Genomic DNA, 57,671 nt, shown 5'->3' with positions numbered 1-57,671 from the left:
ATTCAAGTAAACGCCTGCCAGTGCAGAAAAAACATTTTATAGCCAGTTAGTTGCTCGTATATTATAAAATAACGCGCTAATGGCTTTTGCTGTTATAGATCAAAAGGTGTGATGTTGACACCTTTTAGTCTTACTACAGAATCTTGTTTCAGTAAAAATCCGTTTTTACAAAGCCTATAAGATAAAGTCTATAAGTTAATTTTATTCATCTATCGGGTTTATTTTTATCGTTTGTCGAAATTGAGCTAACACTCTAAAGTTCAATTGTCGGCACCAGAGACGACAGGACTCAACCAAATAGGAATATAATCATGAAATTATCACTCATAAAAACCATCGCACTTGGCTCATTACTAACTTGCTCAGCAGCTGCTATGGCTGGTGGCAGTGATTACAAATTAATGGTTATTGAAACGGCCAACGCAGCACAGCCAGTTGAGCTGTCGTTTAACAGCTGCGCATTGAATGTTAAGTCAAAGAATTATGAGCAAGCAGAAGCAATTTGCACCAAAGCGATTGCACTTTTAAAGCAAAGCAATGCGCCAAAATTTAAAGTACGTGAGTTAACAGCGTATGCATTAAGTAATCGTGGTGTGTCACGTATGATGGCTAATAATGATACGGCTGGTCTTTCTGATTTATACGAAGCAGCACAAATTGCGGACAGCGCAATGGTATCGCATAACCTGACTCGCGCTAAAGAGTACCTTTCTCTATAAGTTATTTCTGTATCACTACAAGCCGTTTTAAAAAGAAACCATATTGATTAGTCAATATGGTTTTTTGCGTTTTAATTGGATTATGATTTATAGAGCAATTAAAAATAAATTAAAAAAGCCGTTGTTTTAAAACAACGGCTTTTTAGTCTTTAACTTTTTACCAGTCGAATTACATTACTCGCATGCCTGGCTCTGAGCCATCGTCTGGGTTGAGTATGTAAATTTCTTTACCACCAGGGCCGGCAGCTAAAACCATGCCTTCTGACATGCCAAAGCGCATTTTACGTGGTTTTAAATTCGCAACCATAACAGTTAGTTTGCCCTCGATGTCTTCTGGCGCGTAAGCTGATTTAATACCAGCAAATACTTGACGTGTTTCGCCGCCTAAATCGAGGGTGAGTTTTAGTAGCTTGTCAGCGCCTTCAACGTGCTCTGCTTTAGCTATTTTAGCTACGCGTAAATCTACTTTGGCAAAATCATCAAACTCGATTTCAGCAGCGATTGGCTCTTTAGCAAGTGGGCTGTTAGGATCAATTTTGTCTTTTGCTGCTAATAAACTTTCTTTTGATTCTTCAACCATTTTGTTTACTTTATCCATTTCGACACGTTGCATTAACGGTTTAAACTTATTGATAGGGTGGCTTACCAGCGCAGTTTGCGCGCCTTGCCATGATAGCTCATCATTTAAAAACGCTTCTACATTGGCTGCCATACCCGGTAATACTGGCTTTAAGTAAGTCATTAATACGCGGAATAAGTTAAGTCCAAGCGAACATACTTGGTGCGCTTCTTCTTGCTTTTCTTCGTCTTTAATTAATACCCAGGGTGCTGCGGTATCAATAAACTGGTTGGCTTTATCAGCAAGTGCCATGATCTCACGAATTGCACGGCTGTAGTCACGGTTTTCATAGTGTTGAGCAACAGTGTCGGTAGCGGCTTGGAATTCAGCTAATAATTGTGGCTCCATTACAGTGTCACTTAATTTACCGTCAAACTTTTTAGTAATAAAACCGGCACAACGACTGGCGATATTAACCACTTTACCCACTAGGTCTGAATTTACGCGCAGTGCAAAGTCTTCAAGGTTTAAATCAAGATCGGTAATACCACTGTTAAGTTTTGCTGCGTAGTAATAACGTAAAAACTCAGGATCTAGGTTGTCTAAATAAGTACGCGCTTTAATAAACGTGCCTTTTGATTTAGACATTTTCGCGCCATTAACGGTGACAAAACCGTGCGCGAATACATTGGTTGGCTTTCTGAATTTTGCGCCTTCAAGCATTGCAGGCCAAAATAAGCTGTGGAAGTAGATAATATCTTTACCGATAAAGTGGTAAAGCTCAGCGTCTGAGCTTTCTTGCCAAAATGCATCAAAGTCGATGCCTTGTTTGTCGCATAAGTTTTTAAAGCTGGCCATGTAACCAATTGGCGCATCTAACCATACATAAAAGTATTTGCCTGGTGCACCCGGGATTTCAAAACCAAAATAAGGTGCATCACGGCTGATATCCCACTGTTGCAGGCCATCGGCAAACCATTCGTCTAACTTGTTGGCCATTTCTTGCTGAATAGTGCCGGAGTGAAGCCATTCTTTAAGCATGTCTTCAAACGCGGGTAAATCGAAAAAGTAATGCTCAGAATCTTTTAATACAGGCTCAGCACCCGACATCACAGAGCGCGGATTAATTAGCTCTGTAGGGCTGTATGTTGCACCACATGCGTCACAGCTGTCGCCATTTTGATCTTCAGACTTACAAGTAGGGCAGGTACCCGTTACAAAACGATCCGGTAAGAAAATGCCTTTTTCAGGGTCAAATAACTGCGAAATAGTGTGCTTTTTGATATGACCGGCATCGTTTAGGCGATTATAAATAAGTTCGCTTAATTCTTTATTTTCTTGGCTGTGAGTGCTGTGATAGTTATCAAATTTAATATTGAAGTCTGCAAAGTCACGTTGTCGTTCAATACTGACATTTTTTACCATTTCTTCCGGCGTGATCCCTTGCTTCTGCGCATTTAGCATTATTGGTGTGCCATGGGCATCGTCGGCGCAAACATAATAAGCTTCGTGGCCTTGTAATTTTTGAAAACGCGACCAAATATCAGTTTGAATATATTCCAATAAATGACCTAAATGTGTTGGGCCATTGGCATAAGGTAATGCGCTGGTAATGAGGATCTTTCGCTGTGCCATAATCATTCCGAATTGACGGTTCCGGTGAGGGAACGGATGAAAATCATAATATTATCAGCAAACCTAAAGGAAACACCTTAGTGGTGAGCCGATTTTCATTAATTGACTGGTGTTAATGCCCTGAATGTTACATAATTCCGAGGCAATTTTCATCAAAGAAACACTATTTTATTGCTATGTTTGGACTGTCGAAACTATTCTCTTCTAAATCGGTGCAAAAACAACCGATTATTGCTGCATTAGCAGGGTATCGCAGTGCCGCTTTTGCAGTTGGCGTTGATGAAAAATTTATCAACCGTATTGAACCACAAAATGATAACTCATTATTACTCAATTTAACGCTGCCATTTGCTGCGCTATCTGAAATGCCACAAGTGGCTGAGTTTGTCAGCGAAAAGCTTAAGCAAACGGTGGTGATTAACGCTAATGTTGAGCTGCCTGGCGCGTGCAAATTCAAATCTATTAAACATATTGTATTGATTGCATCTGGCAAGGGCGGGGTTGGTAAATCAACTACAGCTGTGAATTTGGCGGGCGCCCTTATCGCTGAAGGTGGCAAAGTTGGGATTTTAGATGCGGATATTTATGGTCCTTCTATTCCTATGTTGTTGGGGCTAAGCGGCGCGGCGCCTACGACACAAGATGATAAACAATTACAGCCCTTTGATGCTAATGGCATTAAAGCTCAATCAATCGGTTTTTTAGTGCCCAGTGATGACGCCACGGTATGGCGTGGGCCAATGGCCTCGGGTGCGGTTAATCAGTTACTTAACGAAACAGCTTGGGGCGAGCTTGATTACCTGATTGTAGATATGCCACCGGGCACTGGCGATATTCAATTAACTATGAGTCAAAAAGTGCCTGCCAGTGGCACTGTGATTGTCACCACGCCACAAGATTTAGCGTTGGCAGATGCACAAAAAGGCATCGCGATGTTTAATAAAGTGAATGTGCCGGTGTTAGGTTTGATTGAAAACATGAGCCATTTTTTATGCTCGCACTGTGGTGAGCCTAATCATGTATTTGGCAAAGATGGCGCAATAAAATTAGCCCAGCGTCATGGTGTGCCTGTGTTGTCAAAAATTCCACTGGCGATTGATATTCGCGAATACTCAGAGCAAGGCAAATTAATAGCAATGGATAACCAAGCTGCTGTGAGTAAAACTTATGCTGATGCTGCGCGCTTAATTGCCAGTACGCTTTACTATCAACAACCCCATCATGACTCAGTTGAGATTGTGATTACGGATGATTAACTAATGAGATTATCAGATACCCATATTAAAGAATATATTGCCCAACAACGTATTATTATTGAGCCAAGTCCGACCGATGAAATGATTTCTGGGGTAACGGCAGACTTACGGTTAGGCAATAAGTTTCGTGTGTTTCAAGATCATACCGCAGCGTATGTTGATTTAAGCGGTCCTAAAGATCAGCTTAATAAAGCGATGGAATCGATAATGAGCGATGAAATCGTGCTAAAAGATGGCGATGCGTTCTTTTTACACCCGGGTGAACTCGCACTTGCAATGACTTACGAAAAAGTAACGTTACCGGCTGATATTGTGGGTTGGCTTGACGGCCGTTCGTCATTGGCGCGACTAGGTTTGATGGTGCACGTTACGGCACACCGGATAGATCCAGGTTGGTCTGGTAATATCGTGTTAGAGTTTTATAACTCAGGTAAGCTGCCACTGGCGCTGCGGCCAATGATGAAAATTGGCGCAATGAGTTTTGAAACCCTGTCAGGCCCTGCTGAAAACCCGTATAACATTCGTAAAGATGCCAAATATAAAGATCAAACCAGCGCCGTTGCTAGTCGTATCAGTGACGATCGCAATTAATTAAAAATACATTTTAAAATAAAGGTTTACCAGAAGGTAGGCCTTTTTATTTATTAGAAAAACAATATCTCTTCGGTTAATTACTGGCAATTTCACTCAATACTTCCATACTTTAGTTATCTTTTTGCAATGTACTATAGCTTAATTACATCAAGGTAGAGAATTCAGCGTTTCACTGGGCTTAATCTCAAGCGTTACTTTATAATCAATGCTTTGCTTTTAATGCCAATGATGTTCGGATCTTGGGGCTAATTAGCTATATATGTTAAAAGCACATGGAGTGACAGTGATTCAGGTAAGTACATTCGCACGAACAGTGTTTATAAATTTTTTGCTCGTACTTTTTAGTATCGCTGCTTCATCGTGTGCGATAGCTGCAAATGACTCCGTTGTGACAGGCTGGATCGTGCCAGCGAATGCTCCCTTTGAAACTGCCAAACCCTTGCTACAACATGCAATAACAGCCTACGCTAAATCAGACTTATCACAGGTTCGGTTGAAAGCCGAGCAAGACTATTGGTTTATTATTGATTTATCTCAGTACCAACAATCACAGTCAAACGTTATTTATGCTGATAATGTTCATTTATCACACGTTGATTTTTACACCCTAGATGACAATTTTAACCAGCTAGTTGCAGTAAATAATGAAGCTCACCGCGCCATTAATAAGGTGTTGCCCCACGTAGTATTTACCGCCGACAGGGCGCATTGGGCTGTGCTATCCGCTCGCCACAATGATGATGAGTGGATCAACATTGGTTTTGCTACGGATCAACAATTTATTGAGTTAGTAAATACTAAACTGCGAAATTTTATATTAATTATCGGCGTATTACTGCTGTGTATTACGATTGCTGGCACTGTTTACATTTTGTCACATCAAACTAAAGCACTTTATTTACTTGCTTATCTTGGGTGTATATTAAGTGAGTTTTTAATAGCGCAAGGGGTATTGAATTATGTTAGTGATGCGCTGTTACCTTTATGGTATGCAAAGCTACAGTTTTCATTTCAAGTGATGGCACTGGCGGTGATCAGCTTTTGCTTTATTCATTATTTACAATCACAGAATATTTTAAAACCACGTCAGTATAAGTTATTAGCGTATGTTAGCTTATTTAGTATGACAGCAATTTTAAGTTGTTTTATGAAGCAATCAGTGCACTTTGTTGTTGTGACTTTGAGTTTGGGTTTTATGCTAGTGCTGCTAAGTTATTTATTTTTTTATTGGCGTAGTAACACCAAACAACCAATCCAGTATGAGTTTTTAATTGTCTGGTGTGCTGTCATTTTACAAACGCTGTGTTGGCAAGCAACATTGGTGGCTGGTGCACAGTTATTCCCATTTAATGATGTATTAATTGTGGTAAATGCATTGGCGTTTGTGATGGCGTTACTTATTCATGAACGAAAACGTGTTAAGCAATATAACCATAATCTCACTCATGATGATGAAACAAAACTACCGAATAAACTGTTACTAATAAAACGCCTTGATAGCCAAGTAAAACTAACCACAGCGCATTCTATATTGCTATTTAGGCCCGCAGTATTGTCGAATGCACGGGCAAATTTTGGTTATGAGCATGTCAATGAACATATAAAAGTGATTATGAATAAATTGACGCAGCAATTAGCCTCAATGAATGTATTGTGCGTTGAAACGAATACACAAGGAGCACGAAGTATTGTTCGACTTGATGACAGTACTTATGCAGTGGTAGTACTTGGTAGGCTAGAGTTGAGCCAAATAGAGCAGTTGGTGTGTGTGATCAACAGTGTGTTTGCTGATGGCATTACCCATAAACGGCTTCATTTAATTGATAAAGTTGATATTGGCGTGGCAAATTACCCGTTACATGCAAGTACAGCTTCGCAATTGATCCAGCGCGGCTTACAAGCATTGGGTGCAAAACCATTGCATGGTGAACGTTGGCATATGTTTAATATTGAAAATGTCACTCTTTCGCAGCGTCGTATCGCCATAGCATCAGCTTTAAAAGAAGCGATTGAATATGATCAACTTAGCTTGTTTTTCCAACCTCAGGTTGATTTAAACACAGGGAAAGTACATGGGTGTGAAGCCTTATTGCGCTGGGAACACCCACAATTTGGGCATGTGCCGCCGGATCTATTTATTCCGATAGCTGAATCATCTGGGATCATTTCAGAGCTAACCGAATGGGTTATTACGCACGCGTTGATTTACCAAAAACAAATGACGGCATTATTGCCGGAGCATATTATTTCCATCAATATTTCTGCTAAAGATTTAATGTGTAAAGATTTACCCGTGTTATTTATTACATTACTGGATGAGTTTAAGCTTAATGCGAGTAACATAATGCTAGAGCTGACCGAGTCTGCGACGCTTTTTGAAGGCGTTGATATAAAGAATGCACTGAATGATTACCGTTTAATTGGCGTTAAAATAGCCATTGATGATTTTGGCACTGGCTATTCATCACTGGCGTATTTGAGCAAAATGGGCTTTGATGAAATAAAAATAGATAAGCAATTTGTGATGAACATTGAGTATTCAAAGAATGATCAAACAATCTGTCGCGCGACCTGCGATATTGCTAAATCGTTGGGTTCTTATGTTGTTGCTGAAGGGATTGAGGACAGCCAAAGTATGGTTAAATTGCAAAGTTACGGCTGTGAAATTGGCCAAGGATATTACTTTTCACGGCCTTTAACGTTTGTTGATTATATGCTGTGGCTTGAGAAAAACCTTGAAAACACTTCGTTAGTTACACGTGATGATGAAAGAGCAATTGGCCTAATCGAGAAAAATAATTATTAAGCGCCCGGTTGCAGGTGGTCAAGGTGTTATTGTCAGGGTAAATAAGGCCTGAACTATTGATACCCGATACTAAAAAATGATTAATGATTTGCTCATTTTGGGCAATACAGGCTTCAAAGCTACGTGCGGCTAACTCTTCAGGCATGCTCATATAATATTGCTGATGGTGTTTATCAAATGCGATACATTGTTGTACATAGTGATTGGCGTTTTCACCTGTTGGCTCTAAAAATACACTCTGGTAAAACTTATTTAGCGCTAAGTTGAGCGAATGGGATGGCGCTATAGGATGTTCAAGCCACAGTTTCGATGCAAAATGGTTTTTTGAGTGTGCGGGAAAAACATGCCCGGTAATATGATGATCAAAGGCATGAAACCATTCATGGGCCAGCGCGCCAGCTCCGGCATTTTTTGCCAGTGCAAGGGTACGTGTTCGGCTATTATAATGCGCCTGCACGTGTTGTTGACCGCCATGACCAAAGGCAAAGTTAAGCTTTCCTCTGAGGCCAATCGCGTTAGGGGGAACTTGCAGAATTTGGGCTAAATCAGCTAAGGCATCATAGATCAAATTAGCACTAATAAAGCGCTCTTCTTTACTAACCCATTTACCAACCACCATAGTACGAAAGCCAAAAGTGTCACGAATATCGTTAAAATCAACTTGGTCATCAAAGCGATAATTGGGCCCTTGGCGGTAAAACCCGCGTTGTAAGCGATTTTTAGCCGTCATTTTACTTGATAGCGGGCTTTAACATGCTCCGGCATAAACTGAGTTTGTTTGTTGTTAAGCGCTTCTAGTGCTTGATATAAAGCTGCTGGGTTTGCGTGTTCAATTAACGCTAAGCTATGTGCTACCGCTTCTAAGGTCGACAAACTATCTTCGCGTGGGGCTTTACGAATGCGGTAGCGATTTGGTGGAATTGTGGCAAAGCTGACTTTCTTAAAGTTGTTTAGCGCAGGGGTCAATTGCATTAGCTTAAATGCTTTTTTCCATGTGCCATCAAGCACAATTAAATGGCTTAACTGCGCGGTAAACTTTTTGGTTGAAATGCTCGCATCATCTAACAAAATGGCATCTTCAGCAGGGTAGAGCAGTGCTGTTGAGGTGCTGGGGAGTTTTTCTAAGATACTGAAGTCAGTCTGCGTTTCACCAATAATTAGTTCACATTGAGTTAGACAAAGCGTTAATAAGCGCGCTGTGTTTTTACTCACTTTGATTTCGTTAGGATCCTGTAAAATAATAATTTTAAGTTTATTATCAAGCACTGATAAATCTTCACAAAGGCAAGTTGATAAGCTAAATTTACAATGAGCACACAGTGAACGAGACATAAAATAATCTATTTATTTGTGAATAGTTGAAAAACCCGTTAATTATACGCTGAATGAGACGATTAGTTGGTTTTTTTTTCGAGATAACATTAGGGTATGCACATTACTGCAAGTTTAACCTCGAAAGATAAGCAGACTCTAGGGTCTATAATTAACATAAGTTACTGATGTCGTGTTGCATGAGTAAAAAAGGATAAAGAATGAACACAATTATCATTGATGAAAACGCATTGGAAAGTATGGAATCGTTATTAGGAGAGCAATTTAGTGATACATTGGTGTTTTGCTGCGCTGAATTTGAGCGCTTAAGCTCAGCAATATTAGCAACGATCCATAACGATATTCAAGTCGCCAGCCGTCATGCTCATAGCTTAAAGTCGAACGCCGCGCAATTTGGAGCGAGTAGTTTGTCGGAAGTGGCAAGGACAATCGAGCAAAGTTTGAACAATCATAATACGGCGCAGGCACTCGAGGCATCACAACAACTAGATAGCCAAGTTGCGGGCTCAAAGGCAAAGTTAACTGATTGGTTGCAAAGCCGTTAGCCATATACTCAGACGTGAATTTATTTCAGTTTTAAAGCCTTAAATACACTAGTATTTGGCCCCTCTACTAGGGTAATCTAGTTGTTCCACTAGTAGAGGTAAAAATGTCAGAAATTAAAAAGAGTCATAAATTACAAGGCGTTTGTTATGACATTCGTGGGCCAGTGTTAGTACAGGCTCGCAAAATGGAAGATGAAGGCCAAAAAGTTTTAAAATTGAATATTGGTAATCCCGCGGCGTTTGGCTTTGATATGCCAGAAGATATGCACCGTGATATTATTCGTAACTTATATTCAGCCCAAGGCTATTGTGACTCGAAAGGCCTCTACTCAGCCCGTGTGGCTATTTATCAGCACTACCAACAACGCGGTTTATACAATCTAGACGTAGATAATATTTATATTGGTAATGGCGTCAGTGAATTAATTCAAATGACGACTCAGGCGTTACTCAATAATGATGATGAAGTGTTGATCCCTGCACCGGACTACCCATTATGGACAGCGTCAGTGAAATTGGCAGGGGGTAACCCCGTTCATTATTTATGTGATGAAGAACAAGATTGGTTTCCAGATATTGCTGATATTCGTAGCAAAATCACCTCAAAGACCAAAGCGTTGGTGTTGATCAACCCAAATAATCCGACTGGTGCGGTATACGATGATGCGTTATTACAACAGTTAATAGACGTAGCTCGTGAGCATAAGTTATTGTTATTAAGCGATGAAATCTACGAAAAGATTTTATATGACGGGATCACCCATAGCTCTATTGGTGCGCTTTGTGATGACGTGCCGATCATCACCTTTAACGGCTTAGCGAAAACTTACCGCGCAGCAGGTTTACGGATGGGCTGGATGGTACTCAGTGGTCGCACCTCGGTCATGGACGATTTACGCAAAGGTTTAGATATTTTAGCTTCAATGCGTTTATGCGCTAATGTGCCTGCGCAATATGCGATTCAGCAAGCGTTAGGAGGCGTACAATCAATTGATGAGTTAATTAATCCTGGTGGGCGCTTGTACGAACAACGTGATATCGCCTGGCGTGGTTTGAATGCCATAGATGGTATTTCTTGTCTAAAACCAAAAGGGGCTTTGTACGCTTTTGCTAAAGTGGATACAGAACGTTTTAATATCAAAAATGATGAAAAAATGATCCTCGATTTACTCAAAGCAGAAAAAATATTGTTAGTGCATGGTAGGGCATTTAACTGGCCTAGCCCTGATCACTTTAGATTGGTGTTTTTGCCTAATAAAGATGATTTAACGACCGCGATGGGCAAGATGCAGCGCTTCTTTAATAATTATCGGCAAAGTTAAGAGTTAATACTTGGCAACAATAAAAAAGCGAGCTCATAGTTAAATGATGGCTCGCTTTTTTCATTTCAGATCAGACTAGCTAAACTCAGTAGGCTTTATCAACGCGGACGGTGTTATCTGATAAATACACTAAGCGCACGCTGTCACCGGTGTTAAAGGTCATTTGACTGTCTTTGTCTTGAACCACCATAAATTGCTTACCGTTTTCAACTTTGATCATTAATTCAACCAAATGATATTGGTTGTAATGACTGCCTTGTTGGCGGTTATGCGCAACGCTGCCACCAATTACAGAGCCTAAAATAGTCGCGGCGGTGCGGCCGCTGCCACCACCAAATTGATTACCGATCACACCACCTAGTAAGGCGCCGCCAAAGGTTTTCCAACCACTATTTTTGTCTTGCACCAGTTCTTGTTCAGTAATATTACGCACTGATTGCACATTGCCAAACAGAACTTGCTGTACGGGCACGGCTTTATTTCGCTCATATGCCGCAAAACTTGGATTACTGATGAGCAGGGCTGTACACAGCCCAATTATGAGTTTATTCATCATTTACCTCCTAAGCTGCATTACCAGCCAAAGGTTGATTTTTCTCGGGTTTTCCGAATTTCTGTTTCGTCAGCCCATTCGACTAAGCCACTTTTTAAATCCATTAAGCGCATGGTAAATTTATAGTACACATCGGCTTTATCTTTGTTTGACTTAACAATGCTTGATAAATTGCCATACAGCATATATTGCGCGCCCACTTGTTGACCAAAGGCCACTGCAGTTGAAGGGTCAACTAATGCATCAACATTTTGAAAGTTAAGTTGCTCTCTTACCGCTTCTACACGGCCCATATCCACAAAACGGAATTTACCGCTGCGCAGTAGTTGGGTTGAAATTGAATCAGTGATCGATTCAGTATCAATATGCTCACTGGTTTTGTTTTTAATACGTTCAACAAATACCACTGGGCGTGTATTAGCGGTCATAGTACCCACCACTGGCGAAGCCAGCAGCGAATCGGTCATTTGCGTAGCGACTTTTTGCAAGTCGGTTGAACCAAAGTTAATATCGGTTGTTTCAACAGCTTGTGCGTCACCGTAGCTAACCACCGCTTTATTAGCACAGCCACTGAGCGCTAAAGCGCTTAAGCCAAGTAAAGCAAAACCAGAGAGTGCTTTAAATGTTGGTTTTTTCGTTGTGTTTTCAGTATTCATAGTGGTGTCCTTTACTTTTTAAATTCTTGTGCTTCAGTCGATACTTCGCGAACTGCTAATGAAAATGTGACTGCATCGGCTGTCGGTGCAAGGCCAGGTAGCTGCATATTAGCAAAGCCAAATAAAGTCAGCGCTTGCCAAGGTGAATGATTGCCTTTGATCACAAAACCATCTCCGTCGTACCAAGTAAACTGGTACTGCAAATATTGTGACTTTTTATATTGGCTAGACAGTGTCACTACGACATCGGTTAACTGATTAGTTTGGCGAGTCTTTACATCAGTGATGGCCAGTTTTTTAGCTAGTTCAGGGTTATCTACTTTTAACTGTTGCTGGTATTGTGCTGAAGCTTGTTCAACACTAATACCTGATGTGGTTGGTCTACTTGTACAGGCTGCCAGTAGACACACCGCTAATAATGGCACTAAATATTTCATGGTAGCTCCTAAAGTTGCACTACATGGGAATTAAAATAGTTGTTAATAGAGGTTAGATAAATCAAGGTTAACCCTTGCTTACTAACGGTAAAGTTTATGTCGCTATGAGCACCAAGTTTTAATACATGATCCCCTGCAGCGAGCTGGGTACGCGCGACACTTATTTGATTGGGCAGCGTCAACCAACTACGGGTATCCGCTTGCTCTGACGCTAAGTTGTAAATATTCGCGAGAATATTGCCGACATCGCCGCCACTGCGTGCTAATTCTGCACGTACTTTTTCTTTTGCTACTAAACGCAATATTTGCCGAGAGACTCTCGCCGGTGTTTGCTCTTCAAGGGTTTTTGCCGCTAATGCTTCTAGGCGTACCAAGGGGCTCAATGGTAAAACCTGTGCTGCGATACTAATTTTGTTAATCGCGGGTATAAATGCGTTATCTTTATAAACGGGCATCGCTAAACTGTAAAAGCGCGCATCGCCACGGGATGTATAAATCGGCAAACGCAATACAAACTCATCTTTTTCTGGCACTAACCCTTGTTCAACTAGCACCACCACATCACCGCTGTTAGCGGCGCGCTTAGTTGGCTCACCAAAGCGCTTTTTAAATTCTGCAAAGTCTTGATCAAAGCCTTGTCGCTTGGCAAGCTGCAGTACATCTTGCTGCAAATAGGTGTTTTCTGGATTGATCTCCAGCGCTTTTTTAAAATCAATGTAGGCATCATCGTATTGCTTATTACTTTGGTAAAGTAAGCCTGACAAATAAAACGTAAACGCATTTTGGTAGCCATTTTTTACGTTTTTAATCACCTCATCCATGCTGGGATAATGCTTTTGCGCTTCTTTTACGCTGGCATCAAGGTCATCTTGATTGGCCGTTAATGCATCTGTTTGTACTTTATTAGCGCGGCGCACTTCAACCAGTGCACCTTCAATATCATTTTGATAAACATAACTGAGTGCTTTATAGCTATGCAGCATACTCATTTCATAAGGCGCTGGCGTATACGCGATGACTGAATCATTGGTGAGCAGGGCGTTACTTTGTTCAAGCCCTGCACTGAGTTGTACTTTGGCGGCTTGGCGTTTTATTTCCATTTGCTGATAGACCGCTTCATATTGCGGTTGTGCAGTATCATCTTGATTCGTTAGCGTGTTTAACCGAGCGTGTTCTAATTGATTGAGCAAGTAGTTGCTGTGCGATTGCCCATTAGTTGGCAATAGCTGCTGGGCTTGAGCCATATTATTGCTATTAATTGCTTGGCGTACAGGCGTCATTTGAGTGGCGTAATCAGTAAAAAGATCACCAAATCCAATGGTACTGCATCCACCTAAAATAGCACAAAAGCCAAAAATAACACTACGTTGCACATGGCACTCCTTTTATCACCGTTAATACAGATTAGCATAAACTAATCTGAGGGCGATGATAAACAATGTAAAAAATCGTAGGCACTCATTCTATAATTACGTAACTGAGCTGCAATAGATCAGCAAAGCCGCTAGTTTTCAATTTAGAATATTTCATAATCAAATAAGTAGTCGATTAAATGACGAAAACTCATCGACTTTACTGTGTTGCTAAGTGTGTGCTATCCCAATACCAATCACTGACACTACGATTACAACAGGTAAACTTTGCGCAATTATGGCAATCCTGTATAAATGATATACCCAGTGAGCAAATTGCTGGCTTTCTTATCAGTTTGATAAATCAATGGCTCGAACGTGGTTGGCTGGTGTCAGCGACAACATAACAAACCATACACGCTGCATGTGCAGTAACGGTTTTAACTAAGGAACACTTTGAAAGCAACATTGTACACGGTACTTGCCTTGCTGGCATTTGCAGCAAACTCTCTTTTATGCCGTATGGCATTAGTTCAAAACTACATAGATGCTTGGAATTTTACTGCGTTGCGGTTACTCAGTGGCGCGCTGTGCTTAGGCTTTATCGTACTTATACAAGCAAAATCAATAGCCAATCCGGCTAATAATAATGACGATATTGAGCTCGACGTGGATGATCGCGGCAGCTGGCGCAGCAGTATCAGCTTATTGGTGTATGCACTTTGCTTTTCAATTGCCTATGTGGAACTTGATACTGGCACTGGTGCGCTTATTTTATTTTCAGCGGTGCAGCTAACCATGATTGGTTGGGGTATTTACAATAAAGAGCGGCTCAGCACTGTGCAGTGGTGTGCATTTATTATCGCTGTGATTGGTTTTGTATATCTGATGTTGCCCTCGGCAACTATTCCATCAGTGATACCAGCACTATTGATGATGCTAAGTGGCGTAGCCTGGGGTATATACAGTATTCGCGGTAAGGTATGTATTTCACCGCTTAAAACCACCACCTTTAATTTTGCCCGTAGTTTATTTGCGTTACCTGTGTTATTTATGATTGGTTTTAGTCATTTATCGGGGCTTAGCTGGCAGGGGGTTGCGCTTGCTTGTGCCTCTGGTGCACTGGCTTCGGGTATTGGTTACAGTATTTGGTATGTTGCTATGCCTTTGTTAAAAAGTAGTCAGGCTGCGGTGGTGCAACTGTGTGTGCCGGTCATAGCGGCATTAGCAGGCATGTTATTTTTAAAAGAAGAACTCAGTATACAGTTTGTGATTGCCAGCGCCGTTATTCTCGGCGCTGTATTGGTGTTTATGTTGGCTAAACAGCCGGGGCACTCACATTCAACACATAGCGCTGATAAAGCTGCGGCAAATGCGCCAAAATAGCGGCTTTGCCCGCAACTTCACTGTTTTCGATAATATCCGTTAAGGCGGCAATACTCTGGTGTTGCATTAACTGTTGCGCTTGTTGAATATGACTAATGTGCCAAGGCTCGGGCGCAACGCCCCCTAAGTCTTGTTGATAAGGACGGTAAAAGCCATAGTCTTCTAAATGATTATCAAGCCACTGAGTCATTGCCGAAAAAGGGCCATTTCCAGTGTATTCGCTCGGCTCTAGCTGCAATTTATAGTCTGCTGACACGGCGGCTTGATCAAAGATGTCAAGATCAGTGCCAAAGTGATGTCGGCTGGTACCTGGCAGTGCAGAGTAGAGCATAATCGCATGGCACTTTTCAATATCCGGCATACTCGCTAAATCAACGTGCTGCTGTTGTTTATTAAGCACCGGACGTTGTCCAGTAAATTTAGCATTCCAGATCAACGCTTGGCGTTCAAAATCCCGAAAGCTAGATGCGATGGCTAGTTCAAAGCCCGCATCACGCGCCGCATTTTGTAAGCGTATAAAGTCGTCAACAATCTCTTTATGCAGTTTATAACCTTGATACTCAACAAGCTGCAGCTCATTTTTACCGCACGCACACTCAGCTAATTGTTGTGCAGTGAGTGTACTTTGGCTCATGTTAACAGCTGCTCTAAAATATGTTCGTAAATATCGGCAAGGGCAATGAGATCGTCACTGCTTACACACTCATTGACCTTATGAATGGTGTCATTACGTGGCCCAAGCTCAATCACCTTTGCGCCCGTTTGGGCAATAAAGCGTCCATCAGACGTGCCGCCAGTGGTTTCAAGTACGGTGTCTAACCCGGTCACTGCTTTTATTGCTGTAACCGTTGCATCAATTAATGGTCCGCCTTCGGTGATAAATGGCTGACCATTAACAATCCAATTCAGCTCATATTCAAAATCATAGTCAGCTAACATATCAACTACGCGTTGCTGTAATTGCTGATGGGTGACTTCAGTACTAAAACGAAAATTAAACTGCACTTCAAGTTCACCCGGGATCACATTACCCGCACCAGTGCCACCATTAATGTTCGATATTTGAAAGCTGGTTGCAGGGAAAAACTCATTACCGTTATCCCACACTGTTTGGCTGAGCTGCGTAAGTAGCGGGGCGGCCAAGTGCACTGGATTTAAGGCAAGTTGCGGATAGGCCACATGTCCTTGAATACCTTTAACGGTTAAAAAGCCTGTTAAAGAACCACGGCGACCATTTTTAACCACATCACCCAATACATTGCGCGATGATGGCTCACCGACTAAGCACATATCAATTTTTTCACCGCGCGCTTCTAGGGTATCAATCACGCGGGTTGTACCGTTGATAAAAGGGCCTTCTTCATCGGAGGTGATTAAAAACGAGATAGAGCCTTTGTGATCGGGGTGTTTTGCAACAAAGCGCTCCGTTGCAACAATCATCGCAGCGAGTGAGCCTTTCATATCAGCAGCGCCGCGACCATGTAGCATGCCATCGGCAAGCAAACCTGAAAATGGCGGGTGTTGCCAGTTTTTTTCAGGCCCAGTCGGTACAACATCGGTATGGCCTGCAAAGCAAAAATGAGGTGACTGTTGGCCTTTTCGTGCCCACGTATTCAAGGTATCAGTGAAAAACATTGACTCAATATTAAAGCCTATTGCTTGTAAACGCTCATTCATCATCGTTTGGCAATCAGCATCTTCAGGCGTGACAGAACGACGTTGGATCAAGGCTTGAGCAAGTTCAATTACTGGATGGATCATGATGCGAAAATCTCATCGTATTGCGCCACTTTAAAACCTAAGTGGTAAGTGTCATTGTGAATTAATACTGGTCGTTTGATCATCGCTGGCTGCTCAACCAAAATGGCCAGTGCGCTGTCTTTATCAAGATTTTGTTTTTGTTCATCCGTTAATTGGCGATAGGTTGTGCCGCGTTTATTAACTAACTCTTGCCAATCGATGTGATTGGCAAACTCGCTGATCATCGCTAGGTTTATGCCGTCTTTACGATAGTCATGAAACGTATAGTCAATGGCGTTATCGGTTAAATATTTTTTGGCTTTTTTTATAGTGTCACAGTTACTGATGCCGTAAAGAGTGGTCATATTAATTACTTCTTAGTGATAGTTAAAAGGGTGTCTATCCCTGCGCTTACGTGGGATAACGAATAATGCATGGGTATAAGCTGATGGCCATTGAGCAAAATCAGGCAGGCGAGTAATGGGCTACTGAGATCTCTGAGATCAAAATAGGCGAGTCGCTGACCTTTTGTCACTTTACTGCCATTAAGCTGAGCAATGTGTGTTTGCTTAATGTGTTGCTGTGGGTCTAACTGTAAATTCAGCAGCACTTTTAAGCCATTATTAGCCTGTAAAATAAATTCAGTGCCGGCATTTTTTACTTGCAATAATGTGCCATCAAAAGGCGCTAATATTTTATGATTGCTCAGGGCAACCATAATGCCAGGGCCCAGTGTGCCATAGCTAAAAAATGGTTCAGGGTGCTCATTTAATGGCATGACTTTACCGCTAAACGGACTGCAAATTGCAATGCTGTTTGGCGTTAATTGTCGCTGTGGTAAATAGCTAATCTCAAGGTTTTTCATTATGCCAACTTAGTGTCATTAAGTAGCTGATAGCCATCTTTTTTTAATGCTTTCATGGCATCATTAATGCGTTGTTGTTTTACTAGCACATAGTCAGTGTCGTAAGTTGAAATCGCAAAGATAGAGATATTAGCCTTGGCTAAAACCCCAGAAATATTCGCCATGATCCCAGTGAGCGAAAAACCAAGTGGGCCAATAACTTCTAACGCGCGCCAATCATGTTCAGCATCAAGGCTGTCAATGGCAAACTCACTAGGGCACACAATCGATAATTCATCTTTAGTTTTGGCTACCACAAACATAGACTGGTTAAATAACTCAGGTGGGATCACGGCAGTCACTTCAAGGGTATGAATGGTAAAGGTTGTACTATGTAGCTTTAAAGTTTGCTTAGACATTGCGGACCCTTTTTAATTGTAAAGCTTTCCATCAGCATATACTGATCAATAGTATAGATTATCAGGGTGAAATAAAAGGCCAATGTTGTCCACAATTTCTGTGGATAACATTGGGAGTAGTGAGGTATAAAGTTAATAACTTACTTATTTTATTGACTATTTAAAATAGGGTTAGATTAACAGCAAGGGCAAAGTGATCAGTGTTTGATCACTTTACTTTAAGCGTTAGTTACCCTGTACTTGTGCTGCTTGAATAGCGGTAAGTGCGATTGTATAAACAATATCGTCGACTAAAGCGCCGCGGCTTAGATCATTAACGGGTTTACGCATACCTTGCAGCATAGGCCCAATGCTGATCAAATCAGCACTACGTTGCACCGCTTTGTAAGTGGTGTTTCCGGTGTTTAAATCTGGGAAAATAAATACCGTCGCTTTACCCGCCACAGGGCTATTTGGCGCTTTTTTAAGGGCGACGTTTTCCATAATTGCCGCGTCATATTGCAGCGGCCCATCGATGATCAGATCAGGGCGCTTTTGCTGTGCTAATTGCGTTGCTAGGCGGACTTTTTCTACATCCGCGCCAGTGCCAGACGTGCCGGTACTGTAGCTTATCATTGCAACGCGTGGCTCAATACCAAATGCAGCAGCAGAATCGGCTGACTGAATGGCAATATCAGCTAATTGCTCGGCCGTTGGATCTGGATTAATCGCGCAATCGCCGTATACCAGTACTTGATCGGGTAAGAGCATAAAAAACACCGATGATACCAATGATGAACCCGGGGCTGTTTTTATTAGTTGCAGCGGTGGGCGAATGGTATTCGCTGTGGTGTTAACCGCACCAGAAACTAAACCATCCACTTTGCCACGCTCTAACATCATAGTGCCCAGCACCACGTTATCTTGTAATTGCTCAAGCGCTACAACTTCGGTTAACCCTTTGCTTTTACGAATTTCAACCATAGGAGCAACATAATCGTTGATCACATCTTGGGGTTCGATAATGGTTACGTTTTCGTTAAGCTCAACACCTTGCTGCATTGCGATACGTTCAATTTCTTCGCGATCGCCTAATAAAATGGTTTTTGCAATACCACGTTGACCACAAATAGCCGCGGCTTTAATGGTGCGAGGTTCATTGCCTTCAGGCAGTACAATCGTTTTTGCCGCTTGACGGGCTTTATCTGTAAGTAGATAGCGAAACGCAGGCGGCGACATTTTCCGGGTTTTACCAACGCTTTTAGCAAGGGTATCTAACCAATCAGAATCAATGTGGCTGGCATTATGATGCTTAACTTTATCAATACGTTGGACATCGTCACAGGGTACTTCCATATTAAAGTTATGTAACAATAACGAGGTACGCCATGTATCCGCATCGGTACTTAAAATTGGCAAGCCAGTGGCCATGGCCTGTTCGCATAAAGTCATGATCCGTGGCTCTGGTTTAAAGCCACCAGTTAATAAAATTGCGCCAATTTTAGTGCCGTTCATAGCTGACAAACAGGCTGCAACTAGTACATCAGAGCGATCACCTGGCGTGACAAGCAGTACACCTGGCGTAAAATGGCTCAGGATGTTAGACACAGTGCGAGCACAAAATGTGACACTACGCAGTCGTCGATGCGCCATATCACCTTCGTTGAGTATTTGCGCTTTTAAATAGGCTGATAGATCTTTCACCCGCGGTGCCACCAGCTCAAAATTCCATGGGATCGAGCCTAATAACATAAAGGGGTGTTTTCTAAAAATGGGCAGTGACGCTAAACGGTTCAGCTCGTTTTCAAGCGCATCCGGCTCGTGTGATTCAACCAAGTCAGCGCGGGCTCTGCCTTCATCATCCAGTGGGGCATTTACTTTATTAAAAATGCAGCCTAATACGCGAGCATGATCAACACTGCCATAATATCCGGCGGCAATTTCTAATCTGTCTTCAATTTGGTCATTGCTGTCATTGCCGGGAGTGAGTACAAATACAATATCAGCCCCAAGCGTTTGCGCGATTTCACGGTTTACTCGCCCAGCATAAGGTTGGCGACGGGTAGGCACCATGCCTTCTATAATAGCGACGACATCATCACCAATGGCATTTTCAAAGCGCTCGACTATTTCTTCAAGTAAGTCATCACCTTTACCATCACCAATCATTTGCTCTGCGTAATCAAGAGCAAAAGGCACGGGAGGGGTAATAGCCGATCCTTGCGTAACAATTTGAGTTGATTTTTCCGGCCCAGTTTCCCCAGAGCGAGGTTGTGCAATCGGTTTGAAAAAGTTAACTTTAACGGTTTTCTGCTCAAGCGCGCGCACTAAACCAACTGATACTGAAGTTAAACCAACCCCCGTTGAGATTGGAACTAGCATAATTCGACGTGCCATTGTTATAGCTCCTGTGCAATTGCGGCGGCATCACGGGCGATCACCCATTCTTCGTTGGTTGGCATGACCACCGCTTTTGTTGAGGCGTGTTGTGAACTTATCACACCTTGCGTGCCAAAGCGGGCTGCAAGGTTTGCGCCGTTATCACAATCAAGGCCAAGGTAGGCAAGTTGAGTAATCACTTTGTCACGAATAATATCGGAGTTTTCGCCAATACCACCGGTAAAAATTAATGCATCAAGGCGCTGCAATGGCACCATAAAGGCGGCCACTTGTTTCGCTAAGCGATAACAAAACATTTCAAGTGCTAAAATGGCTTTTTCATTGCCAGCTACAGCTGCTTCCTCGATAGTACGGCAGTCGTTTGACAATTCACTAATACCAAGTAAGCCGCTTTGTTTATTTAATAAATCGTCAATTTGTTGGGCGTCATAATTTAGTTGCGTGGTTAAAAAGTTAAATAACCCAGGGTCGATATCACCGCTGCGGGTACCCATCATCAAACCTTCCAGCGGCGTTAGGCCCATGCTGGTATCGACACTTTTGCCATTTTTAATCGCGCAGACTGAACAACCATTGCCTAAGTGGGCGCTGATAAAGTTACTTTGCTCTATCGGTTGATCCAGGAGTTCGGCTGTTTGACTTGCTACATAATAATGGCTGGTACCATGGAAGCCATAGCGTCTAACACCGTAGTCTGTGTAGAGCTTATAAGGTAGAGCATATAAATAGGCAACCTTCTCCATGGTTTGATGAAATGCAGTGTCAAACACAGCGACTTGCGGTAATCCTTTAAAGGCGGCTTGTGCTGAGGCTATGCCTAACAAATTTGCATGCCCGTGTAATGGGGCAAGCGTAGCCGCTTGGGTAATGCCCTTAATAACCGCATCATCAATCAGCATTGATTTAGTAAAGTGCTCACCACCATGCACTACACGATGACCCACTGCAATGAGGTTACTTGCTAAATTCTGCTCATTAATAAGTTTAACCAGGGTGTCGATTGCTTCTTTGTGTGCTTGATTGGCTGTCAATTCAAGTAGGTATTTTTTGCCTAAGTATTTGTATTTAATAGATGGCGATGATGATCCTAAGCGCTCAGCCAAACCTGAAATGATTTCTTCAGAGCTGATGGCATCTAAAATAGCGAATTTTAAACTTGAACTTCCACAATTAAGAACAAGCACGTGGTGTGGCGATGAAGGTTGCGCAGACATATCAGGATCCCATGTTTTGACAATATCGGTAAGTGCACATTAAGCTTAGTTGTAATATAACTAAGCATCGAACTAGATTGACTAAAGTTACCGTGTTAACGGTCGATAAATTGCAATGGCTATACTAAAATCTAGTTGACTTAATGTGCGTTTATTTTACCTGATTAATTTATTTAAGGTAAGTTTAAACCATGATCAAAATATGTTTTGGACGAAAAGGTGGAAGGGATTTTACACAGGAATGTTGCCATCAATGTGATACACTCGCTCGGCTAACATTTATAAATACACCAGCGACACCTAGGAGTCATGATGCAAAAAAGTGTGATGTCACAAGTTCAAACTGGTCGTGAATATGCTAAAAAATGGCCGATGCGTAAAGAGCTAGCGCCTATTTTCACGGAGTTTAGAGTGATTAAAGCCACTGAGTTGGCAATTACCGTCATGCCGATTTTGGCAATGCTCACTTTATTTATGCAAATTAATTATTTAGGCAGCAGTTTTTTACCTCAAGCAATCGCCATTGCATTGTTTTTTGTATCGTTACCGTTGCAAGGTCTACTGTGGTTAGGCAAGCGTGCAGATACTGCGCTTGAGCCGGCTATGGAGCATTGGTATAAAGAGCTGCACAGCAAAATGGTTGCTAACGGCTACCAAGGCCATACCCCTAAAGATAAACCTAAATATGCAGAATTGGCCCATTTACTCAATGATATGTTTGATAAAATGGACCGTGCTTTTACTAAAGAGAATCTGTAAGACGGGTAAATTGACTCACATAAAATGACAAGGTGACAACTTGTTCACCTTGTTGTGCTAATTGTTGCCAATGCTCTGGGCGAAACTTCCACGCAAAGGGGGTCATAGTTATCAGGTTTTTCACGTCATTAAATGGCACGCTTATTTGTTGCTCTAACAAGGTTTGCTCAACCAACTCAAAGCCTGTCGGTACACTAATGGGCGTGTGTGCATTAACGTCGCGGTAAATGTATTGCTTCAGCTCTTTTAAATGCCAAGGGCCAGGGCTTGCCACAATAAGTGTGCCATCCGCTTTAGCTAATCGTGCTAATTCAGCATCAAATAACGGTGCAAAAATACTCACCAACACATCAGCCATGCCCTCATTAAACGGTGCTTGGCTTATTGATGCTACGCTAAAATTACAATTACAGTATCGTTTTGCAGCGTATTTTATGGCTGATTTTGAAATGTCTACCCCATAAACCTTGGCATCGCACGCATTGGCTATCGCTTGCGTATAAAAACCTTCGCCACAGCCTAAATCGATAACACATTGTGGAGAGTGCGTTGCAACACGCTGAGCAATGGCTGTTTGTAAAAACTGATAATGCCCGGTTGTTAAAAATGCACGTCTTGCTTGCACCATATCAAGGTTATCGCCCGGTTGTTTAGAGTTTTTTTGTTGTACTGGCAATAAATTTACATACCCTTCTTTGGCCGTATCAAAACTATGGTTGTTGCTACATTTGAGTACATTAGCGTGTAATATTAGCGATTGCTGGCAAAGCGGGCATTGATAATCAAGACTCATGAGTCTAGGTAATCCTTATCGTAAAAAGTTTTCACCCAATGTGGGCGATAGGTGATCAATAAAGTGATGGCCATACCATTGAGCATCGCTTCTGGAAACCAAATGATGGCACATAAGTAGAGGTAATTTTCACTTAATTCAAACCAATTATAATTGCCCGTCGCATAATAAAAGGCACTCACAGTAATAATCTTCAAACAGGCAATTAAAGCGGCACAAATAAAAGCACAGACAAAAATATAGATGAAAAAATGCCGTGGCAACAGGCTGTAACACAGTATAAATAAGCCATAACTTACTAAAATCGGCAAGTAAGCACTCAGCAGTAACTGTATCGGTAACTGTGTAATGCTAATTTGATTAAAGGCAGCCAATAGTAAGCTGGCAAGCGTAGCGCTCAATAATGCAAATCGCCAACCAAGAATAAGTGTGATGGCGGTAACACCAAGAATGTGTAATTCAAGGCCTGGTAATATGCCCGCTTTAATGCGCCACAGCAGCATAAACACTAAAGCGCAAGCGAACACGCCGGTTTGTCGTGCTGGTGTAGCTAGTAACTGTTGGTATTGTTTGTTACTAATACTGAGCCAAACAATGCAGCCGACAATAAGCCAAGCAATTACTTGTAAATTGCTGCTTATTATCGGCGCTGTAATTAACTCATGCATGTAATTAGCTAAATGTTGACCAAATGGGGGCGTGATCGGATGGTTTTTCGATACCACGCAGCTCATAATCAATACCGGCATCAATACAACGCTCAGCAAGTGCAGGCGTTGCTAATACAACGTCAATACGCAGGCCACGGTTATCATCAAAACCTTTTGAACGATAATCAAACCATGAGTATTGCGCTGTTGTGTCTGGGTGAAGTTCACGAAAGGTGTCTTTAAAGCCCCACTCCAGTAAGGTTGCAAGCCATTGACGTTCTTCAGGTTGGAACGAACATTTACCTGTTTTTAACCAGCGCTTACGGTTTACTTCACCAATACCAATATCAAGATCGGTCGCAGAGATATTGATGTCGCCCATCACAATCACATCTTCATCATTATTATGATGGGTGTCTAAATGGGTCATTAAATCGCGGTAAAACTGGCGCTTGTATGGAAATTTAATTTCATGACTGATGTTATCACCTTGTGGGAAATAGCCATTCATCACCGTTAAATCACGGCCATTTTCTTGGCTGACAGTGACACTGATCATACGCTTTTGCGATTCTTCAGTATCAGTTGCAAACCCTTTAACTACAGATTTAGGTTCATTTTTGCATAACATAGCCACACCGTAATGGGCTTTTTGACCATGAAAATACACGTGATAACCCATCTTTTGCACATCTTCGAGTGGAAAAGCTTCATCGTGTACTTTTATTTCTTGTAAACCGATGATATCAGGCTGATGTTTCTCAATAATTGCTTGTAGTTGATGCAGGCGAGCTCGCAGCCCATTAATGTTAAATGAAATTACTTTCATGGCTAGACCTTAAATTAGAATTAGCTTTTCGCAGATTATGGCAAATTCTACCATCAAATAAGGTGTGGTACATGTGCTTATTTATTAAAAATAAATTGCTTAAATGATGAACGAATTATGAATGATGATTAAAAATTGTTAATGCAATTTAAAATAAAAGATTAACTATATAATCCAGTTGATTTGTCTTTTTTGGTCTATATAATGCGCAAAAATCACTCGCTTTATCACTCCACCAAAGGTAAATCATGAAACTACAATTATTAGCATTGTTTGCGGCAACGACTGCATTTTCTCACACTGCAAGTGCGGCACAATACTTTAATGCGGATCAAAAAATTGAATCTAAACTGTGTTCAATTAGCGCCAACCAAGGATTTACTGCCGCGCGTAAAGTTGCAGCACAACATAATGTCTATCTATCGCGTCAGTCAAAAAGCATTTTATGTAATGGCGAAGATATTCGCAATATTGCTAAAAAGCGTGATGATAAAATTCGCCAACAAAAAGTAATTACAGTGTTTGCTAAAAACAGCAAAACAGAAACGCAATTATGCATGACGGCATTACAACAAGGTTTGGCGCCAGTAAAAGCAAAAATTGCAGATCTTAATTCTTTGCAATGTAATGGTGAAGTGGTTACCGAGTTTGTGAAACGCTATCAAGGCGCAACTATTTGATCAAAATAGGCTGTGCTAATGCACATTTCGATATTAGCGGTTGTTAATGACCGCTAATATTGTCTTTTTAAATAATAACTTTTCCAACCTTTGCATAGTTCTGGCATAATAGCGCGTTGAATATACCTCAGCGTCTTGGTGTCTATGGTGACAAAATCGGCTACAAAACGAATTAGTGATGAGCAACTTGTTGAGATCATTGAAGCGGCTATTTTTGTTGCTGGAAAACCCCTCAGTAAGCGACACTTAAAAGAAACGCTATTAAGTGACTTGAGTGTGTCGATGACGCGCATTAACCTCGCAATTGAACAAATCCAAATTCATTATCAAACCCGAGGTATTCGGTTAGTTGAAGTGGGGAGTGGCTTTCGATTTCAAGCATGTGCGAGTTTGGCGCCTTGGTTAAATAACCTTTGGCAAGAACGAGCACCTAAATATTCTCGTGCCTTATTAGAGACGTTATCCCTTATTGCGTATCGGCAGCCAATCACCCGAGGTGAAATAGAGCAGGTACGTGGCGTAACTGTTGGCTCTGGTATTATTAAAAGTCTGCTCGAACGCGAGTGGATACATGTTGTAGGCCATAAAGAAGTGCCGGGTAGGCCTGCTTTATATGCGACAACTAAACAATTTTTAGATTATTTTTCGTTAACAGGTTTAGATAATTTACCGCCACTGCCAAAACAGCAGCAAAGTAAAATCGACCAGTTATTGAGTGATCCTTCTGTGAGAGAACTATCCGAATGAGTATACAAGGTGAAAAGTTACAAAAAGTCTTAGCAAGAGCGGGCGTTGGTTCGCGACGTGAGATGGAAAAATACATTGATGCGAATCGCGTCAGTGTAAATGGCAAAGTAGCAAAATTGGGCGATCGTGTTGAAGAAACAGATTTGATCCGTGTTGACGGCCATACCGTTAAAATTGAAGAAAAAGCAGAACGTATTTGCCGTGTCATTATGTATAACAAACCTGAAGGTGAGTTATGTACACGTAAAGATCCTGAAGGACGTAGAACTGTATTTGATCGTCTACCACGGGTTGATGGCGAACGTTGGATTGCAGTCGGTCGTTTAGATATAAATACTGCCGGTTTAATGTTGTTCACCAATGATGGTGAACTTGCCAATCGCTTAATGCACCCAAGCTATGAAGTAGAGCGTGAATACTCAGCCCGTGTATTTGGTGAAGTCACCGCTGAAACCATCAAGAATTTAACCAAAGGTGTTGAACTTGAAGATGGTATGGCTAAGTTCCTAAATATAAAACCACTGGGCGGCGAAGGCATTAACCGTTGGTATAACGTTACTTTAACTGAAGGACGTAACCGCGAAGTACGTCGTTTATGGCAATCTCAAGATGTTGAAGTGTCACGTCTTATTCGTATTCGTTATGGTAAGTTAGAGCTTGATAAACGGCTACCGCAAGGTGGTTGGGCTGAGCTTGAACTCGAGACCGTTAACTATTTGCGTAAAACGGTGAAGTTAGGGCGTGAAACACAAACTAAGTTGTCAGTAATGCCTGAAAAGCGTAAAGATAAACGCGCTAAAATTAATCAAATTCGTAAAGCTGTTAAAAAACATAATAACCGCGTTAAACAAACGAAACGCCGTTAAGCATAAAGTAAACCGCGCAGCTCTGCTTACCGAGTAAGCGCAAGGTCAATGATCCGTAATTAGTTTTGCTAATTACGGATTTTTTTTATGGCAATGTAAACCACATTGAATCGCGTTTGCTAGTTACCTGTCAGCAATGGTTTGCGCAAAGGCTAATAATTCGCGGCGTAACCATTGATGAGGACTGGCATGGTGAAGTAGCGGGCTCCAGAGCATTTTTACTTCAATAGGCACAATTTGAAATGGCACGGGGCTTATGACTAACTCAGTGTGCTTTGTAAGTAACATAGCTTGGCGCCGTGGCAGGGTGGCTATTAGCTGCGGCGATTGGCAGAGCAAGCTGGCCACCATGTAGTGGCGAGTAAACACCCGAATATGACGGGTTTGTTCAAGTTGCCACAATGCTTCATCTACCCAACCGAGTTTTTGGCTGCCCGATTTATTGGTCACTGCCGCTTCTGCTCCCCAACCGGCACGATTAACCCAAATATGCTCACTCGCTAAATACTGCGCTAAATCAGGCTGTTTTAAATAAGGGTTTGCAGGGTGCATTAAACAACAGTAATTGTCACGCCACACACTGGCTTGGTGAAACGAGCGGGGCAAGCCATTAAAGCGATTGATAGCTAAATCTATAGTGCCTTTTTCCATATCTTGTAGGCTCACATCGCTTGGGCTGAGCACATCAAAATTAAGCCCTGGGTGTTTGTTAAGTTGCGCGGTGATAAAAGGAGCGACTAAGGTTGATTCTAAGTAATCGTTGGCCATTATGCGAAAGGTCATTTGCGCAGTGCTAGGGTCGAAAATATCACTGGGTTGAGTGATCGCTTCGGCCATCTTTAATAAAGCCTCAATTTCAGGCTTTAAGCTCAGCGCTTTTGCGGTTGGAGTCATAGAGCCTGCGGCGCGTACCAACAAAGGATCATCAAATAAATCACGTAAACGCTTCAGGGCATTACTCATCGCAGGTTGAGTGAGAGCCAGTTTATTCGCCGCTTTAGAGACATTTTGCTCATCTATGAGTACATTTAAGTACACCAGCAGGTTGAGATCGACATTACGTATATTCATTTGATCAATCTTATTCATTCGCTGTATTAATTACCTAAATTAAAGCCTGCTTGCTAAGGTGTGTAAACCTATAATGATAAATAGTCGCCATAAGTGATAAAAATATGCCTGAATTAGAGCCGCAAACTCCCTTATTAATTGAGCAAGAAAACGCGCTACAACAAGTGATTGCAACTAAATTAGCCCGTGCGGTATTTGCAGGTTTTGAAGCCATGTTTGCAGAGTTTTTAAATATCACGCTGGGGGCGCAAAGTCGTTTTGAGCAACAGCAATGGCAAGCTGTGCAGTCAGCAATGCGCGAGCGATTACAAGTCTACGAACGGCAAGTTAAAAATGTCAGTGAAGCCGTGCGGATCATTGCTTTTCAAGAACTGCACGAGCCACTACTTTGGCAACGGGCAAAACACATTTATGGGCAAATGGTTGCTGAGCATGAAAACCAGCCGATTGCGCATACTTTTTTTAATTCGACCTTTGGCTCGATTTGGGACGATAAAAAAATTCGCACTGTGCATTTGTTTGTACTAAAAGCCAAATATCGCGCCAAGCCACGGCCATTTGATAAGTTAGTGAGCCGTATTTCCTTACAAGCTGGCTTTACCCACGCAGTGCAGCAACTTATTTACCGCCAAGCTTTTCGGGTTAAATTTACCGATTTAGCTAAAGATATTGATAATTTACAAGCTACGCTCAGACTAGGCGCAAAGCAGCAGTGCCGCCAAGTGTATGAATTAATGAATTTGAATGACGGCTATATTGAATACGCTAATTCACTGTTTTTTAGAAATAAAGCCTGTTATGTGATTGGCCGTTGCATTGCTAAAAATGGCGATAATATGCCCTTTGCAATCGCCATTTTAAATACAGATGACGGCTTAAAGCTAGATGCAGTAATGATGGGAGCCGATCAACTGAGTTTATTATTTGGCTTTGCGCGCACTTATTTTATGGTCGATACCGATCAACCTGCGCGTTATGTTGATTACTTATCTGTACTGATGCCTCATAAACAACGCTTTGAACTATTTAATGCCATTGGCTTTATTAAACATGCCAAAACAGAGTTTTATCGCTACAAGGTAGACACCACAAAAAATAGCCCAATTGAGGATAAATATATTACCGCTCCAGGTACGCCAGGCATGGTGATGCTGGTATTTACCACCCCAGGCTCTGACTATGTGTATAAGGTGATAAAAGATAAGTTTAATGCACCAAAAACAGCCACCAAAGCACAAGTTATGGCGAAGTATGATTTTGTAAAGCAAGCCGACAGAGTGGGGCGTTTGGTCGATACCCATGAGTTTCGTTATTTGGCGTTTGATTTAAGTCGTTTTAGTGATCAGCTACTTGCGCAAATGCACGCTAACATTTCCAGTAGTATGTCGATTGCAGACAAAGCATTGGTACTTAAACATGTGTATGTGGAGCGTAAAATGACCCCGCTTAATTTATATATTAATCAGTGTGATGATAACCAATTGAAGAAGGTAATGCATGATTATGGTCAAGCAATTAAAGACTTAGCGGGGGCGAATATTTTCCCCGGTGACATGCTGATGAAAAATTTTGGCGTTACCCGTTGGGGGCGCGTGGTATTTTATGATTATGATGAGATTTGCCCACTCACACAGTGTCATTTTCGGCAATTACCCAGCAGTGAAAATAGCTTTGATGAACTCAGTAATGAAAGCTATTTTGATGTTGCCGAGAATGACGTGTTTCCTAGTCAATTTAAGGTATTTTTTACTGCTGATCAGCGTGCATTCAACTATTTTAGTGAGCAGCATAACGACTTATTCAGCCCTGAGTTTTGGCAGCAATGTCAAACGCAAATTAATGCCGGCTACGTGTATGATGTTTACCCTTACAAACAGAGTTGGCGATTTGGATAAATTAGCCACAAGTCTGATAGGTGTTTTTTACAGCAACAGGTACAATTTATAAACAATATAAAAAAACATCAAAGGACATACCATGAAAACACTGATTTTAACGGGGTTATTAGTTGCCTCTCCTCTGGTTTTGGCTAACCCGCTACTCGGCAGTTGGGAATTTGTAGAAGGAAAATACGCGGTAGAGCAGGGCTATGTAACCGCTAAAGCACCTGAGCTTACGTCAATTAAGTTAATTACCGCCACCCACTTTAACTACATTACGCAAAAAAACGGTGCATTCCATTATGCTGGCGGCGGCAAGTATACCCTGAAAAACCAACAGTTTGTTGAAACATTTGCGTATGGCAATATCCCCTCGTTACTGGGTAAAAGCATGGCTTTTGATTACAAAATTGAGGGTAATTTATGGCATCATTCTTTAACTGAAAATGGTAAGTTAGTGGAAGCCGAAGTATGGCGTAAAATCGATTAAATTTAGCCAACCTAGCTAGGAGCCACAATGCAATTTATATCTCATCACGATCAGCAACTAAGCTTAAGCGAAACAGACAAACCATCATTGCAGCCTCATGAGGTATTAGTAAAAGTGGCGGCAATAGGGGTCAACCGAGCCGATTGCATGCAGCGCCAAGGTAAGTACCCCGCCCCAAAAGGCGATAGCCCCATTTTAGGACTTGAGTGCGCAGGTACTGTGGTAGAGCTTGGTGCTGAGGCAGATAGCAACTGGCTTAATCAAGCAGTGTTTACTTTATGCGCCGGCGGTGCATACAGCGAATATGTGGCTGTGGATGCAAGCCAACTGATGCCGTTACCCGAGAGTCTCACTATGGCGCAAGGTGCGGCAATCAGTGAAGTCTATTTAACTGCCTTTGGCGCACTGTTTCAGCTTGGTAATTTACAACAAGGGCAAACTGCACTTATTCATGCCGGTGCCAGTGGAGTAGGCGGCGCGGCTATTCAATTGGCAAAACGTGTTGGGGCAACGGTGGTGATCACCGCAGGCAGTGATGAAAAATGCCAGCATGCTAAAGAGCTGGGTGCCGATCACGCCATCAACTATAAAAGCAATGACTTTGTTGAATATATGCAACACCATCAGTTAACAGCCAACGTCATTGTTGATCCTGTCTCTGGGCGCTATTTAAATAAAAATGCTGAGATTGCCGCAATGGATTGCCAAATCATTATGTTAGCATTTTTAGATGGTCGCTTTGCAGAAGTAGACTTTGGTCGTTTATTGCAAAAGCGAATTTCCTTTCATGCTTCAACACTTCGTAACCGCAGCCAAGCATTTAAACGCCAACTTAGGGATCAGTTTGTTGCACAGTTTTATGATGATATTGCCAATCAACGCTTTGATTTTAATATTTATAAAACGCTACCATGGCAACAGGCTGCTCAAGCCCATGAAATATTAGAACGTAACGAAAATGCCGGAAAAGTGGTATTAGAAGTTCAGTAATTCAATTGTGCAGGTTTAAAACCAGCAATTTGCCCATATAACTGTGCGTAACTAAAAAGCGATTTAAGGCAAAAATATGAACCCAATTATAGCAACATTGCAAGAACATAACGTCAGCGACGAAAAAGTGCATGAGCTTTTTCAAGCATTTACCCAAAACCCAATGATGGCAATGGCGCTTGTGCAGCAGCTTGGTATTCCACCAGAGAAACTGCAAGCGTTAATGGGGTTGGTAATGACTCAGCCACAGTTAATTAAAGAAGCCGCAGCGTCTTTAGGTATTGCCGATGGTGAGCTTGAAAAAGCCAAACAGCAGTATAAAAATCAATAAGCGTTGATTTTTAAGCTGTCAGCTTTGGTTTGTAATAGAAGTAGAGCTGACAGGTGATTTCAGTAATTTATAGTATTAAACCGCTGAAACTATGCTTTAACCATATATAAGCAATTGGCTAAGGGGATTTGCTCTGGATAGTCATTAAACGAAGATAAATTAAATGGATACCTGAAATTTGGACCCGACCAATTTTGTAGCTCTTGTTCATCAGAAAACCAATTCATCATTTCTATTAAGTGATGCTCTTTGGCTTAATCAATTTCATATTTATCAAGTGCTCATTTAAATACATGGTAATAGTCTCATAAAGACGCTTAAGCTGATCTGTTGATAAGGTTTCCCGCCACTAACGTATAGTTTTAACTAACCAAAAATGACTGCTTGTGCGTTTATTAAAGTAGCATTATTGGCCAATATCAATTGCGTAAGCGGCCAGTAAATTATGCATTTTTTGTTGCTCTGACTCTGCAAATTCAATCCCAACATTTAAACGGTTGCCTTGCATTTGATTATTACGAATATGAGCACTGATCACTACAGATTCATTGTCGATGGGGGATAGTAAGTGCACGAATACTTGGCGTTTTTTTAGGGCTAAAAATCCAGAGTTAACGTGCACGGTAAAGCGACAGCCGGTGGCGGAAATATCAATGATGATCCCTTGCAGTAGGTTTTCGCTGTCATAATGTTGATCTTTGTTGATACTAATTTTTGCTGGGATGTGGGTTTGTAATCGGTTTACTTCTCGCAGTTGCCGGCTTTCAATTTGTTTAGGGTAAGCAAGGTAGATTAATTTTTCTGGTCGAAATGCAATGGCTAAAATTGTGGTTGAAAATGCCACACACTCCCCCCGTTCACCTTCAACAATGTAACGTACTATCGCGCCATTACCTTCTTTTAACACATCGCTATATTGATTGTTTTTTGCTTGAGGAGGGTACTTTAAAATTAAGTATTTTCCTGCCTCATAGCCAATCAAGGTTAATTTAAACCTGACTGTTAATGGGTTGGTAAATTGAATATCAATTATTTTGCCAGGTAATAAATCTAAACAAAACTTGGTTTTGTTATTCTGGCTTGGTTTGGCTTGAGTAATTTCCATATATTTTGTAGTAATTATTATTTGTTTCCAAATAGTATCCTTTAAAATAGATTAAAAATCACTACGACAAACGAGTGGTATTAACTGTTTATTTTAAGTAGAACAAAGACATACTTTGTTACAAAGTTAACTGAACGGATAGGTGCAGAATTTGTCTATCTAACACAAGGGCGTGTTTATCTTTCGAGGTTAAATTTGCAGCAGTGTGTTTGGTATTTAGGCAAGGCAGAGCCTATGTAGTGTGGTTGTTCCCCATAAATAGGCGATAACGCAGCATCAATGCCAAACACGCGCTGCCCTTCGGGTTCTTCCTAGGGGCGATTAACTCTTTGTTGCTCGATTTTTACTTAGCCCACTAGGTTACAAATCTCGCGCCGCGATTAAATCGCCCCTAGTTTGAACAAATTTTAATCCTGAAAGGTCAACACGCCCTAGTAAATTGAATGGATCAACACAATGAAATACCTTTATAAAATATGGAAAAATAACCGCTCCCTAATCGTGTTTATTTCGCTTATGTGTGTTTTTAGAAGCGCAGTAGCAGACTGGTATGAAGTGCCTACAGGGTCGATGAAACCGACAATTGTTGAAGGAGACCGTATTTTTACAGATAAAATGGCCTACGATTTACGAGTGCCATTTACGAAAATTTCATTGCTGAAACTAGCCGAGCCGCAAGCGGGTGATATTATCGTATTTGATTCTGTTGCAGCGCAAAATCGCTTGATAAAACGGGTTATCGGTGTGCCAGGTGACAGCGTTGCTTTGGTAGATAATCAGTTAGTGATCAATGGTGAAAAATTAAATTATGATCCAGTGAGTGAAACCGCTATAAATCGCGTAGAGATAGAGAATCTTCATGGTATAAAGCACGCCGTTGAGTTGTCTAAACAGCGCTCTGCAATGCAAAATTTTGCACCTGTTATCATTCCTGAAAACATGTACCTAGCAATGGGCGATAACCGTGATAATAGCGCTGACTCTAGAGTCATTGGTTTAGTCCCCAGAGCTGAATTACTTGGTAGAGCAAAGCGGGTTATCGTATCCCTTGATTACGATGATTATTATTTACCCCGTAAAGATCGGGTTTTAAAAGCACTTTAACTACAAAATTCATACAGGCATATTTACTTTAGTGGTTTAAAGTTTTCTATTGTCCATGCTTGATAACAGCACTGCAATAACGTGCTGTTATCAAAAAACAAGTGACACTGATAAGATTTTGTATTTAAGAGATTTTACTTTCAATGACTTTAATTTTATCGAGTATTTGCTCCGCTTCAAAGGTTAGTTGCGAGTAGCTTTTTATATCGCCATTTCGCTGCGATTGCATCGCTTGCTCAAGCTTTGCGCTGTATTGTTTATTAAGTTGTTTTAACGGGTCTTTTTTAAAAAATGAAAACATAATTGTTCCTTGCCTTTTAAGAAGGTCCTATACCTTTGCAGGTAATACGTAAAATGAACAATAATCGATTAGTTATGAGTTGGATTAAGTAACTACCTTATAAAATCGGATGATAATTACAGCATAGCTGGGAATTAAATAGACTGTCTTGCAACCTATTTAATTCCCTATTTATCAATCAGGTAGTTATAAAAGCCATTTGTTAAGGGGTCGGGCAAGCTGGGTGTTCTGCAAGCACTTGAGTGACAATTTGCCCAAACAGAGCTTGTTGCTGTTGATCTAATTCAAGAGCCGAAGTATAGGGGATTGCATCGGCTAATTCACCGCTGATAATTTCATAAAAGGTCATTGCAGTCAGTATATTACCTGCATATGAGGCATGGTTTCCATCAGCATTATACAACTTAGCTGTTGGCATAACAGCTAATAAGCGGTTCCAAACCAAACCTACTGGCGCAATACAACTTGGTTCTTGTTGGCTAATCGATTGATGTAAATTATAGACACGCTCTGCTTCAGCAGGGTTACCACGTTGAGGATGCTCTGGGAATAAAATAGGCATGATATTGTTTGACTTCGCGGTTGCGATTAAACGCTGCGTTGCTTCTGTTGAATAGTTTGTAGTTCCGGATTGGGAGTATTTTTGTCCTTGAAATATAGCGTGACTCCAACTGCTTTGTTGCAATTGTGCTAAATTTCCAGAAACGGCGACAATCTCATCTAAAAACCAGCCACTTATTGTTACTGTTTCAATTGTACTGTTTGGCAGTTGACTAGTGACAAGTATTTTAAGTATTGAGCCTAATTGTGCACTGTGACTGTTACCATAAATAATCACCCGGTAATCTGCGCGAGCGCTATTATCAACTGGGTTGGTCGTTTCGGGTTGCGTTGATTGCTTTGGCTTATCACTTGTAGTGCCAGAACCACAGGCTGCCAGGTTGAACAAAATTAACATCCACAATGTAAAAGCTAAGCATTTTGACAGCATGATTACTTCCGAATAAGTGTTTTAAAGTACATAGGGAGTTAGAGATAGCTGAGTGTATATGTAAATTCATAAGTTATCAATTTGGTAACAAAAATGCTACTTTGATAGGTTTAACTGGAGGCAGTTTTATTTGTTATCAATTATTCATCACATGGTATTAGACTAAAGTCTATAAGTTAATTTTATTCACCTATTAGGTTTATTTTTATCGTTTGTCGAGATTGCCCCAACGCACTAAAGTTTAATTGTCGGCAACAGATACGACGTAACCAAATAGGAATATAATCATGAAACGTACACTTATCAAAACCATTGCTCTTTGCTCATTATTTACTTGCTCAGCGGCTGTTATGGCTGATCAGAGTGATTACAAACTAGTGGTTATCGAGCAAGAGACTGCACCTTTGCAATTAGAAGAGTCATTTAATAGTTGCGCATTAAATGTGAAGTCAAAAAATTATGAGCAAGCTGAAGCTATTTGCACAAAAGCAATTGCCTTGTTAAAGCAAAGTGATGGGCCAAGAATGAAAGTGCGTGAGTTAACCTCATTTGCATTTAGTAATCGCGGTGTGTCTCGTATGATGGCAAACAATGATGCGGCTGGTCTTTCTGATTTTTATGAAGCAGCGCAAATAGCAGATAGTGTAATGGTTTCTCATAACCTAGCGCGGGCTAAAGAAAACCTTTCTTTATAGATAGTTGTTATAAAAGCAAAGTATTTTAAAAAACCCCATACTGGGCATATCAGTATGGGGTTTTTGTTTTTCATTATCCAGCCACTGGGGTATTGTCAGTGGAGATACCTTTAAGGCTTTTGATCAGCATATAAATACAGGTGGTGAATAAACAGCCGCCTAAATACAACATAATGCCGTGAGTTGAAGCAAATAGGTTGGCAGCAAGCAAAGGTCCAAAGACCGAGCCAAAGCTGTAACTCAGTAGCATGATTTCTGTTGCTGAGACTATTTTTTCGATTGGCAACGCGTCACAGGCTAAGGTGATGGCAATGGGGTAGAGTGCAAAACTTGCAGCCCCTAAAATAAAATAACTCGCCATTAATACGTTGAAGTGCACAGCTTGCATAATACCAACTACGCCCATCGCGCCAAATAAACAAAACAGTGCCATTAATAAGCTTTTTGCCATTCGTGTAGATAAATAGCTCACCAGCGGTTGTACTAGCATGCCGCCTAAAATGATCACCGCCATTAATGTACCAGTGAAAGCGGCCTGTTCAGTTTGGGCTGCGATATATACTGGCATTAAACCGTAAATTGGCCCAAGTACTAATCCTGATACTAAGCAGCCTAAAATTGCTGGGCGACTGAGCTTTTTTAATTCCGTTAATTGCAGCTTTTGCGAGTGCTGACTTTGCGGTTGCCCTGATTTAATCAGTAGCGGTGCTAACATCGCTAAAAATAACAGAGCAATAACAAACAAATAGGGAAGTGCGCCACTGGTGCCAAGTGGATCGATAGCCAGTTGACCAACGGCGCTGCCACCATAAAGGGATGTCATATACAAGCCTAACCGTTTTGCTCGGGCTTTGGCTGTGTCGGTCATGAGTAACCAGGATTCAACCACCACAAATACGCCAGCGACGGCAATACCTGCCACAAAGCGGGCGAAAAGCCACACGCTGGCTTTAGGTAAAATCAGTTGCGCTGCAACACTGAAAATTAATAAACCTAGAAATGCCATAAAGGCATGGCGATGGCCTATTTTTGTAACAATACGCTCAATAAAAAAAGCACCAATTAACAAGCCTAGATAAAACACACTGGCCAGCCATGAGGCAAGCTCATTATCAAGCCCAAAGGCGCTCAATGATAAAGGAATTAGGCTCATTAAAAAGCCTGATGCGATAGCAAAAAAAGACAAACCAATAACAGGCGCAAGTGGGTTATTTGGTTTATGATCTGCTGTGAGCTCAACCATTAAAGTATCCGATGTAAAGGGCATAAATAATTGCGTTGGAGTGTTTTAATGGCTGGCAATTATTTTTGATTGGTTAATTTTGCGGCGAATTTAAGCCGATTTTGAACACAAGTAAAGTTATATTTGCATATTCAGCCAACATTTTATTTAGAGCGATCAGTTAAGTAAAACAATCGGTTATTTGCGTCATTTTGGTATAAATTATTTAGCAAGATTGTTTCAAATTTGTAGTTGTTTTATCAATCTAAATAATAACTTGGTATGCTATATTTGGGTTTTCTTTATCTAGTAAGGCAGTAAAATGAGTCAGCTGACAATCGCTTTAGTAGGGCTTGGGGATATAGCACAAAAAGCATATTTACCGATTGCCACGCAACATGCGCAGATCGATCCTATTTTTTGTACACGAAACCTCACAACATTAACGCAGTTGGCAAAGCAATATCGGGTAGAAAAATACTTTACAGATTACCAAGATGTACTTGCGTGTAAGCCCGATGGGGTGATGATCCACACTAATACTGAGTCTCACTTTACGTTTGCAAAGCAAGCGCTTGAGCAAAAAATTGCCACGTTTGTAGATAAGCCTTTAGCGTATAGTTTTAGTGAAGTTACACAACTAGTTGAGTTAGCAACTAAACAGAATACACCATTATTTTTAGGTTTTAATCGCCGCTTTATACCAATAATGGCTGACATTGCAAAGCCACAGATACGCCATCTTAAATGGCAAAAAAACCGCTTGAATTTACCTGCACAGCCGCGCACATTTATTTTTGATGACTTCATCCATGTGGTTGATAGCTTATGTCACTTTGCAAATGTAGAGCGTTTTGATCAACTTACTCAGTTACAGCTGTTTTCACAGCTTGATCCACAAGGATTCTTGGCAGCTATTCATGTTAGCTTTGAGTTTGAAGGGCGGTTATTTCAAGGTGCTATGGACAGGTTAAGTGGCTGCAATGAGGAAGTGGTTGAAATAACAGCTTTGAATGAAAAATGGCGGATTGAATCGTTAACTAATATGACTTACATGGTAAATGGAGTACAGCAGAGCGCGATGCAAAATGATTGGCAAACAACGCTTTATAAGCGCGGCTTTGAGTCAATGCTAGAGGCATGGCTAACGGCGGTTAAAACTAAGCAAGTTGATCAATTACAACTTAAAAAAGATAGCTTAACCCATGAGCTGTGTGAGTGGCTGGTTGCACAAGTATAAACCTAATAGCGGGCCGTTTTATTGTTAAACGTTTGCAAGGGATGAACAATGAAAGTGATGAAGTATGTGGGACTAACACTGGTTATTTTACTTGCTATTGGGCTACTCATACCTGAAAAAATAGTGATCCCAGTCAAAGGTGCTACAGCAAATGATTGGCATCACAACACCTTTTGGTACGCCCCATGGGGGAAATCAGGTGTGCATAAAGGCATCGATATTTTTGGCAAAAAACATACACCAGTGGTGTCATCTGTCAGTGGTATTGTTGTTTACGCTGGTGAGCTAAAGCGTGGTGGTAATGTGGTGGCATTACTTGGGCCTAAGTGGCGACTGCATTACTTTGCCCACTTAGAAAGTTATTCGGTAAGTGCAGGAGACTATGTTGCAGTCAGTGAGGTGATTGGTAGCTTAGGAGACACGGGTAATGCGGCCGGTAAACAACCTCATGTGCATTACGCTATTTTATCGCTGCTGCCATACCCATGGTTAATGACCACACAAAACCAAGGCTGGAAAAAAATGTTCTTTTTAAATCCAGATGAAAAACTGCGCTAAAATAATTGCTGTTATTTTCACACTTATTCTGCGGATTAACTTAAAATAGCGCTAATTCACTCTTTTCATTTAGGAATTCAGCAGTAATGAATTCTATTCCAGTTAGTCTGTTTGGCAGGATGTTTGCTACTAAAGCCATGTTGGCGTTTGATCACCATATTTTGACTATTCGCCAAGGCAACTCAACCACACAAATAAGTTGGAGTGAGTTGGAGGCACCGCCGTCGTTTGCTTACGGTTTGTTTGGGCAAACGATTTCTTTTGTTACGGCGCAACAAAATTATACATTTTCGCTGCTGGCATATGGTGTTCACCGTAAATTTCAAGCTGAATTTGAACGGTGTTGGCTGAACGCGAATGTCGCTAAGCTTGATACTTTTCTTAATAAAATAACAAAACTGGTCAAGCAGCGATATTTACGCCAGTCCTATGTTAGTCGTATTCAGCGGTTGGCGCAGCAAGAGCATGATCGTTGGTTACCGTGGATAAAAAACAGCCCCGCATTTGTTTTAGTGGATAAAAAAATAAACGTATTAGAGCAATATGCAAACTGGGATGCTGCACTTACGCAGTATCTACAACAAAAATACGTGACTAAGCAACTTAACTTACACCACGCTTTTTTTGACAGTGTTGAAGCTAATCCATTAACACTAAGTCAAAGACAAGCATGTGTGATTGATGACGATAATAACTTGTTATTGGCGGGCGCTGGCACCGGTAAAACCAGTGTTATGATTGGCAGGGCTGGGTTTTTAGTGCAAAGCCAGCAGGCAAGTTACAGTGATATTTTATTGTTAGCCTATGGTCGCAAAGCTGCCGATGAAATGGATCAGCGGATCCAAAATAAGCTCGCCACCGATAAAATAAAAGCCGCTACGTTTCATAGTGTTGGCTTGGCGATTATCTCACAAGTTGAACATGCTAAACCGAGTATGAGTGTATTTGCAGAAGACGAACAAGCGAAAGAAAAATGGGTGCAGCAGTGCTTTGAAGCAATGATTGAAAACAGTGCTGAGTATCGTCGTCTGGTTTTAGATTATTTTAGTAAATACTATTATGTTGAAAAAAACGAATTTGATTTTAAAACCTTAGGTGATTACTACAGTTACTTAAATGATAACGATATCCGTAGTCTAAAGGGCGACAAGGTAAAAAGCTTTGGTGAGTTATATATTGCTAATTGGCTGTTTTATCACGGTATAGATTATCACTACGAAGCGCCTTATAAAATTGCCGTAAAAACCATTGAACGCAGCCAATATAAGCCTGATTTTTACTTACCTGAGTACGACATTTACATTGAATATTACGGCATTGATGAAGCTGGCAATACGGCGCCTTACATTGATAAAGCGCAATACCATGGCGCAATTGATTGGAAAAATACCACTCATGCCAGTAATAACACTCACTGTATAGCTTTGACTTATGGGCAACATAAACAAGGCAAGCTGTTAAGTGAACTTGAACAAGCGCTTTTAAGTGCGAACATACAAACGCAGATATTGCCCGTAGAATCACTGCTCGAAAGCTTAAAAGAAACTGGCAGGATCACCGTATTAGCTGCGTTATTTAGTCAACTGCTTAGTTTATATAAGGCGGCTTATTTAACTGATGCCGATGAAGTTGATGTCATTAAACGCTCCCTTGATGCCAAGCAAACAACGCAAGCGTTGGCGCTATTAAAACCAATTATATCTAACTACAACGCTTACTTGCAGCAGCGTGGTGAAATAGACTTTGAAGACATGATCAGCAAAGCAATTAGCTATGTAGAGTCAGGGCAATTTGTATCGCCCTGGCGTTACATTATGGTTGATGAATTTCAGGATATATCACATGCACGAGCGCGATTAGTTAAAGCGCTACGTGATAGCCGCAAAGGTTGTTCAGTATTTGCTGTGGGCGATGATTGGCAAGCGATTTACCGATTTAGCGGCGCAGATATAAAGTTAACCACTGAGTTTACCAAGCACTTTGGTTTTACCAGCCAAGCGCAGTTGGATGTTACTTTTCGTTTTAATAATAAAATTGGTGAAGTTGCCTCAGCATTTATTAGTAAAAATCCCGCGCAGCTTAATAAAACCATCACGTCTTTGGCTCAAGTAGCTCAGCCTGCGATATCAATATTAAGACGCGGCAATAAAGCGCCGACTACTTTAAATCATTATCACAGCGAGCTACCTGAGCTTGCCAATGGCGCGATAGATGATGTGCTTAATGCAATTTGCGGCACAGTGTGTAAACCAACCTCGGTCTATTTTTTAGCCCGCTTTTGGTTTCAACTACCTACTAATGCAGATATTAAAGCCATGCAAGTGAAGTATCCGCTGTTAAACATTCAGTCGCAGACTTTTCATGCAGCGAAAGGTAAAGAGGCCGATCATGTAGTGATCATCGGCTTACAAAAAGGTAAACATGGTTTCCCCTGTGAAAAAGTAACGCCCGCCATTATTGATGCATTACTGCCCGAGCAAGAAGATTTCGCATTTGCTGAGGAACGGCGGTTATTTTACGTTGCCCTAACGCGGGCAAAACAGCGCGCCTACATCATTGCTGATATGGCCAATAGTAGTTGTTTTGTCTCGGAGTTAATTGCTGAACATGACATCGAACTGGATGAATTTACCAGTGATGTTGAGCAATTACATATCGCAGATATAAACTGTATGCGCTGTGATACTGGGGTCTTAAAAAAGCAAACGGGACGTTTTGGGCCATTCTACGGCTGTTCGTTATTTCCGCGTTGCGAGCATAAAGAAAATCCCTGTCAGCAGTGCCAAAGCCCAATGACCCGCAGCCGTTATACAGGGTTTAAACTATGCGTTAATCAGTCGTGCAATCACATGCAGCCTATTTGTGATAAATGCGGCGCTGAGATGGTGTTACGGCAAAGTGCTAAAGGGTCGTTTTGGGGGTGTAAAAACTATCAAGGAAATGATCCACTGAGCTGTAAAAATGGCAAAGACAATAAAGCAATTCAATGGCCAGAGCTGGTTTAAGCGGGCTCTTTGTATGAGCCCCTTAAAATGATTATTAAGTAATTTATTGCATTGTTACTGCCAGTTGATGATACAAACCAATCCCTATAGTGACGTTAAATGCGAAGGTAATACCAAGTGAGCTAAGCATGGCTAAGCCTATATCCGCTTTTGGGATCGCAGCTTTAATAGCCGCAGGAGCTGCTATGTATGAGGCGCTGGCCACTAAGCTTGCTAATACAACCACAGAGCCTAGCTCGAGCTTTAATGCTGTGCCGGCAGTGACGCCAATCACGCCTAACAACAGCGGTGTGACTAATGCAAACAGCGCAACTCGCCAATGGTGCCAAGGAATAGGGCGCAGTGTTTTGGCTGCGGTTAATCCCATCTCCAGTAAAAATAATGCCAGCACCACTTTAAAGCTGCTAGTAAGAAGGTTGGTGACTTGGCTACCTTGTTGCGTGCCGTAAAGCATGCCGATAATAACGCCACCCACTAAAAGAATGATGCTTTTATTGGTAAGCGTCTCATGCCACAGTGTTTTTAGTGAAAGCGTGCGTGTAGTGTTGTTTTCTTTATTAAGGCGTCTGTAGAGTAATAGGGCAACAATAATCGCCGGTAATTCTAGCATCACTAAATAAAGCGTGACCTCCGCGCCAACGATGAGCTGTGAAGATTCTGCATAAGCAAGCGCAACGGCAAAAGTCCCCGCGCTGACCGAGCCGTAGTGCGCTGCAATACTTGCGCTATTAGCGACAGAGAGTCTCACTAGGTATTTTAAAATAGGGTAGAGCATCAGCGGAATAAATGCCCCCAATAACATGACTGAGCCCATTTCTGGCAGCAACTGCCAGCTTAAATTACCGTGTAAAACCATGCCGCCTTTTAAACCAATTGTTAGCATCAGTAACAAACTGAGCGTTTCGTAGGTCGCTTGCGGTATTTTTAAATCAGATCGCAACAGTCCTGCAACTAAGCCTAAAACAAAAAACATAACAACAATATCCGGCACGCCTTTCTCCTTTGTATTTGAAGTGGCGCTATTGTAATGAAAACTTTGTATAGTAAATAATAAAATGATTAGTAGTTATATATAGGTTATTATCTATGGGTTGTTATTTATAAGTTGCTTATTAACTTTGCTTTAAGGGGCTGACATGGATTTAAGACACATATCATTTCGACTCCTTGAAGTATTTATGAGTGTGGTAAAAACTGGCTCAATCAGTGAGACCGCAAGAGTGTTACATTTAACTCAGCCTACGGTATCGTTGCAAATTAAGCGCTTACAAGAGGCGGTTGGCGAACCTTTAATTTTGATGCAACAGCAAAAGTTAACGGTTACCGAAGCTGGGTTGGAATTATTTAAAACTGGCCAGCAAGTGTTTGGTCAGTTTGATGATTACAAAGATTTTTTAGCCGAGCTTAGAGGGGGTGAACGCGGTCGTTGCAAAATCGCCATGGTCAATACGGCGCAATATATTTTGCCGAAATTACTTGGGCCATATAGTAATTTGCACCCACATGTTGAGCTGCCCCTAGAAATAGGTAACAGGGCTGAGGTATTAGCACGGTTTGAACGCGGTGAGGACGATATTTATGTATTTAGTCACCCGCCATCCCTTGAGCATGCAAAAGCAGCACGCTTTTTACAAAACCCACTTGAATTTATTGTACCTAGTGAGCATCCACTTGCAGCAGCAACTGATATTACATTGGCTGAGCTGACACGCTATCGGTTTTTATTAAGAGAGCCCGGCTCAGCGACGCGAATGTTGTTTGAAAGTGAGTTACAGGGGCGGGGCTTAGTGTTAAGTGACAGCGTACAAATGGCCAGTAATGAGGCGATTCGGGTTGCGGTGTCATCAGCAATGGGTGTTGCAGTGCTTTCTCGCCATGTTCTACCAAAAGGCGATGAGGATTTCAAAGTACTCAATGTCAGCGATACGCAACTTGCCAGTCATTGGTATTTTGTTATTCGCACCGACCGACATCTATCCCATGCTGCGCGCAGTTTTTTACAATTTGCAGAGCACAACTTAGAACGTTATTTAGATGCTCGCTGGGTTTGCAACGAGCTCTGCGGGCTTGAGCTAAACTGAGTCACTATTGTTATTTGCTCACAGGTTATTTAACCGTGGGCGTTGAGTCGCGTAAAATTAAATTTGGCTGAAATATGTGGTTAATGGTAATGCCGCTGTGCTTATAAATATCTTTAAGCACTAAATTAGCAGCCATTTTGCCCATCTCTGGTACTGGGTTATTGATAGTTGTAAGCGTTGGGTACAAGTAATTAGTAAAAATGACGTTATCGTAGCCCATAATGGCAAGATCGCTAGGCAGGTTAAAACCGTGCTCTCGGGCATATTTCATGGCTCCCGAGGCCATTTCGTCATTAGCACACACCAGTGCTGTAAAGGGGACTTTGTTCTCTATAAAGTACTTCAAACCATCATTGCCACCCGTTTCTTTAAAATCGCCAATGTAAAATAAGTTTTCATTAAACTCGATAGCAAATTCACTAAGGGCTTGTTTATGGCCTTTTAGTCGATCAGATGCATCTATTTTAAATTGTGGGCCTGCGATATAGGCAATGTTTTTATGACCTCGGGTGATCATGGTTTTAGTCGCTAAGTAACCGCCCATTACGTTATCTAAACTAATGCAGTTGTCTTTAATTTCTTCAACATAGCGGCTCATTAAGTAAATCGGTGTTTTACCTTTACTCAGTTCAATTAAGTACTCGTTTGAGACGGCTTCAACATGGGCAATGATGGCATCGCAATTACGACTGATCAAAAATTCAAAGCCGCTTTTTTCCTTGCTTTCATCACTGTGTCCTGGGGTTATAATGACGTGCTTGCCTGCTGCCCGCAGTTGCTCTTCAATCGCTGACATCATTTGCCCGAAAAATGGGCCATCTAACTCAGAGACTAAAATACCAACACTACTGGTTCTGCTTGAAGCGAGTGAACGTGCGATAGAGCTTGGTTGATAGCCCAGCTGTTGCATTGCTTCCATTACTTTCTTTTTAGTTTTTTTACTCACATAGTCATTATTGTTCAGAACTCTGGACACAGTCGACAGGGAGACACCTGCAAGCTCTGATACCTGATAAATTGTAGCCATTGCTTTCCTAACGTTAATGCTCTGTTTTATATGATATTTTATAAATCAGTATTGAGTGTTAAGGTAATTTACACATTACTGCGCCTAATTGCCAAGTCTTCTGTAATTTTTTGTGTCATTAGTGAAGTAAGTGGGTATATTAGCATCAAAATAGCCCCTAAGAAGGCAAATGCAGCCGGTATCCAGCTCATTAATAGTTGCATGCCGGGCAGCGACTGCGCAATGCTGGTTTCATCCATGCCGTTATAACCGTAACCTGCTAACACAACCAGCACGAGCGCGCCTGCAAAACCTCCTCCAGTTTTTTGTACAAAGGTGCCAGCAGAATAAATTAAGCCAGTGGCACGGCGTTTGTTTTTCCACTCAGAGTAGTCGGCTGCATCACCCAGCATACTAAAGAACAAGGTTGGCATCATCGCGGCAAAAAACTCAGCAGCGCAACCGAAGGTAAATATCGCGACAATATTATCACTTGGCACCCAATAGAATGCGGTCGTTAATAAACCGCTTAATACCAGCGATAGAACAAATAAATTACGTTTACCCATCAACTCGGCTAATTTACCGGTGGCGAGCGCACCAAAAATAGAGACAATTAATAATGCGACAAAATATTGCCCAGCCATAAGTTCATTTGCGACCTGATATTTAAAATAATAGGCTATCACACCATATTTAATGCCGTTAAACATCATAGTTAAAAAACCAATACCGAGCAGAATAAGCCAAGGTTTGTTGGTTAATAAGTCAACCATATCTTGCTGCGTGCCTGTTAAATTGGACTGCTCTTTGTTGAGTAATTTTTTGATTACGAAAGTCATGGCCGCCATAACTAAAGCGAAAAATAAGCCACTGTAAATATCACGATAGTAAAAGAATAAAGTGGTTGCGAGCAGCGGTAAAATAATAAACGGCAGGTTCTTCGTTAAATCTTTTAGCTCTGACTTTAAACACCTGCCGTTTGCTGCATGGGGAATAACACGTTCTTTTGTCGAGACAAAAGTGATCACCATCAATGCAATTAATAGCGCTGCAAATAAATACATGGTTAATTGGTAGCCTTTGGCATTGTCGCCCCCCCCAAAGTAAGCCACTAATTCGGGTAAAAATCCCATTACCAGTAATCCGCCTGTAAAGGCTCCTGCAAATCGAAAGCTTGATAGTTTAGTCCGCTCTGTATCATCAGGACTCATAACGCCCATTAAGGCAGAGTAAGGCACATTACTAACTGTATAGGCTAGAGTTAAACCAATATAAGTAACGTAGGCGTAAATTAATTTATTGGTTTCATTAAAGTTAGGAGTGGTAAAACACAACACCATAAATAAGCCTAAGAAGGGGGCCGACCAAAGTATCCATGGCCTAAATTTACCGAAGCGGGTGTGAGTTCTATCAGCAATCATGCCCATAATAATATCGGTAACGCCATCAGATAGACGCACCACTAAAAATAACATGGCAGCCGCCGCCGCTGATATACCAAAGGTATCGGTATAAAACACCGCAAGGTAGGCAAGGGCACCACGCCAAACTAAATTGGCACCGGCATCGCCCATGGCGTAGCCAATTTTTTCATATAAAGGTATTTTATTCACTGTGTGTTTCTTATCGTTGTTTTAAGTGACTAGCCGATTTTATTTTTAATCATCGGCTAGCATAAATTACCGGCTTGTGATCAAGTTACTGTATGCGAGGCCACTGGCTTTAACTGTACGTTGTTGGGTGTGATAATCAACGTATACAATACCAAAACGTTTTAAATAGCCTTCAGCCCATTCAAAGTTGTCCATTAAGCTCCAAGCAAAATAGCCATCAACGCGCACACCTTGTAAAGTTGCATTGTGCAGCGCTGTTAAATGTTGCTGATAGTAGCTGATACGGTCTAAATCATTTACTTCGCCATTAGCGAGCGTATCCTTCATTGCTGCACCATTTTCCGTAATATAAATTGGTGGCAGAGTATACTTTTCGTTTAACGAGACTAACAATTCGGTTAAAGCTTGTGGGTATATTTCCCAACCAATATCAGTTAGTGGACCTTGATGTGGACGTTCGTCGTAAAAGTCATCATCACTTGCTTGATAATGCAGGCGAGTATAAAAGTTAACACCAAGGTAGTCTAAAGGTTGTGCGATGATCTCCATGTCACCGGGGTGAATATCTGGGCGCTGCTCTGCTGGTAATTGTGCAATAATATCAGGGTATTTCCCCTCCATTACTGGGCGCATATACCATTGATTAATGTAGTCATCTGCAAATGCAGTGGCTTTTAAGTCAGCTTCACTTTGGCTAACTGGGTAGCAAGGCGTAAAATTCAGCACAATACCGTTTAAAGCGTTAGGGCTGTTTTTAGCAAGTACTTGCATTGCTAGACCATGGCCCAGTAATAAGTGATGCGCAGCTTTTCGGCCAAACTCGCGACCAACTTTACCTGGTGCATGAACACCAATTTCGTAACCTAAGTAGGAGCTACAAAATGGTTCGTTTAGTGTTGCATACGAATAAACACGTTCAGCAAAAGCTTGGCTGATTAAATCTACATAGTTAGCGTATTCAAAGGCAGTATTACGATTAAGCCAGCCACCTTTATCTTCTAAATGCTGTGGTAAATCCCAGTGATAAAGCGTCACAAATGCTTTAATGTTGCGGCGTGCCAACTCGTCTAAAATATCTGTATAAAACTTAACCCCAACAGGGTTTAGACTGCCATCAGCTTTGATCACGCGCGGCCAAGATATTGATAAACGATAAGCATCAACACCCAAAGAGTCAATTAACTCAATATCGTTTGCCCAGTTGTTATAGTGATCACAAGCAACTAAACCGTTTGAATTATCGGCAATCTTACCTGGTGTGGCACAAAATTTATCCCAAATACACGGAAGACGGCTATCTGCACCACCTTCAATTTGAAATGATGCTGTAGCAACACCAAAAGTAAACTCTTTGCTAAGTAGCGGTGAGTTAGCGGGTAAAGATAATTGTTTCATTAATTGAAAACCTCTGCTTGCTTATACAGTTTGTAGATACGTTTTTATAGTAAAAATGCAATATATGTGAAAGCGCTTCCATAATTAATTTGATTAATGCTCTAGTATGGTATTTAACGTTGTTTCAGGAAGCGCTTCCATGTTTAGGTTAGTGACTATTTCTAAGTAGGTCAATAGTTAAATTTAGATAACAATAAATACTTGTTTATTGGTCATAGCAAAAGCGGCACGCTGATTTAGCGGCAACGGTGCTATTCGCCAGCCAACGCTGTTAAACCAATCGCTGATAAATGCTAGGTATATAAAAATGATCAAACACTTACCCCCCACAACGTTAGCTGTTCTTACCAAGCATTATGCAAAGGGCTGTTTTCATCGTTTTATGGCTGCTTCAGATCCGTAGGGCAGTACTGCTGCAAAAACGCTTTATGAGATGGCAGTGCTGCCACCCGTTGCGTGATCTGCTGTTTAATACTACTTAGAAAACGGGTTAACTCTGCATCACTCATTAAACTGGCAATTAAATGATGTTGCTCAGGTTTAATGCCTTGACCAAGCATTACTTGCACCCATGAGTCGACTCGAAAGATATCGCCATCATCTAAGAATACCCGTCCTGTGTGTTTAAATAAGCTAATTTTATGCGCTAGGGTGTCGGGTATCTCCATGCTATTACAGTGGCGCCAAAATTCACTGTCGGTGCGATCAGTCACTTTGTAATGCAACACGATAAAGTCGCGAATATTTTCGATTTCACTTTTTAGCTGCTTGTTATATTCACTGACTGCTTGCTCGGTAATGCCATTGAACGGAAATAGCCGCATAAAGCGAATAATTCCCGACATGATCAGGTGAATACTGGTGGATTCGAGCGGCTCAACAAAGCCACTGGCAAGCCCTAAGGCAAGGCAGTTTTTATTCCAACCTTTACGCCGGCGACCGGTTTTAAACTTGATGATTTTTGGTTCAGTTAAAGTGTCACCTTGAATGTTTGCAAGCAATAACTGCTTTGCTTGATCATCCGCTAAATAACGGCTGCAATAAACTAAACCATTACCAACACGCTGTTGTAGCGGTATTTGCCATTGCCAGCCTGCATCGTGGGCTATGGCGCGGGTATAGGGTTTTATATCCTCGTCAACGGCGGTTGTTTGCACTGCAATGGCGCTGTCGCAGGGCAGAAAATGAGACCAATCTTCATAACCGGTATGCAGTGCTTGTTCAATTAGTAAGCCGCGAAAGCCCGTGCAATCAATAAAAAAATCACCCGCTATTGTGCTGTTATCGCTAAGGGTTAAGCTGTTAATAAAGCCTGAACTAGGGCATTTATTTACATGAGTAATTTTACCTTCGCGGCGAGTAACCCCCAATTGTTGTGTAAATTCACGTAAAAATAATGCATAGCGACTGGCATCCATGTGAAATGCATAGTTAATCGGGTTTTGTTGACTAAAGGCAAACTTATTTTGCTTGGCCGCTTGCAGTTCATAGCAGTATTGACCAAATTCAGACTCTAACCCTAACGATAAACTGTGTAGCCAAAAATGATGAAATTCACCCGCCCAACACTCTTTACCGGTCATACCGAATGAGTGAATGTATTGTGTATTTGTTTGCCCCCAGTTCTCAAAGCTAATGCCTAATTTGAAACTCGCTTGAGTGGCTTGCATAAATTCTTGTTCATTAATACCGAGCAATTTATGAAAGGTGCGAATGGGCGGAATTGTCGCTTCACCAACGCCAACCGTGGCTATTTCGTCAGATTCAATTAAGGTGACATTAATATTTTTACCGACTAATTTACTCAGTGCAGCCGCGGCCATCCAACCGGCAGTGCCACCGCCAGCTATTACTACGTTTTGAATAGTGTTATTGTGCTTCATAGCTGGGCCTTTTCGTTAGTTGTTTGCTCAATCAGTTGCTTTAATAATGCGCGATTTGTTGGCAGGGCGTGTAAATATTGCGCTATTTTTTCACGGTTTTGCTGATAAAAGTAGTTGCCCGTTTCAGGGTTATTAAACGCATTGTCGGCTTTATTATTTTCGGTATTAAACCCCATGCCATACAGTACATATTGGTAACTTGCTGAAGGAAATATTTCTTCATTTTCAATAAAGTCAAAGCGACTGGGTGGTTGATATTGCCAAAGTTCCATAAGCTCTGCTAAGCGGTGTGGGGTACTCGCTGCGGTTTTTATATCCTGCCAATATTGGCTGTCATCACGCTCACTTAAGATATAGTGTAACTTTAAAAAGTCGATCACTCGTTGCCAGCGATAACTAAAGCGTTGATTGAACCGAGTCGCTAATAAGGCCATATGCTTACGGTCTTGCGGCATTTGTTCGCTTAACATCGTTAACGATAACTCTACCATCGCAAGCGCTGACGCTTCCAACGGCTCTATAAATCCTTGCGACATGCCAACAGCAAGACAGTTTTTTATCCAAAATTGTTTTCTGTAGCCTGGGGTAAAACTCAGTTTTCGGGTTTGTAGTTGCTCGGCAAGGTCTGCGCCTACCGATTGTGCAGCATAGCGTTTTAAGGTATTAATTGCAGTCTGCTCGTCACAGTATTTATCGCAGTAGGTATAACCAATACCGCGGCGGCTAGGTAAGCCGATATCCCAGATCCAGCCATGCGGCTGCGCCGTTGATAACGTTGCACTAGCAATCTCTTGTTGTTCATTTGCATACGGAAGGTGTGCGGCAATAGCAGTATTATTAAACAGGGTATGCTGTCGATTGATAAACGCTGCATTATAATGCTCAGCAATTAAGCGAGCGCGTGTACCAGAGCAATCAATAAATAAGTCACCCGTTATTTCACCATGCAGTTTAGTTGTTAATGAGCGAATATAGCCGTCGCTGTCATTATTCACAGCCACTACATCATCGACAATATGGCTTACGCCCAGCTGGTTTTGGCAATGGTTTTTTAAAAAGCTAGCAAATTTACCAGCGTCTAAGTGATAACCGTAATTAGTCACCGCTGCATATTCTGGTGTGGTTAGTTGTTTTGGAGCAAGACCTGCTTGGCAAACAAAGCTTTGCATATTTAAGGCGTCAGCGTATTTTTGTGTTGCAGCATGTTGTTGCCAATACGCATGCAGGTTGGTTGCTAAATAGCCGTGTGGCGTCATAAAAGGGTGATAGTAGTTTTCACCCGGATTTAAATTGCGCCAGTTTATAAACTTAGAGCCTTGCTTGAATGACGCATCACAATGCTTTAAAAAATCGACTTCTTTAATACCGATGCGCTTTAGCGTATTTCGCATTGATGGCCAAGTGCCTTCGCCGACACCCGAAATAGCAATAGTGGCAGATTCAATCAGGGTGATATGTTTATCAGGATGCTCAGCGCCAAGCAACCCCGCACTTAGCCAGCCTGCAGCACCACCGCCTAGTACCACAATGTGTTGGATGTTGTTATTCATTGTGTGCTCTTCTATGTCTAATTTGAACGACAAAAGCCGCTAACAGGTAGCGGCTTGATACTCATTGATTTGCTGAGTAAATACCATTACTTAAAAGTTATAGCGCATGCCAATGTTATAACGCGCGCCATTTTGCTCCAAGTTCCATAGTTGAGCTTGGTAACGGCCATGCTGACGCATGTTTTGCTCAGTAATATTAAGCCCTTCAACGAAGAATGACATTTTTTCATTGAAGTTATAGGCAATATTAAAGTCGATTTGATAATACTCTTCAGTGAAGCTTGGCTCATTAACATAACGTGCTGCACTATTTAAGAACTTATCACGCCAATTATAGGCAATACGTGCTTGAAACTTATCGTTTTCGTACATAGCTATGAAGTTAGCGGTATCACTTAACCCCACCAGTGCAAATTGTGTGGTTGTTGGATCCGCTGCTACATTAAAGTCGATATCACCATTTACAATGGTGTAGTTAGCTTGCAAGCCAAAACCACTTTCGCCAAAAAAGTGTTGTACTGCAAACTCGTAACCATCGATTTTGGCATCTTTGTTATTGGTTGGCACCTGCGCTGTAAAGTCCATTAGTGGGTCATCACTGTTTGGTAAAACATCGTAGGCGGCTTCAAACTCTTCATAACTCATTGAGTCAAAAGCAACACCGTTTTCCATAGCGGCGACCATTTGGAATAAGTTTGCATCGGTAAATGCTAAGCCTCTTGCTTCAAGCTCCGCTCTTGCAGCTTCGGCGCGCGGGCCTGCTGATGCATCACGTAAACCATAGTAGTTTTGTGTCATTGGCGATAGACCAATAAAGTTATCCACTTTTTTATTAAAGTAGCCTACTGACACATAACTTAGATCAGTAAAGTACCATTCTGCAGAAACATCAAAGTTGTCAGATTCTAGTGGCACAAGTCCTGGGTTGCCCGTCGCAGCGGGTGCATTGGTAGTGCCTGGAATAATACTCGGGCCTGTTGGAACACCTACGGTTGCCGCAGAGCTTAAATTATCATAAGTAGGGCGGGCAATCGTTGTGCTATAAGAAGCACGCAGCGTGACATCTTCAACCACATTAATGTCAAAGTCTAAGCTGGGTAAAAAGTGGTTATAGCTGGAACTTAAAGAGTAATCATCTATATTGGTACCGTAGCGTACATTGAAATCGTTGTTACCTTCCCATGCCACAGCATCCGGTAAATCAATATTAGCAGTTGAAGTAATATCGGTTGTTTCATAACGAGCACCTATTACTAAATTAAATGGCATACCACTAATTTCGTTACTGTAGTTGTATTGTAAAAAGGCTGCCTTGATATCTTCTTCAATTGTGCGGTTGGTTGCAAATGCGCCATCCGCAGCAAAATTAAAACCATATTGCTCTGCTGCCCAATAACCAATTTGTGAAGCACTACCGGTGAAACCTTGATCAAATGAGCCACTGGTATCGTAATCGTCAAATTCAGCTAAAAAATTAGTTGGATCTAAATAGCCATCAGGCAGTTCACCTGGGTTTTCAATGCCCCAGTTACCCATGGTATTACGGGTAAGCGATTGTAAAGAATGACTTTCCATAGAGCGCGATTCAATACCGAAATCTATGCTGGCGTTGTCCATTACATAGTTACCCTGTAGACGAAACTCATCAACGGTTGACTCTTGGCTGGCAAAGTTTGCATCTAAGATAGAGGTCCCTACATCAGCTTGCTCTAATGCGCCTGAGCAGTTTAGGTTTGCACGACTACAGTCATCAAAATCGATAATCATAGATGGCAGCTCTTTGCTGAAATCAACCTGTTGTGCCGCAACCACATTTGCGCCTAAACCGGCATTTATCCAGCTGCCATATGGCGCATCGGGTTTGCTGGTGGCTTTTGAGCTATGGGCGTCAAACATAAAACGAAGTTGGTCGCTAAAGTAGTACTCAAGATTTAAACCAAGCGATTTATTTTCATTTACTTGGTTTTGTTCTTGTAATGCTAAACCTAAATCGCGGGTTGCTAAATCACGACGTTCTTCACGGTAATAAATAGGGGTTTTAACGTCATTATCATCAAATATTAACTGGGTTTTATAGTTATCCATCCAAATTGATTGCTCTGCTCGCGCTTCAAATAACTCTTGTTGAGAGTAAGTATAATCAAGCGTTGCAGTGAGTGAATCTACGGGGCTGTATTGCAGCGTAAGTTGTGCATTGGTGCGGGTACGTTCACGGTCAGCAATCGTGTAACGTAAGTCTGATGGCATTGAGTAATATTGGCCCATGGCAGGGGCGTTTTCTAGCACAATGTCATCAGCTGCTTGTGGAATTGTGCCATCGTATTCGGTGGTTCGCCACTCGCCGACAAATGCACCCGTAGCAGAGCTATCACGTTGCTGCATACTGGCGGTAAGCGATGCACCAAATTTAGCATCTTCATCTGTCCAGCTGAAGATGCCAGAAATTTCTGGTGTAACATCATCGCCAACACGGTTGGTAGTATCGTGCTGCGCTTGCACACCAACATTAGCGACTAAGCCTGGGTTATCAAGTGGGCGAGCTGTGTTGATATTGATTGTTGCGCCAATACCACCTGATGCAATACTGGCTTTACCGGTTTTATATACTTCAACCGATTTAACACTTTCAGAAGCAAGGTTAGCAAAGTCATAAGCGCGAGAGTTTGGTGCACCGCCACCTGCAGGCAGTGATGCCGCTGGCATAGTACGGCCGTTTAACGTCACCATATTATAATCAGGGCCAAAGCCACGGACGGTTACTTTAGAACCTTCGCCGTTGCTACGATCAATCGATACACCAGTAATACGTTGCAAAGATTCTGCGAGGTTAGTATCAGGGAATTTACCAATGTCTTCAGCAGATATTGCATCAACAACGCCCGATGAATAACGTTTTAGTTGCGTGGATTCTTTAATACTACCTTTAAAACCAGTGACTTGAATTACTTCAAACTCTTCTTGTTTAGCAACTTCAGCTGCATAGGTCGATAGCGTGGTTGCTGCACCTAAAATCAAAGATAAGCTGGTCGCTAACTTTGTTTTTTGTAAAATATGACTCGCCATTAGGTTTCCCTCGTACTGTTATCATTATTATTAACCGCTTTTATTGATAGCGGTATTATCGTGTGTGGAAGCGCTTCCAGAAATGGCTGTGAGTATTTGTGGGAGCGCTTCCAGAGAAGGCTAGTGCAATTTTTATGTTACGTCAACAAGTGTGTTTAATTAATTGAAATAAAATTGTATCTAAAATGTATCTTAATGTTTTTCTTTAATTATAAATAACTTTAAAATTACTACAGGCTGTAGTTAAAAAGGGAAATAAGCTGGGGGAATAAATGACAATGCTAAATAGCCACAACAACTTGATTGCGGCCATTATGTTTTGCTTGATACAAACCTTTATCTGCTTGCGCAAGTAAGTCATTGATATTGCTGCCTGTAGAGCGTTTTATTACGCCAATGCTGAGTGACAAAGAAATACTTTGTTGTTTATAGTTAAACAGTTGGTTATTGATCGTAAGTCTGATCCGTTCGGATAAAGCCTGGGCATTTTTTTCAGATGTATTAGGCAGTAAAATCGCAAATTCTTCACCGCCAATACGGCCAACAATATCATGCTCTCTTAGCTGTGCTTGAATTTGTTTGGCAACCCATTTTAAAGCCTCATCGCCTGCATCATGACCAAATTTATCGTTCACTTTTTTGAAAAAATCAATATCAATCATCAGTGCACACAATTCTTTTTGGCAATCATTGGCCTGCTGTAGATGTGTGGCACTGAGGTTTAAAAATGCGCGTCGATTAAGCAGCCCTGTGAGAGGGTCTAAATTTGCTAAATCGGTTAACACTTGCTCTGATTCTAAAAACATTAAAACAGGCCAGACTAACGCCGTACAGGTGGAGATCACAATGTGGCTAATTAAAATTATTGCAAGGGCTTGCTGAGTATCGAGCAATGCTGTTGCTGCAGAAAGTAACAGTGCGGCTTGGCAAAACATTATTATGGCATGTACAACAAAACAAATTTGTAACAGTAAAAAATGGCTAATACGACCTAAGTGCAATTTGTTTAATGCATAGGCGGCATAACAAAAGCAGCATGCGATCACTACTGTGGTATAAAGTTGTCCAAAGGACGAACTATAAATAGGGAGTAGAATAATCATTGATGCCAGTAATACCGCAATACATGCGGTGAATTTGTTTTGCTCGGTGCTGTTGTATGCATGTATCCCGAGTATTGCCGCCAAAGGCGCGGCGATGATAAATAGATCTGCTATGTAGTGGGTGACAAAACTTAAATCGATAAATGCCCGCAGTGCAGCAGTGACTTGAGCAAACACAAAAATTAAACAAGAGCAGCACCAATACAAATAGGTTTTTTGTTTTCTGAGCACATACAAAGACATCAAAAATGAGCTAATGATGGTATTAAGTATTATGGAAATGATGATGATAGTGGGCAAATGCATCATCTGTGGTCTTTCCTATGCGCCAAGCCTAGTCGCCTTTATTGTATGTTTTGAACTGATTGTTAATTATTATGTACTATTTAACGAATAGCAAGCTAATAAAAAGGGACTGATCACTGCACTTACGTTAATAAATTCTCAAGTGCTTTTGGTAATGTTGGATAGTTAAAACTAAATTGCTGCGCCAGTACTTTGTTAGGCACAACAAATTGTCCATAAAGCAATAAATCAGCCATTTCCCCCATAGCCAGCTTAAGTAGCAAACTAGGCATAGGTATGAAAGTAGGACGCCCGAGTACTTTACCTAATTGGCTACTAAACTCTTTATTACTAACAGGATAGGGCGCAGTGGCATTAATTGGCCCGCTGAGCTCCATTGTCACTAATACAAATAATATCAGCTGCACCATATCATCAATATGGATCCACGACATGCCTTGCTCACCACTGCCTATTGGCCCTCCTAAGCCTAATTTAAATGGCGGCAGCATTTTCGCTAATGCGCCCGCTTGTTTGGCTAATACTATTCCTGTGCGCAGTGTACACACGCGGGTGTTAGCAGATTGGGCCGCGTATGCCGCTTGCTCCCACTGAGCACATAGTTTATGGCTAAATTCAGGGGTTACAGCGGTAAAACTTTCATCAATAGGCGTATTGTCTTGACGGCCATAAAAACCAATTGCACTACCGGATATAAACGTATGGGGTGGTGTTTGGCTATGCTGTATCGCTGTGCTTATTTGCTGAGTCAGTTGAATTCGACTATCAAGCAGGCGTTGCTTTTGTTTGTCGCTCCAACGCTTATTTACAATCGGTTCTCCAGCAAGGTTAATTACACAGTCAACTGTATTGAAATCAATTTTATCTAGTGAATCTATCGCCGTGATAGCTGAGCCAAGTAGTCGTGTTGCTTTAGCTGGGTCGCGTGATAATACTGTTAGCTGATGGCTTGCAAGTAACAACTGGCATAAGTGACTGCCTATTAAGCCGGTGGCGCCAGTAATGAATATATGCATGGTAGTGACCTTTTTAAAGACTGTAAGTATCTTATACGTACCATAGACGGCTTTGATCACTTTGCAATGATTTCATTCTCGTTATTTTTCACATACACTAAGTGCAGTTTATATTTTCAAGGATCGTCGTTTGGCTAGTTTAACTGGGGTAAACCGAAGTTTAGTTATTTTTGCAGCGTTAGTGATTGTATTGGCAGGAGTAAAAGCAGCGAGTGTGATTGTTATTCCGTTTGTATTGGCAGCGTTTATTGCCATTATTTGCAATCCATTATTAAGTTTTTTTGGCCGCTATAAAATCCCGAAAGGTTTGGCAATCATGTTGGTAATGCTGATGGTGGTTGGCATTGGCGTTAGTTTAGCGGGCTTAGTGGGGCAATCCTTAACTGATTTTTCGCAGCAATTGCCACAATATAAAGCCCAACTTAAAGAGCAGTTTATTTTGCTTGTGGATATGGCTGCAAAATACAACATCTTGATCAATAAAGAACAAATAATTGCCATGTTTGACCCAGGCAAGATCATTGATGTGGCAACCGGCATGCTTACCGGGTTAGGTGGCGTTATGGCCAATTTATTTTTAATTATTTTGACTGTGGT

55 protein-coding genes (2 of these 55 cut by a window edge) are annotated in these 57,671 nt (G+C 41.5%); 24 read left to right on the top strand and 31 right to left on the bottom strand.

What is annotated here, in order from left to right:
* On the top strand, window positions 1–10 hold the final stretch of the coding sequence (locus tag ENH88_RS21885; protein ID WP_304185590.1) for a prohibitin family protein. 1,070 nt of this gene lie to the left of the window's left edge; the window shows 10 of its 1,080 coding nt (coding positions 1,071–1,080); its start codon lies off the left edge, out of view; it ends in the stop codon at window positions 8–10.
* 301 nt (window positions 11–311) lie between these two features.
* Entirely contained in the window at window positions 312–719 is a 408-nt protein-coding gene (locus ENH88_RS21880) for a hypothetical protein (protein WP_304185589.1), read from the top strand.
* 169 nt (window positions 720–888) lie between these two features.
* On the opposite strand, the gene metG is transcribed toward ENH88_RS21880, so the two are convergent.
* Window positions 889–2,913, bottom strand: a complete 2,025-nt coding sequence (metG, locus tag ENH88_RS21875; RefSeq protein ID WP_304185588.1) for a methionine--tRNA ligase — start codon at window positions 2,911–2,913, stop codon at window positions 889–891.
* Window positions 2,914–3,089: 176 nt separating this feature from the next.
* On the opposite strand from metG, the gene apbC reads away from it, so the two are divergent.
* From apbC to ENH88_RS21860, 3 genes are all read left to right on the top strand, one after another.
* The gene (apbC, locus tag ENH88_RS21870; protein ID WP_304185585.1) at window positions 3,090–4,169 is read left to right on the top strand and encodes an iron-sulfur cluster carrier protein ApbC; all 1,080 of its coding nucleotides are present in this window, start codon (window positions 3,090–3,092) and stop codon (window positions 4,167–4,169) included.
* A gap of 3 nt (window positions 4,170–4,172) precedes the next feature.
* On the top strand, window positions 4,173–4,760 hold the full coding sequence (dcd, locus tag ENH88_RS21865; protein ID WP_304185583.1) for a dCTP deaminase: 588 nt from the start codon (window positions 4,173–4,175) through the stop codon (window positions 4,758–4,760).
* 391 nt (window positions 4,761–5,151) lie between these two features.
* Window positions 5,152–7,569 carry a putative bifunctional diguanylate cyclase/phosphodiesterase gene (locus tag ENH88_RS21860; protein WP_304185581.1) on the top strand — a complete coding sequence of 806 codons (2,418 nt, stop codon included), beginning with the start codon at window positions 5,152–5,154 and terminating at the stop codon, window positions 7,567–7,569.
* Here the strand turns inward: ENH88_RS21860 and ENH88_RS21855 are convergent.
* Window positions 7,517–8,299: a CLCA_X family protein gene (locus ENH88_RS21855; RefSeq protein WP_304185579.1), complete on the bottom strand. Its 783-nt coding sequence runs from the start codon at window positions 8,297–8,299 to the stop codon at window positions 7,517–7,519. The two genes, ENH88_RS21860 and ENH88_RS21855, sit on opposite strands and share 53 nt — an antisense overlap.
* A complete protein-coding gene (locus ENH88_RS21850; RefSeq protein ID WP_304185577.1) occupies window positions 8,296–8,901 on the bottom strand; it encodes a tRNA-uridine aminocarboxypropyltransferase in 606 nt (201 codons plus the stop codon). Before ENH88_RS21850 ends, ENH88_RS21855 begins: the two co-directional genes overlap by 4 nt.
* 200 nt (window positions 8,902–9,101) lie before the next feature.
* Here ENH88_RS21850 and ENH88_RS21845 point away from each other — a divergent pair, with 200 nt between their 5' ends.
* On the top strand, window positions 9,102–9,446 hold the full coding sequence (locus ENH88_RS21845) for an Hpt domain-containing protein (protein WP_304185575.1): 345 nt from the start codon (window positions 9,102–9,104) through the stop codon (window positions 9,444–9,446).
* Between the two features lie 104 nt (window positions 9,447–9,550).
* Complete coding sequence (locus tag ENH88_RS21840; protein ID WP_304185574.1) at window positions 9,551–10,768, top strand: pyridoxal phosphate-dependent aminotransferase; 1,218 nt, start codon at window positions 9,551–9,553, stop codon at window positions 10,766–10,768.
* A gap of 85 nt (window positions 10,769–10,853) precedes the next feature.
* Here the strand turns inward: ENH88_RS21840 and ENH88_RS21835 are convergent, their stop codons facing one another.
* The 4 genes from ENH88_RS21835 to ENH88_RS21820 are packed head-to-tail and all read right to left on the bottom strand — an operon-like array spanning window position 10,854 to window position 13,787.
* Window positions 10,854–11,321, bottom strand: a complete 468-nt coding sequence (locus ENH88_RS21835) for a glycine zipper 2TM domain-containing protein (protein WP_304185647.1) — start codon at window positions 11,319–11,321, stop codon at window positions 10,854–10,856.
* Window positions 11,322–11,341: 20 nt separating this feature from the next.
* Window positions 11,342–11,977, bottom strand: coding sequence for a penicillin-binding protein activator LpoB (gene lpoB, locus ENH88_RS21830; RefSeq protein ID WP_304185573.1), 636 nt, complete (start codon window positions 11,975–11,977; stop codon window positions 11,342–11,344).
* A gap of 11 nt (window positions 11,978–11,988) precedes the next feature.
* Window positions 11,989–12,414, bottom strand: a complete 426-nt coding sequence (locus ENH88_RS21825) for a YcfL family protein (protein ID WP_304185572.1) — start codon at window positions 12,412–12,414, stop codon at window positions 11,989–11,991.
* A gap of 8 nt (window positions 12,415–12,422) precedes the next feature.
* Window positions 12,423–13,787, bottom strand: a complete 1,365-nt coding sequence (locus ENH88_RS21820; protein ID WP_304185570.1) for a COG3014 family protein — start codon at window positions 13,785–13,787, stop codon at window positions 12,423–12,425.
* A gap of 179 nt (window positions 13,788–13,966) precedes the next feature.
* Here ENH88_RS21820 and ENH88_RS21815 point away from each other — a divergent pair, with 179 nt between their 5' ends.
* Both ENH88_RS21815 and ENH88_RS21810 read left to right on the top strand, forming a co-directional pair.
* On the top strand, window positions 13,967–14,173 hold the full coding sequence (locus ENH88_RS21815; protein ID WP_304185569.1) for a hypothetical protein: 207 nt from the start codon (window positions 13,967–13,969) through the stop codon (window positions 14,171–14,173).
* Window positions 14,174–14,222: 49 nt separating this feature from the next.
* A complete protein-coding gene (locus tag ENH88_RS21810; RefSeq protein ID WP_304185567.1) occupies window positions 14,223–15,152 on the top strand; it encodes a DMT family transporter in 930 nt (309 codons plus the stop codon).
* On the opposite strand, the gene ENH88_RS21805 is transcribed toward ENH88_RS21810, so the two are convergent.
* The 7 genes from ENH88_RS21805 to ENH88_RS21775 all read right to left on the bottom strand — a co-directional run bounded on the left by ENH88_RS21805 (window position 15,085) and on the right by ENH88_RS21775 (window position 21,748).
* Window positions 15,085–15,786 carry a M15 family metallopeptidase gene (locus ENH88_RS21805; protein WP_304185565.1) on the bottom strand — a complete coding sequence of 234 codons (702 nt, stop codon included), beginning with the start codon at window positions 15,784–15,786 and terminating at the stop codon, window positions 15,085–15,087. The two genes, ENH88_RS21810 and ENH88_RS21805, sit on opposite strands and share 68 nt — an antisense overlap.
* The gene (gene dapE, locus ENH88_RS21800; RefSeq protein WP_192540673.1) at window positions 15,783–16,913 is read right to left on the bottom strand and encodes a succinyl-diaminopimelate desuccinylase; all 1,131 of its coding nucleotides are present in this window, start codon (window positions 16,911–16,913) and stop codon (window positions 15,783–15,785) included. The genes ENH88_RS21805 and dapE overlap by 4 nt, the downstream gene beginning before the upstream one ends.
* Window positions 16,910–17,257, bottom strand: coding sequence for an ArsC family reductase (locus tag ENH88_RS21795; protein ID WP_192540674.1), 348 nt, complete (start codon window positions 17,255–17,257; stop codon window positions 16,910–16,912). The genes dapE and ENH88_RS21795 overlap by 4 nt, the downstream gene beginning before the upstream one ends.
* A 5-nt stretch (window positions 17,258–17,262) precedes the next feature.
* On the bottom strand, window positions 17,263–17,757 hold the full coding sequence (locus ENH88_RS21790) for a PTS glucose transporter subunit IIA (protein WP_304185560.1): 495 nt from the start codon (window positions 17,755–17,757) through the stop codon (window positions 17,263–17,265).
* A complete protein-coding gene (locus ENH88_RS21785; RefSeq protein ID WP_064666040.1) occupies window positions 17,757–18,155 on the bottom strand; it encodes an ACT domain-containing protein in 399 nt (132 codons plus the stop codon). Before ENH88_RS21785 ends, ENH88_RS21790 begins: the two co-directional genes overlap by 1 nt.
* A 225-nt stretch (window positions 18,156–18,380) precedes the next feature.
* The gene (gene pta / locus ENH88_RS21780; RefSeq protein ID WP_064666041.1) at window positions 18,381–20,531 is read right to left on the bottom strand and encodes a phosphate acetyltransferase; all 2,151 of its coding nucleotides are present in this window, start codon (window positions 20,529–20,531) and stop codon (window positions 18,381–18,383) included.
* A gap of 2 nt (window positions 20,532–20,533) precedes the next feature.
* Window positions 20,534–21,748 carry an acetate kinase gene (locus ENH88_RS21775; RefSeq protein WP_304185557.1) on the bottom strand — a complete coding sequence of 405 codons (1,215 nt, stop codon included), beginning with the start codon at window positions 21,746–21,748 and terminating at the stop codon, window positions 20,534–20,536.
* A gap of 312 nt (window positions 21,749–22,060) precedes the next feature.
* Between ENH88_RS21775 and yfbV the strand changes: the two genes are divergently transcribed.
* Window positions 22,061–22,507 (top strand): terminus macrodomain insulation protein YfbV, encoded by a 447-nt coding sequence (gene yfbV, locus ENH88_RS21770; protein ID WP_304185645.1) that lies wholly within the window; start codon window positions 22,061–22,063, stop codon window positions 22,505–22,507.
* On the opposite strand, the gene rlmA is transcribed toward yfbV, so the two are convergent.
* The 3 genes from rlmA to xthA are packed head-to-tail and all read right to left on the bottom strand — an operon-like array spanning window position 22,491 to window position 24,779.
* On the bottom strand, window positions 22,491–23,300 hold the full coding sequence (rlmA, locus tag ENH88_RS21765; protein ID WP_304185554.1) for a 23S rRNA (guanine(745)-N(1))-methyltransferase: 810 nt from the start codon (window positions 23,298–23,300) through the stop codon (window positions 22,491–22,493). The two genes, yfbV and rlmA, sit on opposite strands and share 17 nt — an antisense overlap.
* A complete protein-coding gene (locus ENH88_RS21760) occupies window positions 23,297–23,944 on the bottom strand; it encodes an energy-coupling factor ABC transporter permease (protein WP_304185644.1) in 648 nt (215 codons plus the stop codon). The genes rlmA and ENH88_RS21760 overlap by 4 nt, the downstream gene beginning before the upstream one ends.
* A gap of 28 nt (window positions 23,945–23,972) precedes the next feature.
* A complete protein-coding gene (gene xthA / locus ENH88_RS21755) occupies window positions 23,973–24,779 on the bottom strand; it encodes an exodeoxyribonuclease III (RefSeq protein ID WP_304185552.1) in 807 nt (268 codons plus the stop codon).
* Window positions 24,780–25,027: 248 nt separating this feature from the next.
* On the opposite strand from xthA, the gene ENH88_RS21750 reads away from it, so the two are divergent.
* From ENH88_RS21750 to rluB, 3 genes are all read left to right on the top strand, one after another.
* On the top strand, window positions 25,028–25,459 hold the full coding sequence (locus ENH88_RS21750) for an exonuclease III (RefSeq protein WP_304185551.1): 432 nt from the start codon (window positions 25,028–25,030) through the stop codon (window positions 25,457–25,459).
* A gap of 144 nt (window positions 25,460–25,603) precedes the next feature.
* Window positions 25,604–26,206, top strand: coding sequence for an SMC-Scp complex subunit ScpB (scpB, locus tag ENH88_RS21745; protein WP_304185549.1), 603 nt, complete (start codon window positions 25,604–25,606; stop codon window positions 26,204–26,206).
* Window positions 26,203–27,072: a 23S rRNA pseudouridine(2605) synthase RluB gene (gene rluB, locus ENH88_RS21740; RefSeq protein WP_064666048.1), complete on the top strand. Its 870-nt coding sequence runs from the start codon at window positions 26,203–26,205 to the stop codon at window positions 27,070–27,072. The genes scpB and rluB overlap by 4 nt, the downstream gene beginning before the upstream one ends.
* A gap of 123 nt (window positions 27,073–27,195) precedes the next feature.
* On the opposite strand, the gene ENH88_RS21735 is transcribed toward rluB, so the two are convergent.
* On the bottom strand, window positions 27,196–28,143 hold the full coding sequence (locus ENH88_RS21735) for a LysR family transcriptional regulator (RefSeq protein WP_304185643.1): 948 nt from the start codon (window positions 28,141–28,143) through the stop codon (window positions 27,196–27,198).
* A gap of 104 nt (window positions 28,144–28,247) precedes the next feature.
* On the opposite strand from ENH88_RS21735, the gene aceK reads away from it, so the two are divergent.
* From aceK to ENH88_RS21715, 4 genes are all read left to right on the top strand, one after another.
* The gene (gene aceK / locus ENH88_RS21730; protein ID WP_304185547.1) at window positions 28,248–30,038 is read left to right on the top strand and encodes a bifunctional isocitrate dehydrogenase kinase/phosphatase; all 1,791 of its coding nucleotides are present in this window, start codon (window positions 28,248–28,250) and stop codon (window positions 30,036–30,038) included.
* Between the two features lie 82 nt (window positions 30,039–30,120).
* Entirely contained in the window at window positions 30,121–30,513 is a 393-nt protein-coding gene (locus tag ENH88_RS21725; protein WP_304185546.1) for a hypothetical protein, read from the top strand.
* Window positions 30,514–30,540: 27 nt separating this feature from the next.
* Window positions 30,541–31,503: a zinc-binding dehydrogenase gene (locus tag ENH88_RS21720; protein ID WP_304185544.1), complete on the top strand. Its 963-nt coding sequence runs from the start codon at window positions 30,541–30,543 to the stop codon at window positions 31,501–31,503.
* A 76-nt stretch (window positions 31,504–31,579) separates the two neighbouring features.
* Window positions 31,580–31,834: a DUF2999 family protein gene (locus ENH88_RS21715; protein WP_304185542.1), complete on the top strand. Its 255-nt coding sequence runs from the start codon at window positions 31,580–31,582 to the stop codon at window positions 31,832–31,834.
* A gap of 406 nt (window positions 31,835–32,240) precedes the next feature.
* Here ENH88_RS21715 and ENH88_RS21710 read toward each other — a convergent pair whose 3' ends face one another.
* Window positions 32,241–32,939: a flagellar brake protein gene (locus ENH88_RS21710; RefSeq protein WP_304185540.1), complete on the bottom strand. Its 699-nt coding sequence runs from the start codon at window positions 32,937–32,939 to the stop codon at window positions 32,241–32,243.
* A 456-nt stretch (window positions 32,940–33,395) separates the two neighbouring features.
* On the opposite strand from ENH88_RS21710, the gene lepB reads away from it, so the two are divergent.
* Window positions 33,396–34,043, top strand: coding sequence for a signal peptidase I (gene lepB / locus ENH88_RS21705; protein WP_304185538.1), 648 nt, complete (start codon window positions 33,396–33,398; stop codon window positions 34,041–34,043).
* 124 nt (window positions 34,044–34,167) lie between these two features.
* Here the strand turns inward: lepB and ENH88_RS21700 are convergent, their stop codons facing one another.
* On the bottom strand, window positions 34,168–34,344 hold the full coding sequence (locus tag ENH88_RS21700) for a DUF6435 family protein (protein ID WP_304185537.1): 177 nt from the start codon (window positions 34,342–34,344) through the stop codon (window positions 34,168–34,170).
* Window positions 34,345–34,546: 202 nt separating this feature from the next.
* The gene (locus ENH88_RS21695; RefSeq protein WP_304185535.1) at window positions 34,547–35,335 is read right to left on the bottom strand and encodes a hypothetical protein; all 789 of its coding nucleotides are present in this window, start codon (window positions 35,333–35,335) and stop codon (window positions 34,547–34,549) included.
* 287 nt (window positions 35,336–35,622) lie between these two features.
* Between ENH88_RS21695 and ENH88_RS21690 the strand changes: the two genes are divergently transcribed.
* Window positions 35,623–36,030, top strand: a complete 408-nt coding sequence (locus ENH88_RS21690) for a hypothetical protein (protein ID WP_304185534.1) — start codon at window positions 35,623–35,625, stop codon at window positions 36,028–36,030.
* A gap of 73 nt (window positions 36,031–36,103) precedes the next feature.
* On the opposite strand, the gene ENH88_RS21685 is transcribed toward ENH88_RS21690, so the two are convergent.
* Window positions 36,104–37,273: an MFS transporter gene (locus ENH88_RS21685; protein ID WP_304185533.1), complete on the bottom strand. Its 1,170-nt coding sequence runs from the start codon at window positions 37,271–37,273 to the stop codon at window positions 36,104–36,106.
* Window positions 37,274–37,574: 301 nt separating this feature from the next.
* Here ENH88_RS21685 and ENH88_RS21680 point away from each other — a divergent pair, with 301 nt between their 5' ends.
* From ENH88_RS21680 to ENH88_RS21670, 3 genes are all read left to right on the top strand, one after another.
* The gene (locus ENH88_RS21680) at window positions 37,575–38,492 is read left to right on the top strand and encodes a Gfo/Idh/MocA family protein (RefSeq protein WP_304185532.1); all 918 of its coding nucleotides are present in this window, start codon (window positions 37,575–37,577) and stop codon (window positions 38,490–38,492) included.
* Window positions 38,493–38,540: 48 nt separating this feature from the next.
* On the top strand, window positions 38,541–39,050 hold the full coding sequence (locus ENH88_RS21675; RefSeq protein WP_304185530.1) for a M23 family metallopeptidase: 510 nt from the start codon (window positions 38,541–38,543) through the stop codon (window positions 39,048–39,050).
* Between the two features lie 86 nt (window positions 39,051–39,136).
* Complete coding sequence (locus ENH88_RS21670; RefSeq protein WP_304185527.1) at window positions 39,137–42,055, top strand: UvrD-helicase domain-containing protein; 2,919 nt, start codon at window positions 39,137–39,139, stop codon at window positions 42,053–42,055.
* Between the two features lie 43 nt (window positions 42,056–42,098).
* Here the strand turns inward: ENH88_RS21670 and ENH88_RS21665 are convergent, their stop codons facing one another.
* A complete protein-coding gene (locus ENH88_RS21665; protein WP_304185526.1) occupies window positions 42,099–43,046 on the bottom strand; it encodes a sodium-dependent bicarbonate transport family permease in 948 nt (315 codons plus the stop codon).
* A gap of 145 nt (window positions 43,047–43,191) precedes the next feature.
* Here ENH88_RS21665 and ENH88_RS21660 point away from each other — a divergent pair, with 145 nt between their 5' ends.
* Window positions 43,192–44,136 (top strand): LysR family transcriptional regulator, encoded by a 945-nt coding sequence (locus ENH88_RS21660; protein ID WP_304185524.1) that lies wholly within the window; start codon window positions 43,192–43,194, stop codon window positions 44,134–44,136.
* A 25-nt stretch (window positions 44,137–44,161) separates the two neighbouring features.
* Here ENH88_RS21660 and ENH88_RS21655 read toward each other — a convergent pair whose 3' ends face one another.
* From ENH88_RS21655 to ENH88_RS21620, 8 genes are all read right to left on the bottom strand, one after another.
* On the bottom strand, window positions 44,162–45,163 hold the full coding sequence (locus ENH88_RS21655; RefSeq protein ID WP_304185523.1) for a LacI family DNA-binding transcriptional regulator: 1,002 nt from the start codon (window positions 45,161–45,163) through the stop codon (window positions 44,162–44,164).
* A 68-nt stretch (window positions 45,164–45,231) separates the two neighbouring features.
* On the bottom strand, window positions 45,232–46,758 hold the full coding sequence (locus ENH88_RS21650) for an MFS transporter (protein WP_304185522.1): 1,527 nt from the start codon (window positions 46,756–46,758) through the stop codon (window positions 45,232–45,234).
* A 66-nt stretch (window positions 46,759–46,824) separates the two neighbouring features.
* Complete coding sequence (locus ENH88_RS21645; RefSeq protein ID WP_304185521.1) at window positions 46,825–48,153, bottom strand: GH1 family beta-glucosidase; 1,329 nt, start codon at window positions 48,151–48,153, stop codon at window positions 46,825–46,827.
* Between the two features lie 380 nt (window positions 48,154–48,533).
* Window positions 48,534–50,036, bottom strand: a complete 1,503-nt coding sequence (locus ENH88_RS21640) for a tryptophan halogenase family protein (protein ID WP_304185520.1) — start codon at window positions 50,034–50,036, stop codon at window positions 48,534–48,536.
* A complete protein-coding gene (locus ENH88_RS21635) occupies window positions 50,033–51,586 on the bottom strand; it encodes a tryptophan halogenase family protein (protein ID WP_304185519.1) in 1,554 nt (517 codons plus the stop codon). The genes ENH88_RS21640 and ENH88_RS21635 overlap by 4 nt, the downstream gene beginning before the upstream one ends.
* A gap of 90 nt (window positions 51,587–51,676) precedes the next feature.
* Window positions 51,677–54,649 (bottom strand): TonB-dependent receptor, encoded by a 2,973-nt coding sequence (locus ENH88_RS21630; RefSeq protein WP_304185516.1) that lies wholly within the window; start codon window positions 54,647–54,649, stop codon window positions 51,677–51,679.
* Window positions 54,650–54,930: 281 nt separating this feature from the next.
* Entirely contained in the window at window positions 54,931–56,061 is a 1,131-nt protein-coding gene (locus ENH88_RS21625) for a GGDEF domain-containing protein (RefSeq protein ID WP_304185514.1), read from the bottom strand.
* A 119-nt stretch (window positions 56,062–56,180) separates the two neighbouring features.
* A complete protein-coding gene (locus ENH88_RS21620) occupies window positions 56,181–57,074 on the bottom strand; it encodes a TIGR01777 family oxidoreductase (RefSeq protein WP_304185513.1) in 894 nt (297 codons plus the stop codon).
* A 130-nt stretch (window positions 57,075–57,204) separates the two neighbouring features.
* Between ENH88_RS21620 and ENH88_RS21615 the strand changes: the two genes are divergently transcribed.
* Window positions 57,205–57,671, top strand: the 5' portion of a protein-coding gene (locus ENH88_RS21615) for an AI-2E family transporter (RefSeq protein WP_304185511.1). 574 nt of this gene lie beyond the right edge of the window; the window shows 467 of its 1,041 coding nt (coding positions 1–467); the start codon lies at window positions 57,205–57,207; the stop codon falls past the right edge of the window.

The sequence above is a fragment of the Pseudoalteromonas prydzensis genome (assembly GCF_011050055.1).
GTDB lineage: Bacteria > Pseudomonadota > Gammaproteobacteria > Enterobacterales > Alteromonadaceae > Pseudoalteromonas > Pseudoalteromonas prydzensis_A.
This window is presented reverse-complemented; position numbering and strand designations above follow the sequence as displayed.

Excerpts from the sequence above, each read along its gene's own strand:
- ENH88_RS21825 (WP_304185572.1), bottom strand. The coding sequence starts at position 12,414 with ATGAAATATTTAGTGCCATTATTAGCGGTGTGTCTACTGGCAGCCTGT.
- ENH88_RS21715 (WP_304185542.1), top strand. The coding sequence starts at position 31,580 with ATGAACCCAATTATAGCAACATTGCAAGAACATAACGTCAGCGACGAA.
- lepB (WP_304185538.1), top strand. The coding sequence starts at position 33,396 with ATGAAATACCTTTATAAAATATGGAAAAATAACCGCTCCCTAATCGTG.
- ENH88_RS21840 (WP_304185574.1), top strand. The coding sequence starts at position 9,551 with ATGTCAGAAATTAAAAAGAGTCATAAATTACAAGGCGTTTGTTATGAC.
- ENH88_RS21645 (WP_304185521.1), bottom strand. The coding sequence starts at position 48,153 with ATGAAACAATTATCTTTACCCGCTAACTCACCGCTACTTAGCAAAGAG.
- ENH88_RS21680 (WP_304185532.1), top strand. The coding sequence starts at position 37,575 with ATGAGTCAGCTGACAATCGCTTTAGTAGGGCTTGGGGATATAGCACAA.
- dapE (WP_192540673.1), bottom strand. The coding sequence starts at position 16,913 with ATGATCCATCCAGTAATTGAACTTGCTCAAGCCTTGATCCAACGTCGT.
- ENH88_RS21710 (WP_304185540.1), bottom strand. The coding sequence starts at position 32,939 with ATGGAAATTACTCAAGCCAAACCAAGCCAGAATAACAAAACCAAGTTT.
- ENH88_RS21635 (WP_304185519.1), bottom strand. The coding sequence starts at position 51,586 with ATGAATAACAACATCCAACACATTGTGGTACTAGGCGGTGGTGCTGCA.
- ENH88_RS21725 (WP_304185546.1), top strand. The coding sequence starts at position 30,121 with ATGAAAACACTGATTTTAACGGGGTTATTAGTTGCCTCTCCTCTGGTT.
- ENH88_RS21655 (WP_304185523.1), bottom strand. The coding sequence starts at position 45,163 with ATGGCTACAATTTATCAGGTATCAGAGCTTGCAGGTGTCTCCCTGTCG.
- ENH88_RS21625 (WP_304185514.1), bottom strand. The coding sequence starts at position 56,061 with ATGATGCATTTGCCCACTATCATCATCATTTCCATAATACTTAATACC.
- ENH88_RS21720 (WP_304185544.1), top strand. The coding sequence starts at position 30,541 with ATGCAATTTATATCTCATCACGATCAGCAACTAAGCTTAAGCGAAACA.
- ENH88_RS21880 (WP_304185589.1), top strand. The coding sequence starts at position 312 with ATGAAATTATCACTCATAAAAACCATCGCACTTGGCTCATTACTAACT.
- ENH88_RS21785 (WP_064666040.1), bottom strand. The coding sequence starts at position 18,155 with ATGTCTAAGCAAACTTTAAAGCTACATAGTACAACCTTTACCATTCAT.
- xthA (WP_304185552.1), bottom strand. The coding sequence starts at position 24,779 with ATGAAAGTAATTTCATTTAACATTAATGGGCTGCGAGCTCGCCTGCAT.
- ENH88_RS21835 (WP_304185647.1), bottom strand. The coding sequence starts at position 11,321 with ATGAATAAACTCATAATTGGGCTGTGTACAGCCCTGCTCATCAGTAAT.
- lpoB (WP_304185573.1), bottom strand. The coding sequence starts at position 11,977 with ATGAATACTGAAAACACAACGAAAAAACCAACATTTAAAGCACTCTCT.
- metG (WP_304185588.1), bottom strand. The coding sequence starts at position 2,913 with ATGGCACAGCGAAAGATCCTCATTACCAGCGCATTACCTTATGCCAAT.
- scpB (WP_304185549.1), top strand. The coding sequence starts at position 25,604 with ATGGTGACAAAATCGGCTACAAAACGAATTAGTGATGAGCAACTTGTT.
- ENH88_RS21845 (WP_304185575.1), top strand. The coding sequence starts at position 9,102 with ATGAACACAATTATCATTGATGAAAACGCATTGGAAAGTATGGAATCG.
- ENH88_RS21815 (WP_304185569.1), top strand. The coding sequence starts at position 13,967 with ATGACGAAAACTCATCGACTTTACTGTGTTGCTAAGTGTGTGCTATCC.
- ENH88_RS21735 (WP_304185643.1), bottom strand. The coding sequence starts at position 28,143 with ATGAATATACGTAATGTCGATCTCAACCTGCTGGTGTACTTAAATGTA.
- dcd (WP_304185583.1), top strand. The coding sequence starts at position 4,173 with ATGAGATTATCAGATACCCATATTAAAGAATATATTGCCCAACAACGT.
- ENH88_RS21690 (WP_304185534.1), top strand. The coding sequence starts at position 35,623 with ATGAAACGTACACTTATCAAAACCATTGCTCTTTGCTCATTATTTACT.
- ENH88_RS21675 (WP_304185530.1), top strand. The coding sequence starts at position 38,541 with ATGAAAGTGATGAAGTATGTGGGACTAACACTGGTTATTTTACTTGCT.
- pta (WP_064666041.1), bottom strand. The coding sequence starts at position 20,531 with ATGGCACGTCGAATTATGCTAGTTCCAATCTCAACGGGGGTTGGTTTA.
- ENH88_RS21685 (WP_304185533.1), bottom strand. The coding sequence starts at position 37,273 with ATGGTTGAGCTCACAGCAGATCATAAACCAAATAACCCACTTGCGCCT.
- ENH88_RS21670 (WP_304185527.1), top strand. The coding sequence starts at position 39,137 with ATGAATTCTATTCCAGTTAGTCTGTTTGGCAGGATGTTTGCTACTAAA.
- ENH88_RS21630 (WP_304185516.1), bottom strand. The coding sequence starts at position 54,649 with ATGGCGAGTCATATTTTACAAAAAACAAAGTTAGCGACCAGCTTATCT.
- ENH88_RS21660 (WP_304185524.1), top strand. The coding sequence starts at position 43,192 with ATGGATTTAAGACACATATCATTTCGACTCCTTGAAGTATTTATGAGT.
- yfbV (WP_304185645.1), top strand. The coding sequence starts at position 22,061 with ATGCAAAAAAGTGTGATGTCACAAGTTCAAACTGGTCGTGAATATGCT.
- ENH88_RS21620 (WP_304185513.1), bottom strand. The coding sequence starts at position 57,074 with ATGCATATATTCATTACTGGCGCCACCGGCTTAATAGGCAGTCACTTA.
- aceK (WP_304185547.1), top strand. The coding sequence starts at position 28,248 with ATGCCTGAATTAGAGCCGCAAACTCCCTTATTAATTGAGCAAGAAAAC.
- rluB (WP_064666048.1), top strand. The coding sequence starts at position 26,203 with ATGAGTATACAAGGTGAAAAGTTACAAAAAGTCTTAGCAAGAGCGGGC.
- ENH88_RS21750 (WP_304185551.1), top strand. The coding sequence starts at position 25,028 with ATGAAACTACAATTATTAGCATTGTTTGCGGCAACGACTGCATTTTCT.
- ENH88_RS21855 (WP_304185579.1), bottom strand. The coding sequence starts at position 8,299 with ATGACGGCTAAAAATCGCTTACAACGCGGGTTTTACCGCCAAGGGCCC.
- ENH88_RS21805 (WP_304185565.1), bottom strand. The coding sequence starts at position 15,786 with ATGAGCCAAAGTACACTCACTGCACAACAATTAGCTGAGTGTGCGTGC.
- ENH88_RS21775 (WP_304185557.1), bottom strand. The coding sequence starts at position 21,748 with ATGTCTGCGCAACCTTCATCGCCACACCACGTGCTTGTTCTTAATTGT.
- ENH88_RS21700 (WP_304185537.1), bottom strand. The coding sequence starts at position 34,344 with ATGTTTTCATTTTTTAAAAAAGACCCGTTAAAACAACTTAATAAACAA.
- apbC (WP_304185585.1), top strand. The coding sequence starts at position 3,090 with ATGTTTGGACTGTCGAAACTATTCTCTTCTAAATCGGTGCAAAAACAA.
- ENH88_RS21850 (WP_304185577.1), bottom strand. The coding sequence starts at position 8,901 with ATGTCTCGTTCACTGTGTGCTCATTGTAAATTTAGCTTATCAACTTGC.
- ENH88_RS21695 (WP_304185535.1), bottom strand. The coding sequence starts at position 35,335 with ATGCTGTCAAAATGCTTAGCTTTTACATTGTGGATGTTAATTTTGTTC.
- rlmA (WP_304185554.1), bottom strand. The coding sequence starts at position 23,300 with ATGAGTCTTGATTATCAATGCCCGCTTTGCCAGCAATCGCTAATATTA.
- ENH88_RS21795 (WP_192540674.1), bottom strand. The coding sequence starts at position 17,257 with ATGACCACTCTTTACGGCATCAGTAACTGTGACACTATAAAAAAAGCC.
- ENH88_RS21790 (WP_304185560.1), bottom strand. The coding sequence starts at position 17,757 with ATGAAAAACCTTGAGATTAGCTATTTACCACAGCGACAATTAACGCCA.
- ENH88_RS21640 (WP_304185520.1), bottom strand. The coding sequence starts at position 50,036 with ATGAAGCACAATAACACTATTCAAAACGTAGTAATAGCTGGCGGTGGC.